The following is a 57,671-nucleotide window of genomic DNA, read 5'->3' on the forward strand; positions in this document are numbered from 1 at the left end:
ATGCATTGGAAGGCACATTGCATGACTTTGATAGTATAGAAGAAGCATTAGCAGATTATGATATCTATCACTATTTTGGAGATATTGATAGATATGAGTTAATCAGATTAATGTCTTAAATAAACAATATAAAAGGTCTATTCGCTAACTTTAATTAATTAGTGAATAGACCTTATTTTAAATATATGACAACTAAATTAACCAACGAGATATGCCTCCAAATGTTTATATTCTTCTGTATAGCGTTTGAAATCATTCTCGTTTTTATTTTTAAGTGCATGATCGATGAGATTTTCTAATTGTTGCTTACGGACATTCCTTAACGATTCATCAATGATTAATTCGATACCTAAGTCATTAATTGTTGATACAAAAGACTCTAAAGTATTGTATTTTACATGTGTATTATGTTTCATTATCAACACAACCCCTCTATCTATATTTAAAATACATTATACAAGGTTTTGATTTTTAAATCAACGAATATTCTGACTTTTCCGAAAAAATAAGTGTAAAACGAAACTTTCAATAATTAAAAAATAGAAAAAGATTCGTAACTAAAATTTAATTGTAGAATATATAGAAAATATTTTATAATATAAGTTGATTTTAAAATGATGATAGTATATTATTTGAGTATCACCAAAATTGCAAGGAGGTTACAACTATGATTCAACCGTATATTATTAAAAAAGGTGATATGTCATTACAACCGTGCCATTTACCCGTTGGCCAATACGAAGGAACAAGAGTGCTAAGGTATAAAGAAGATGAAAGTACAATAAAAGAACGTACCCACAAAATTATTGACCGCTCTTGTAGATTTTATGGTAGTAGTTATGTTTTTAAAAAAGAGGATACCATTCGAATTACAGGTATTAGCAGCAAGCCCCCGATTTTATTCACTCCTTTATTTCCTACTTATTTTTTTCCAACACATTCTGATAGAAAAACACAAAATACATGGATTAATATCCATTATGTTCAAAGTATTAAATCACTCAAAGATAAAAAATGCAAAGTGAACTTTGTTGATAATCAATCTATCGTTGTAAACATTTCAGCTCATAGCATGCAACATCAATATTTAAATGGTATTTATTATTATTATATGATGGATAGAGCGGCAAGAGTTGCAACTTTTGATCCAGAATCTCCTATAGATTATACAAAACCACAATTAAATATATATGAAGCACTTGCAAAGTATTCTTTGTTTGAAAGTAAATAGTAAAGTTTATTAAAAAAATTAATGTAAAAGTAGAATATGCGGAATATTATATTAATTTAGTGTAAATGTTCTGCATATTTTTTTACGATATCTCTTGAAAATTTGCTATTAATTGATATAATAATATTTGTGCTTGATTAGAGATACTATTTATCCACAGTAGCTCAGTGGTAGAGCTATCGGCTGTTAACCGATCGGTCGTAGGTTCGAGTCCTACCTGTGGAGCCATTGGAAACGTACTCAAGTTGGCTGAAGAGGCGCCCCTGCTAAGGGTGTAGGTCGCGAGAGCGGCGCGAGGGTTCGAATCCCTCCGTTTCCGTAAATTAGATAATCCCGTTAAGTTGACGTGAGTAAAACGTTGATTTGACGGGTTTTTTATTATATTTGGATAAGCTTGGTTAAGTGTCTTAAATGACTTTTAAGACGATGAAACGCCAATAGCTATATAGATTTTACAAGATACGCCAACGCATTGGTGTGAGTTTCCATACTTTCTAACGCTTGAATAGCCTTATCGTTTTCGGATTGAACTGTTTCCGTAAAAACAGAAAAATCATTTCAAGTAAATACTTTGGATAACAAAAGAACGTTGTTAAATCAGCGTTTTTTTTTATTTTATGAAAAATATACAAAAGTGAATACTATAAATTTTGGTCAACATGGGACGACTTGAACACTTTTAAAATTATTTTGTACGTTGAGTTGTCCAGCTAAAAATTAAAGGCTTTATGTTGCTTATCATCTTCCTGTGATTTCAATTATTCAAGCAAATGATTATATACTCACCAAGTAATTTCAATATTTGCATAACCTAATCTTTTACTACTATATTGCATTGAAAATTCTTTACTTTAATATATTGATGCATGGGTATGTCTTATCGACAGTGATGTAAAATTATCATCATGTTTCTAACAAGAACTTTTTTAAAGTATTTATAGCTGCTTTTAATTGCAATTAATGTCACGACAGTATTGATAGATTGTAGCATGTAGACGATGAAAGGGAGAGAATGTAATGATGGAAAAAGCCATCCAGTTAAGGATGGGACAACATTACTTATTTGTAAGCAATTTGATACCACGAATGATATTGAAAAGAAATATAATGCCAGCAATGAGAAATAAAAAAATGCCTATACCGAATGAAATATTAGATATTACTTCTTGATTGTCAAAAGGTTTATCGAAAACTTCTCGAGAAAAGATGAAACCTAGATTTGCTAAGAATAAGAAAATATATACCCAAATGTGATTAAATAATGCTTTTCTACCATGAGTAGAAGTTGGTTTTTCAGCAAATATCCAAACGAATATTGGAAATATAATTGGTGCGAAAAACACACTAAAATAACTTAGTGATGATAAAATATTTTGATTTTTATTAGATTGATTCAATACAATCACCTCCAAAGCAATTAAAACACTTAACAAAATAAATTTGAAGCAATATATAAAATCTAACAATATTGTTAGATAAGGAAGAATATTTAAATTACGAACACACTAGATCAATTATTAATACAAGTAGAACAATGGAGTATAGATAAAAAATTACATAATGGTAATTCAGATAGATGAACATTAAAATTCTATGAAGAAGCTGGCAAAGTCGGTGCAGCATTATAACGTAACAAAATGGAAGATTTAAAAGACGGTAAAGGTAATGCCGAATTCCCGTTAAATTGACGTAAATAATACGTTGATTTTACTTTTTTTGTTACGTCCGGTTAATTTTCGATAAATACGTAATAAAAATTATGCGACAACATTAGCAAATAGTAATTGCTTTTCAGTAAAACATAAAAGTAAGTTTAAATGAATAATTTAGATGTGGATGGGTGCAGAAAAGAGAGAGATTTATTATTATATGGATTTGTTTTCCGTTATTGCAATGTGACTGGAGCATCATTGCTCATACATAAGCCCCACTTCTCTATTTATTGAGTAAGTGGGGCTTTAATTTATTTTGTTTTTTTACTTATTAAGTTTCTAATTCCTCTTACAATATAACCGACAATCAGTGTTCTAAAAACACGTTTTATAATATTCATAAAATTTTACCTCCTAAACGAAACTCATACATGCTACTTACATACCTTTACCCATTTTTTATAAGTGTAATGAAAATGTAAGGGATTTTTTAGCAAGTTAGTATAAAACTATTTTTCGAGGGTAATGAGACCATTTTCATCTGCTTTGTTAAAGAAAATTGTTAATATTCCGCTAATGATAGCAATAATATAAGGGATGCCAGTCCAAAAAAATATTAAATGTATAATACCTTGTAGTAATTGGTTTGAGTAAAATTTATGTATGCCACACCAACCCAAAAGAAATGCAAGTACGACGTATATAACTTTGTTTACTTTCATGTGTATAATGTCCTTTCATTTTCTAGATTATTGTATTAATTATCTCTTAAATAGTGAAATTGAACAAATAAAACAATGTGACAAAATTTGAATTATATGGTTGTTATTACATCGAAATTTTAAATTGATTCAGATATAATGGAATTAATAATCGTAATAAATAAAGGAGAAATAAAATGATTAGAAAAGCTAAGCCTAGTGACAAAAAAGATATTGCAGAATTATGTTATATCATTTGGAGTCAATTAGATATCGATATGGTAAAGGAAGTCGAAAAATTTCGTTTGCTAAATATAATGGAACAAAGCATGGTAGATGTAAAATATAGAGGGCACATTAGTAATGTATGGGTGTATGAAATTGATGGTAACGTTGCAGGCTGTTTGATCGCATATCCTGGCAGTAAAGAATTAGAACTTGAACAAGCATGGCTAGACATGGATTTAGAGGAAGATATAAAATCTTATGGCACACCAATGCCGATGAAAGAGGCTGCTGATGATGAATGGTACATTGAAACTGTAGCAACATTTCCTCATTTTCGTGGAAATGGTGTAGCAACGAAATTGATTAAACATGTCATTTCAAACTACCCAGATGAAAAATGGAGTTTAAATTGTGATGTTGATAATACTGCAGCATTACGTGTCTATGAAAAATTAGGTTTTGAAATTAAAAGTGAATTTGATTTATATGGACATATGCATTATCACTTAGTACATGTTTAGCATATACTAGTAAAAATACAAAATCGTTCATCAAATGAATGAAGAACGATTTTGTATATATAATAAATTAAATACAGGGTGTTATTAAATCCCGCCTAATAAAGCACTGATATAGATACCTAATGCATAAAGGAAACCAAAGAATGTATTTGTTTTTCCAGTAGCAGCCATTGCAGGCATCATTGTTTCAGGTGTGTCGTTCTTTTTAAATCTTCTAACTGCTTTGATTGGCATTGGGAAAGATAATAAAGCTAGCAAGAAGAAAATCGAACCACCAGGTTTAAAGAAAGTGATATAGATAACGAGCAAATAAGCGACGATATACATCAATGCTAAAAAGCGTACAGCATTATTTTTCCCTAATAAAATGGGTAATGTTTTTCGACCACTTGCCTTATCTTTAACCCAATCCCTGATATTATTGCCCATGTTGATAAGACCAATTGTGATGACGATTGGAATGCTAATCCATACCGCTAAACTTTGTATGTTACCAGTTTGGATAAAGAAGGCAATTAAAATAATTATCATACCCATAAATATTCCTGAAAATAGTTCTCCAAAAGGTGTCCATGAAATCGGGAATGGTCCACCTGTATATAGGTAACCTACTGCCATGCATACTAACCCAATAGGAAGTAACCAGAATGAACTTTGGGAAGCGATAAATATACCTAAAATCGCTGCGATAATATAAAATGTTATGGCTAAGTTCATGACTAATTTTGGACTCATGCCATTTCGTACAATTGCGCCACCGATACCTACTGAAGTATGGTCATCTAAGCCTTTTTTAAAATCATAGTATTCATTAAACATGTTTGTAGCTGCTTGGATAAGTAAACATGCCACTAGCATAGCAATGAATAAGCTAAGCTTTAGATGATCTTCACTACCTAGAAGGAATATTTTTGCAGTTGCAGTACCTACTAAAACTGGAACTACTGCAGCAGTCAATGTGTGTGGCCGCATTAAGTGCCAGTATTTTCTGACTGTTGAATATTGTTGGTATTGAGATGCCATAATGATTTACCTCGAATTCTTTTAATATAATTAATTTTTATCAAATTAATTTTAATAGAAGAAGTTGTAAAGGTCAACTTACGTAAAAATTGTCTACATGAAATAAGCTGAAAAACGTACACAGATTGTGAAAAGTGGTACAATATTATAATGAGTGTAAACTGATATTGAAATGAAAGAAGTGAAATAGATGACTTTAGATGTCAAGGAAAGTGAAATTGTCGAAGCGGTATACGAAAGTAACCATACTTGGGTTTCTGTAGAAGCAAAATTAGATTATGAATTAGAACCTACATTATTATTTCATTTAACCGAAGATTGTGCGGGAGACCGTTTTTATTTCAAGAAAAATGACAACGAAACTTCATTCTTTGGCTATCATGCTATCACGAGATTTAAAAACGATTTTGAAAATAAACAATCTATTTTTCGTGAGTGGGAAAAGTATAAAAATGATATTGAGTTAATACATCCAAATTCAGAAAGACATCATTTGAAAATCTGTGGTGGTTTCCAATTTTCAACGCATAAATCAGGTGATGAATGGCGTGAGTTTGGTATTAATCATTTTGTCTTACCTGAAGTACTCGTTACGATGGAGCAGGGACAATCTTTTATAACGTATACAGTAGAAGCCGATAAGTTTGAGATAGATACTTTCTTAGCAATCATTGATAGACTTACACAAAAGGACGTTCAACCTAGTGATGAAATAGGGGATATTAAAAGAATTGACGATATTTATAAAGACGAATGGCGTGAGTTAGTTAAAGATACAATTGATATTTTAGATGAAAATAAAAAAATTGTACTTGCAAGGAAAAGGCTTATTATGTTTGATAAAAACATTAACATTCCATATATACTCAATAGGGCAATGCAGGGTGAACATAATAGCTACTTATTTGTGCTTGAATCACAAGATAGTGTGTTTTTCTCCCAAACCCCTGAGCAATTAATGGAAGTCAAAGATGACGTGTTATCGACGAAAGCTGTTGCTGGTACAATTAAAAGAACACATCGAGATGACATAGATAAGGCAAATATTGATGCATTTTTAAACGATGACAAGAATTTAAATGAGCATCATTTTGTTGTTAAAAGTATATTGAATGATATCAAACCTTATGTAGAAGAAATTACATTTAATAAAAAACCTCAAATTTTAACAAATGATCATTTATATCATTTATATACTAAAATTGAAGGACGGTTGTTACAAAATTCATATATTGGATTATTAGATAATCTTCATCCTACACCAGCATTAGGTGGTTATCCTAAGGAAGAAGCAATTTCTTATATTGAAAATAATGAATTTGGTACACGAGGTCTATATGGCGCACCAGTAGGATATATTGATATGTATGATAACTGTGAGTTCATCGTAGCTATTAGATCGATGTTAATTAAAAAGAATCAAGCTACTTTATTTGCTGGTTGCGGTATTGTACAAAATTCTGATGCTGATAGTGAAGTAGAAGAAACTGCGGTTAAATTCAATCCGATGATGAAAGCTTTAGGAGTAGAGAAATATGAGTAATCACACAGACGCTTTAACAAAACAAGTTTTTACATTAGTCTCAGAACTATATGCATATGGCATAAGAGAAGTGGTAATAAGCCCTGGTTCTCGTTCAACGCCACTAGCTATTGCTATAGAGGCACACCCAAAACTGAAATCTTGGATTCATCCAGATGAACGTAGCGCTGCTTTTTTTGCGATGGGGTTAATGAAAGGTAGTGAAAGACCAGTTGCAATTTTATGTACATCTGGTACTGCAGCTGCCAATTATACGCCTGCAATTGCAGAAAGTGATTTAAGTCATTTACCATTAGTCGTATTGACGAGTGATAGACCGCATGAATTAAGAGGAATAGGTGCACCTCAAGCGATAAATCAAACAAATATGTTCGAGAATTATGTTCAATACCAATTTGATTTTCCAATAGCAGATGCCGATGAATCACAAGATTATTTGTTAAACACTATCAAATTTCAAATACAAAAAGCAAGCCAATATTTCTACGGTCCGCATCGTGGACCCATACATTTGAATTTGCCATTTAGAGAGCCATTAACACCGAACCTAGAAAAAGTAGAATGGTTAAATTCAGATAATAAGATCTTGCCTCATTATCAAAAAACAGCAAGTTTGAATGAAATCAAAACGATTATGCAAAAACGTAAAGGCCTCATTGTTGTGGGTGATATGCAACATCAAGATGTAGATCAAATACTTACTTATGCAACCATACATGACATGCCTATTTTGGCAGACCCTTTGAGTCAATTACGTAAAGAACATCATCCTAATGTAGTGACAACTTATGATTTACTGTATAGATCGGGGTTATCTATAAATGCTGATTTTATTATTCGCGTAGGTAAACCAGTGATTTCTAAAAAAGTAAATCAATGGTTAAAAGCTACAGAAGCTTTTCAAATATTAGTGCAAAATAATGATCAACCAGATGCATTTCCAAAGGTACCGCATGTATCTTACGAAATGTCGGCCAATGATTTCTTTAGGCAGCTTTCTGAAATTCCAACTGTAGAGCGAAAAAATTGGTTAGAAAAATGGCAATCACTAGAAAAGCAAGCACATATTAAAATCAAAGATTATTTGAGAACTGCTACGGATGAGTCAGCTTTTGTAGCAAATCTATTAGATAAATTGACGAAAGAGGATGCATTATTTGTTAGCAATAGTATGCCAATCCGTGATGTCGATAACCTATTTATAGATTGTGAAGCAGAGATTTATGCTAATAGAGGTGCAAATGGCATAGATGGTGTTATTTCCACAGCGATAGGAATGGCAGCACATAAACGTGTCACATTATTAATAGGTGATTTAGCATTTTACCATGATATGAATGGTTTACTCATGTCAAAATTAAATGATATTAACTTAAATATCATACTTTTAAATAATGATGGCGGCGGAATTTTCTCCTTTTTACCACAAAAGTCGTCTGCTGATATTTATTTTGAAAGACTATTTGGTACACCGACAGGATTAAACTTTGAACATGCTGCATTACTTTATGATTTTTCTTACAGACGTTTTGAAACAATTGAAACTTTTAAGTATGCAGAACTGTCAAAACTTGGTGCACATATATATGAAATCATTACAAATCGTGATGAAAACTTAAGCCAACACCAAAATCTTTATTTGAAATTGAGTGATATTATAGATGTTACATTATAAATTTCATCAATCTACAAAGAACTCAAATGATTTGATCGTATTATTACATGGATTTATAAGTGATCAATCGACATTCTATGAACATATCAAAACGTTCACAGATGAAATCAATGTATTAACCATTGACTTGCCAGGTCATGGTTTTGATCAATCAAGTGAAACGAGTACTTGGAATTTCGAATTTATCTGCCAATTATTAGACGATACATTAGCTTTGTTTAAGGCATATCGTATTTTTTTACACGGTTATTCTATGGGTGGTAGAATCGCTTTATATTATGCGCTTTATGGAACGTGCTACTTAAATGGATTGATATTAGAAAGCAGTTCACCAGGTATTGCAGATGAAGACGACCGCATCGAAAGAATTCAAATTGATCAAGCACGTGCAAAAGTTTTAGAAATCGCTGGATTAGAAATTTTTGTAAATGATTGGGAAAAATTACCTTTATTTCAAAGTCAGTATAATTTAAATACAGAAACAAAACGAAAGATTCGTCAAATGCGATTACAACAAAATCCTGTGAGATTAGCAAAAGCTTTACGAGAGTATGGTACTGGACAAATGCCTAACTTATGGCCAAAAATATCAGATATTGCAGTTCCAACTTGTATAATTGTAGGAAGTTTCGACGAAAAATTTATAAAAATTGGTTATCACATGTGCGACTTAATACCAGAGACGAGTCTAAATGAAGTTAATGGTAGTGGTCATACTGTACATGTGGAAGAAATGACAGAATTTGATAAAATAGTGTTAGGTTTTATTTTTAAGGAGGAGCAAAATGACTAGACAATGGGAAACAATTAAAGAATATAAAGAGATTAAGTACGAATTTTATAACGGCATAGCCAAAGTAACTATTAATAGACCTGAAGTTCGTAATGCGTTTACGCCAAATACGGTACAAGAAATGATAGATGCATTTACAAGAGCTAGAGATGATCAACGTATTTCGGTTATTGTCCTTACAGGTGAAGGCGATAAAGCATTCTGTTCAGGTGGAGACCAAAAAGTACGTGGCCATGGTGGCTATGTAGGTGAAGATCAAATTCCGCGTCTTAATGTGTTGGATTTACAAAGATTGATACGTATTATTCCAAAACCTGTCATCGCGATGGTTAGAGGATATGCAATTGGTGGCGGAAATGTATTAAATGTTGTTTGTGACTTAACAATCGCTGCAGATAATGCAATATTTGGTCAAACAGGTCCAAAAGTAGGATCATTTGATGCAGGTTATGGTTCAGGATATTTAGCGCGCATTGTAGGACATAAAAAAGCACGTGAAATATGGTATTTATGCCGTCAATACAATGCACAAGAAGCTTTAGACATGGGCTTAGTAAATACTGTTGTACCTTTAGCTGATATAGAGGATGAAACGGTGAAATGGTGTGAAGAAATGATGCAACATTCTCCGACAGCATTAAGATTCTTAAAAGCAGCGATGAACGCTGACACTGATGGATTAGCAGGATTACAACAAATGGCGGGTGATGCTACGCTGTTGTATTACACAACAGACGAAGCTAAAGAAGGCAGAGATGCGTTTAAAGAAAAACGTAATCCTGATTTTGATCAATTCCCTAAATTTCCATAAGTAAAGATATTTAGTAACAACGCCTCAATAAATATAGAGGCTTTTGAATGAAAGTCATGGTATTAAAACTAAAACGGCAACCGTTAATTTCTAGTGAATATTTAGAAATTAACGGTTTTTTTATTGTTTTAAAGTTGTCTAGTGATTATTTGATGCTGAGTGATAAATTGGCCAATGCATGGTTCGAACGAATACACCTTATTACCAAAATGATACATAATGATTGGTTATATGAATCTAAAGCTAAAAAAATTCATTTTCATCAATGATAAAAATGAGAATATAAAATGAAAATCCAGGTTTTAAATTTATTATTAAAAATTAAATGAAAAACATGTAAGTTGGATAAAATTAGTTTTCAGAATATTCTATTGACTAATACTAGTAATGTTAAAACTTTTAAACATTTTGTTATTATATTTGACCAAAAATAAAATTTCTATTAATATAATAAAAAAGGGCAGAGGAGAGTAATGAATGACACAATATAAAAATAAAGAACTTATGAAAGATATGTGTTTTCTGTTTTATGTTTCTAGTAAAGAGATAGTAAATAAATTTAACAAACACCTAAAGCAGTATGATATTAGCTTTCCAAATTATGTAGTGATGTTATATATTGAAAACTCAAATCCTGTATTTATCAAGACATTATGCGATCAATTATATTTAGATTCTGGTACAATAAGCCCAATTATTAAGAGACTCGAAAAAAAAGGACTAATTGAACGTATGAGAACAGAAGAGGATGAACGAAGAGTTAAAGTACAATTGACACAAAAGGGAAGTGTGTTAAAAGAGAAATTTGAGCAAATTTCAGATGAAGTGTTAACTCAGTTCAATATGAGTTCAGAAGATATAGATATATATTATAAATTAATGAAAAAATTTGCTGAAAAAAATATTTATCAATAAAATGCACATATTTGAAATATAAAACGTAATATAAAAGAAGCCCGTAAATGAATTTTTAAAAATTCATTTACGAGCCTCTTTTATGTCATACTTCTTAACAGATATATTTTTAAGAAAATTACCTCTGCTTAAGTGCGTAGTTATCTCTAAGTAAGTTTTCCTCATAATCCTCAGCATAATAAGCACATTAAAAAATTCACTTTATTAATCGCACGGTGATTAACAATTTGATACAGTTTCTCGAGTTATTAAATCATTATACCGACTAATCAAATGTCGGATATTAATCACACTAAAATTTTATGATTATATTCAATTGGGTTTTGGCTGCCTACATAGAATATGGAGGTTAGCGTAGTAATCATTGATAAATAAATTTTAAATACAGAATAACAAGGCGTTATTCATAATGTTCTTTTATATAAAGTTCTAATCTTCTCATTGCCTCTTTTAAGGCATCGAGTTCATAGGCATAAGAAATACGCACATGGCCTTTACCAATGTCTGTAAATGAAGAACCTGGTACCATTGCAACGTGTGCTTTTTCGAGTACATCAACGCAAAAATCAAAATCATTTTCTGTGAAATTTTCAATACTTGGGAAGATATAAAAAGCACCTTCTGGTTTAGCGTCGAGTTTAAAACCTAAAGATTGTAGTTTTGTGATTAAAAAATCTCGTCTTTCAATATATGCTTTGTTCATATAGTGAGGTGCATCTAATCCTTCGTTTAATGCTGCTATACAAGCTATTTGAGCAGGTACATTAGCACATATACAATTATAGGCATGCATAAATGTTAACTTTTCAATTAAATATTCTGGACCTAATAGAAAACCAATGCGAATCCCAGTAGCAGAGTGAGATTTACTTAATCCATTGACGAGCAATAACTGATCACGGATGGATTTAAATTCAGCAAAAGAAGTGTGTTTATGATTAAAGGTATTTTCTGCATAAATTTCATCACTAATGATAAAAATCTCTTCATTTTTTAACATTTCTGTAAGTGCATGAATTTCATCATAAGTTAAAATAACACCAGTGGGATTTGTCGGATAATTTAAAAGAATTGCTTTTGTTTTTGACGATATATTTTGCTTGATTGCTTCAGGTGTTACTTTGAAATCTGTTTTTGTAGTGTCGATATATACAGGAACGCCACCAAGTGTTTTAATTAAAGGGATATAACCTGCATAAATAGGGCTGGGGATTAATATTTCATCACCTGGGTTAATAATGCTTCTCAAAGCTGTGTCTAACGCTTCACTAGCGCCATTTGTAATAATAATTTCATCAGAGCTATAATGGAAACCATAGCGCTGTTTAAAATAATGACTGACTGCATTTCGTGTTTCAAGTAACCCTTTGTTATGAGAATACTTTGTTTGATTTTCTTTTATTGCAGTAATATATGCATTTTTTACGACATCAGGCATAGGAAAATCTGGTTGACCGATTGTTAAATTGATACAATCATCAATATCTTTAATTTTATTTGAAAATTGCCTAATACTTGGTGCTGTTAAAAATTTAGAATTGTCGTTTAATGATAGCTTCATTGTTTTTCACCTCAAAATAAAAATACCGATTTGTAGTTAAATAAGTATGACTAGCTTAAAATATCAAATTACTACCATCATAACATATTTGAACCAACTACAAATCGGTTGGAAATTATTTTAATCTTTAAAATTCGAAGGGGATTGCAAGTTAATAATTGGATTGGTCCACTTAGATATAAATCTAGTTGATAATACATATACAATTATACTAGTAAATAAGAGTAGATATATATAAGTCAGTATAGAGATGTGGTCTTTAAACGGATAAATATTAAAACCACGTATAATACCAATTACAATGCCATGTAGTAAATAGACATACATAGTGCGACGCCCAATGTATGTGAAAAATCTTTCTTTTTCAGGTATTAAATTAAGGAAAGAAAACATTGTAATTAAAATAAATAAGTATAATAGCAAACGTTTAATTGGACTATATAAATCTTGTTTACCTTCCAGTGACATATAAGGTGAATCACCTAATAACCAATCAGCATTTATAGGATGCAAGGTATAAATGATATAAAAAAGGAGTAAAATGCTAACAGCGACCGGTATGAATTTCTTATTTCTTAACACACGTGTATGTTCACTCGTAAATAAATAACCTAAATAAAAAATAGGGAAGAACATGATTGTTCTTGAAAAACTTAAATAATTGTCAATATTATCTGAGTAACCTGCAAACAAAGAAATAATAATAGATATAGGTAATACAAAATAAGGTTTAAAGTCTTTTACTATTACTAATATGACATGGAAAAAGAATAATGTAAGTAAAAACCATAATGCAAAAACAGGATCAAAGGGATCGAATTTAACACTGTCTTCTTTTCCTGTGAAATAATAGTAAAAGGTGAAAAAACCAAAGAAAATAAAATAAGGTACTAACAATTTTTTTGAAACTTTCTCTAGATAACCAGCTGTGCCTGCTTTTTTAGCAAAATAACCTGAGATGAATAAAAAACAGGGCATATGGAAACTATATATAGTTAAATAAAGTGAAGAAAGATATTTACTTTCTTCAGTATATGGTTGTAATAAATGACCAAATACAACAAGAAAAATTAATACCATTCTCGCATTGTCGAAGAAATAATCTCTTTCTTTTAACTGTGTCATAGGGTTGCTCCTTTTATATACAGGTAAAATTTATAATCACTGTTACTAATTTATTATAAAACATATGACAAATGCAACAAAACCGACTGATTTGTAGATTATTATTGTATATTATGAGGAATAACATTATAATATTAGAAAATAAAATAATAAATTTAAATGCTATTGAACATTTTAATTAAAGTAGTGGAGATGAAACAACATGTATAAACAACTAGAACAATTAATTACACTTACAAGTAATGATTTAAATTTAGTCAGTAGAAGGTTTGGCCAACGCACAGATTTAACTTCAGAACAGTTAGAAATGTTAAGGATTTTATATCATTATAATGTGTTATCACAATATGATTTAACAATGAAAATTAATAAAGAACAGTCTATTGTGTCTAGATGGATCAAAAAATTATGTCAAATGGGCTATATAACTAGTAAACAGTCAAACAAAGACTTAAGATGTAAAGATTTAATGATTACAGAAAAAACAAAAGCACTTGTTCAACAAATTAACGAAGTTAGGGTGGCTTTGATAGAAGCAAGGTGTCAAAATTTAACTTCAAATGATATTGAAAATCTAAATTATTTATTAAATAAATTAAATACGCATCATCATTATATCAAGTAAATGACAAATGGTGGCTAAAATTTTCAGCATCATTTTATTATGTAACACAGCGATATGATACAAATTTATGATAGGGTTCAAATGAACCAAGAATGCATAGAAACAGAAACAATAAATAGCTGTCCAATGATTGGAAAAGCTTTCATGTTGGAAAAGAACAATATGTCATAAAAGAGATTTAAAAAGCTTCTATGACGTTTACAAAACTGTTTAGTATAATGATACTTAATATGTTAGCACTATATAAACAAATAAACCTTAGGTGAATTTTCACCTAAGGTTTATTTGTGTTTTAAAACTTACACATTATGATTTCATGCTATTTATATGTGTTTACATCAAAATATTTGCCCAATTTATTCATTGAATCATAGAAACCTTTAATACGTGTAGCATTATGAGATGCCCATGCAACATCAGTTGCATATTGATGAACGCCTGGATTATCAGGATTCCAACGCATTTTATACAAAGTATTTTGTCCTTGGTTAATGTATGAATTAGCAATGTATTTAGCGCCACCAACAATTGCTTTTTTAACAGTATCCCAGCCATTATTTTTAGCGGTAGCAAAACCTTGTTTTACAGGATCTTTATCAACGGCTCCAATACCAAACATATTGTAATATTTTTTAGCGCCATTAGTGACAACTTTATTATTTACTACGTCACCACCATTAGCAAGCTTAGAAGTTCCATTTCCAGTTTCAAGTAGGGCATGAGAAACTAAATAAACTTCATTAATGTTATAAGTTTTAGCAGCTTCACTAAATGCCTCACCTTGTCCTTCTAATATGCCATTGCCAACTAATAGTTTATCTAAATCAGTACCAGAAATATTTTGTGATTTATCTAAGCGTAAGAATTGGTATTTTTGAGTTGGATCTTTAGCAAGTTTACTACTATCCATAGCATTTTTAATCTCACTTTTTGTTGCATCTTCCCATTTTCCAGGTGTACGTTGAATTTGAGGTTTGAATTTCAAACCATGTTGTAACGCTACTGCCTGATCTAAAGTAAGATTAGATTTATAGTATTTTACAAGCTCTTTTCGTAAGTCGCTTTCTTTTATCCAAACAATTTTACCGTTCGATAATTTACCATGATACCAAGTTACCCCATTAATGATTTGTTTTTCAAAAACAGTAAATATGCTTTCATGGAAACCTTTTAATGATCCAGCTGATTTTGTAGCATTAGGATCAAGGTAATAGTTACCATTGGCATTGTAAATAACATAGTCGAATTTTTGTGGTGTGATTTTTGATTGTGTTGGAGTTTTATTCAAATCTTTAGCTGCAATCCAACCAGTTTTATTATTGACGTTTCCGTATAGGTACTCGTCTTTATCAACAAACACAGATTTTGATGCGTTAAATTTACTGTTTTTAATATTATTTTGGGTATCTAATTGCTGATTTTTTGTACCCCATGGAATTGCATATAAGCCATTGTTAGTAGCTTTTACAGTATATTGTCCATTTTTAGCTTTTGTTTTGCTTAAGTTACGCGTATTTATATCTTTAGTATTAACCCAACCAATTGGTGTATTTTGTTTTGTATTTTGGATTAACACATAAGTGTTATTACCTTGAGTACGTTGCTTAGTTACAGTATACGTACGACCAGCAAATTTAGAAGCATTTTTACCTTTTTTATCATAAACAGTTGCTTTAATACCAGAATTGTTTGTGTTTAATTGTCCGATTTTACTAACAGATGTTGTAGGAGTAGCAGTAGCTTTTGTAACTGCTTCTTTAACAGTGATGTCACCTGTTTGCATCCAACCTAGGTTAGTATTTGTTTTGTTATCTGTAATTAAATAAAATGAATTTTTACCTAATGTAGCTTTTTTACTTAATTTGTAAGTTTTACCATTCACATATGGTTTTTGAATACCTTTTTGATCATATACAGATGTATAAACACCATGATTTGTTTTAGCGACTGTACCTTGTTGATTGATAAGCGTATTGACAGTTAAATTATTACTTGTACTAGGGGAGGTAGCTGTTTTACTTGTTGAAGTTAATTTACTTAAGCTTACCCAACCGGATAAATTATTTACTGTACCATAAATATAATTTGTTTTGCCAATTTGCTGCTGTTTTGATGCTTTGAATGTTTGACTAGAGCTGCCTGAAACTGTGCCTGCTTTCTGAGAATTGGTGCCCCAAGGTACAGTATAAATCACTTCACCAGGTTTGATTTTATAAGATTGATTATTTTTAGCAACTGGCTTAGCAGAGTTATAACTTACATCACTTTGATGTACCCATCCAATTAAATTACCTTTATTATAATCAGAAACTAAGTAAAAGTCTTTGTTTCCTAAAGTCGCCGATTTTGTAACTTTTAACGTTTGATTCGTTTTACTTGTTTTTCTACCATTTTGATCATAAACAGTGGTATATAATCCATCATTATTTGTGTTTATACGCCCAACACCGTTGTTCGTTGATACTGTTAATTTACCAGTATTAGTAGACGGTTTTGTAGTAGAACCACTTGACTCATTTTTGCTTCCACTTGTACTTCCAGATGACGTAGAACCCCAAGCGGCAGCTTTACCTGTTTTAATTAAATATTTTTCATAAATTAAATCATAAAGTTCATCATAACTATAATTATGATTAGCTAAATAACCATGTGGATCGATATGATCTGATCCACCTAAATAATTACTTACAGCTTTATGCGTCCAAACAGTCCCAACACCATCATACTCAGCGCTATCAGGAGCAAGTCCATAATATTGTAGGTTTGTAGCTGCATAGTCTGCATAGTTATTGATAGAACGAGCAAATGAATCATAGTCATGAGTATGGACTAATTCTACATGAATAAAGCGTTCGTTTGCAGCTGGACCAGCACCCCATGCTAAATAATCTGTATTAGCTGTTTCAATAATACGATTACCATCTACATAAGCATGTACAAATGCGCTATTATAATTATTTTTCATGTAATTTATTTCACCAGTTATTGTTGAATTATCGTTTGCAGTATCATGCATAACGATACCTTCAGGTTTACCATAACGATACTGATATTTTGGTAAATAACTTGCGATATCTTGTTCATAGTTAGGTGCTTTGAAGTTATTTTTACGAATATAATTATTTATTGACGAATTTACTTTTGGCGTATATTTAGGTAATGAACTTTTAGATGTAGATTTAGTACTGACAGCTGATCTTGTAGCTATAGTTGGTGTACTAACTGATCTAGCCATTCTTAATTTTGGTGTTGCCTCACTTTTATAGACTTGAACTGTTTTTGGTGATGTATTTATATCTGAATCTAAAGTATTCACCTTTTCAGTTTGTGCTTCATTGTCAGATTGAGTTGTTGTAGTTGTCTCACCAGAAGTGACCTCAGAGTCAGCAACATCCGAAGCATCATCATCTTGAGCGACATTAGCGTTATCATCATTCTGATCTGCTACGTTAGTGCTGTCGTCTTTACTTTCATTAGTGTTGGAAGCCGTACTATTATCGTTTGTAGAATCAGAAGTTGATTCATCAGAAGTGACCTCAGAGTCAGCAACATCAGAGTCATTATCATCTTGAGCAACAGTAGTTTTATCATCATTCTGATCTGCTATGTTAGTACTGTCGTCTTTACTTTCATTAGTGTTGGAAGCCGTACTGTTATCGTTTGCAGAATCAGAAGTTGATTCATCAGAAGTGACCTCAGAGTCAGCAACATCAGAGTCATTATCATCTTGAGCAACAGTAGTTTTATCATCATTCTGATCTGCTATGTTAGTGCTGTCGTCTTTACTTTCATTAGTGTTGGAAGCCGTACTGTTATCGTTTGCAGAATCAGAAGTTGATTCATCAGAAGCGACCTCAGAGTCAGCAACATTAGAAGCATCATCATCTTGAGCAACATTAGCGTTATCATCATTCTGATCTGCTATGTTAGTACTGTCTTCTTTACTTTCGTTAGTGTTGGAAGTCGTACTATTATCGTTTGCAGAATCAGAAGTTGATTCATCAGAAGTGACCTCAGAGTCAGCAACATCAGAGTCATTATCATCTTGAGCAACAGTAGTTTTATCATCATTCTGATCTGCTATGTTAGTGCTGTCGTCTTTACTTTCATTAGTGTTGGAAGCCGTACTGTTATCGTTTGCAGAATCAGAAGTTGATTCATCAGAAGCGACCTCAGAGTCAGCAACATTAGAAGCATCATCATCTTGAGCAACATTAGCGTTATCATCATTCTGATCTGCTACGTTAGTGCTGTCGGTTTTCACATCAGTACTTATAGAAACATCATTATTTACTGCTTGGGCATCTGTATTTTTATTGCTGTCAGAATTATTTTGATTTTCTTGATTTTGTGTAGAATATGTATTTTGACTTGATGTGTCTTTGTTTAGTTCGTCTAATTGTGCATCATAATTTTCAGGTTCATCTGACTTGAGTTCTTGCACTTGACTTGGATCATTGTATGTTTGTGTCCCTGAAATATTTGTCGTTGGATTACTAACTTCAGATTTTATTTCTTCGCTTTGCTTTAAGGTATTTTCATCATTCAACACATTTTTATTTGATTTCTGATTTTGTGTATTATCAGCTGCATGTGCATAATGGGTTGTCAAAGCTGTACCAGCTAACGTCAATGCAACTATTGAAGGTACCTTATAATTCAACTTTTTATTAGTCATTTAACTGCCCCTTTTATTATTAATATTTAATACCATTATAATACGAAGATAGTTTAATTGAATTGATTTCATAGATTTGTAATATAAAATTAATCTTATTAAGACACTAAAAAAGTAGAAATAATTTAAGAAAAGGCGGAAATACGCCTAATTTCAAATATATTAAAATATTACACTCTTTGGAATATTACATAATAAAGATGTACATTAACTGCAACTTTATTAAATTATTTAGTTCAAATTGTTTTATTCATTAAAATATGTTCAATATTTTCTTCTAAGAAAATATCACCTGAAGCCTTATAACCTAATGATTCATAAAAGCGTTGTGCATGGCATTGGGCATTAAGCGTTAACATATTATACCCTTGTTCTTTTGCTACTGTTTCAATAAAAAGCATTAAAGCTTTGCCATGACCTGATTTTCTATGTGTTGGTAAAATTGCTACGCGCTCAATTTTTGCTCCATTTTGATAGGGTCTAAACCTTCCAGTTGCAAAAGGGGAGTGTAGTTCATCATAACCTATGACATGAGTAGCGGTAGATTCAAATTGATCTATTTCATTTTCAAGCGGGACTCCTTGTTCATGAACAAAAACTGCTTTTCTAATTTCGTATGCATCATCCAACATTTTAGATGTAGTAACCACTTCGAACATGATAAAACCTCATTTCTTTTGAATATAATAAAACTACCCTATCACATTTATAATGTAATAGGGTAGTTATTTAATGTATTATTGAGCTTCTTGACGTACTAATGCAGTATATTGCCAAAAAATTCTCATTTGTGCAATATTCCAATTGTTCATCCCCATAGTAAAACCTGACGGCCTAAATAAATTGACGTCTGTTACTTCAAGGGCTGCTGCAATTAAATATTGTAGTGGTACACTAAGTTCTTTCATTGTTTCCGTTATACCATTTTGGTCATAAACCCAAGAAAAAGGTAGTTCTGATTCAAAAACATCAACTTTATCAAAAATTTCGGGTAGTGCTACGATATAACATGCACCGTCTACAACAGGGTTGGTTTCACTATCCTTGTAGTAGATTCGTAAAGCTTCATAGTTTTCACGATGTGCGTGATTAACATAGAAAAATTCATTTCTAAAAAGTGCCATATCCTTACTATGGATTAATTGTTGTTCTAAAACGTTAAACATACCGTTTATATTCGCTAATTTTTCATATGTTTTTCGTGACATGTCGCGATCTCCTCTCTACAGCTTAATATAGATTTGTTTGTAATTCTTGTGTGTTTTGTTGTTGATTTGGATCCTGCTGCTGTTGGTTAGGATCTATTTGTTGGTTGTAATCAGATTGTTGATTTGAATCGTTCGGTTGCACTGTCGTTTGGTTATTATCTGTTTGATTCATATTATTTTGTTGATTTTCATTTGTAGAATTTGGATCTTGTGAATTTGAATTATTTTGTTCCGATTGTGAATTTGAATCGTCTTCATCTTCCTCAGAGCTATCTTTTTGATTTTTACGTAATAAACTACTATCAATTTCTGTTTGTGGTACGAGTGTACCATAAAAGTCGATGACACGTTTATTTAAGAAATCGTCTGTATCTTTAATTTTAGGTAAATTTAAATCGCTGCGCAAAAGATTTGCAGTATCTTGTATATTTTTAATATTAGGATTATAGTAATAAACACCATTTAAATAATCATCTTGACCTTCTAGCTGTTTACTTTTAATTTTAACATCATCTTTTAAGTAAGATGTAGCTAGTGCTTTTACTTCTTTGTAACTTAAATTATGCTTCGCGTTTTTACCTACTATTTCAATTACATCATCTAATTTACTGAATGAATCTGCTTTTTGAGCTTTAATAAATAGCTTTTTAATTAAATCCATCTGTCTTTGGCCACGTTTTAAATCTGAATCTTGATGACGTGTTCTAGCGACTGCTAAAGCTTCATCTCCATTTAGTTTTTGGTGACCTTTTTTCACTTTTATTTTTCCTGTATCGTTTGTATTTGGTTCAGAAATATTATATGGAACATCGTATTCAATGCCACCGAGTTCATCAACGGCATCCACGAATGCTTCCATGTTAATTCTTACATAATAATCAACGGGCACATTTAATGCAGCTTCTACTGAATCCATAGAAGCTGTAGGGCCGTTGTATGCATGTGCGTGTGTAATTTTATCATAATAGCCGACTTCTGGAATGTAACTGATTGTATCGCGTGGGATACTTAACATTCGAATTTGTTCTTTATCTGCGTTAAAAGTAGATAATATCATTGCATCAGTTCTTGATTGTTCAGCACTTTGCCCATTCTTTTCACGACCACTATTATCATCGATACCTAAAAATAAAATAGAGATTGGATCTTTAGACGGGTTTACTTTAGATTCACGAATACTTGATTCTCTAGAAGTATCGCTCGTATTCAATGAATGCTCAAATGCACCTTGTGACGATTTAAGTAATAAAACGGCAAATATAACTGGAACAACTACAAGAATTAAAGATAGAAATATTAAAAGGTATTTTAAAAATTTATTCATGTATGAAGCTCCCCATCGTATGTGATTTTGTATATATTACAATATTGATCTAATGTTAAGTTTTTGATTATTTCATTAAATTATTGTAAAGAGAAATTTGTACTATAACTTATAATTTTATAACTAACATTAAAAAATATCAACTAAGAATTTATCCTACTAAAGTTTGAATTATAAATTGGCGTACAGTTGACCATTAAAATATTCTTAATGAAAATAAAAGAAATAATTATTAAGAAAAACGACATGGCTAAAATGATTTATTTATAAACTTACGATATAATTAGCATATGTTAAATGTTATCAATGATTGATAATATTAATATTTTTACTTCAGCAAGTTTTTAAGCAGAGATTTTAAAGTCATAGCGATTTTTGGTATTTATTAAATTAAATCAAAGATAATACCGTATGAATAAATTGTTAATATATTGAAGTTTCAAGGAGGATATAACCATGAAATCAGAATGGTTGGATAAATTAGATGAAAGTTTAGTAAAAAAATTTTATGAAGCACAAACAGAAAAAGAAATAGAAGAAGGGTTTAGCGGAAACCTAACATTTGGGACTGCTGGAATACGTAGTACTTTCGGTTTAGGACCGGGTCGATTGAATGCATTTACAGTCCGCAAAGTTGCATTGGGTTTATCGCAATATTTGAAAGCAAAATTTGATAATCCATCCATCGTAATCCATTTTGACACAAGATTGTTATCGAAAGCATTTTCAGAAGAAATGGCGTCTGTTTTAGCTCAAAATAATATTACTACGATTTTATCAGAAAATTACAAATCCACACCTGAATTATCATTTGCGGTGAGATATTTAAAAACAAGTGCAGGTGTGATGATTACTGCTAGTCATAATCCCAAAAACTATAATGGGATTAAAATATACGATCAAAACGGTGGACAATTATTACCCGATGAATCAGAACATTTAAGTCAATATATTAACGCTATTGAGCATCCACTACAGATTGATAGAGATGATTTTAATTTATTACTCGAAGATAATAAAATCACATATATGTCAAATGAAGTCACTGAAGCTTATAAAAATGAAGTGAAAGATTTAGTAGGGGATATTCCTGAGAAACAAGCTAAAGTCGTACTTACGAGTTTGCATGGTACGAGTTTACCTTTGGCTTCTGATATATTATCAGAATTAAACTATGATAACTTTGTTATTGAAAAAGAACAGTCAACCCCAGATGGTAATTTTCCAACTGTAGCGATAGCTAATCCTGAAGATGAGGCTGTTTTTGAACGCGGTATTAAGCTCGCAAACGATACAGATGCACAATTAATTATAGCGACTGATCCTGATGCTGATAGATTGGGTATAATTGAACGTTATAATGACCAAACGTACAGATATTTTAATGGAAATGAAATTGGTATTTTGCTTACTAAATTAAGATTCCAAGATTTAGTAGAAGAAGGTAAGCAACTATACATGATTAAATCTATAGTCACAAGTGAACTTGCGGAAAGATTAGCCTTAGCATTAGATGTAGAAGTGAATAATGTATTAACAGGATTTAAATACATTTCAAATTTATTGGAAACAGAAAATGCTCATCAAGATAAGCAATTACTAATTGCTTTTGAAGAAAGCCATGGCTATTTAGCAAAGCCATTTTCAAGAGACAAAGATGCAATACAAATGGTTCCTTTATTAATCAAATATAAAAATTTATTAGCGAATAACGGAATGACATTTAAAGATACAATAGAAGATATTTATGCGCATATCGGTGCATATAAAGATAAAACTCTATCACCGACATTTGAAGGCGCAGAAGGCATTGAAAAAATCACTAAAATAATGGATCAATTTAGAAATAAAGATGTTTCAACGATTTGTGGTCTTGAAGTAGCACAAGTTGAGGATTACCAATTAGGTACCATTAAAAATTTAAGAGAGGGTAGTACTGAGGCATTATCATTACCTGAAACCAATTTAATTCGCTTTATTTTTGATGAAGGTTTCATTGCATTGAGACCTTCTGGTACTGAACCTAAAATCAAGTTGTATTTCTCATTAAATATAGAAGATATTGATGCTTTAACAAATCAATTTAAAGAGGAATATATCAATCATATAAAATAACAACAAAGAGGCAACAACATGAAAGTCAACAAATATAAAATAATCATTGTTTTAATCATTTTCATATTTTTGGTTTTAAGTTTTACTGGTTATAGACACTATAAACAAATGAAAGATTATATTAGTCCTTCAAAGATTTCAACCAAGGAAAATGAAAAACAATCATCTAAGAAACAAAAAAAGTTAAAAACAGTCGTTGATCACAAACATCCACAAATTAATAAAATAGATGAATATTTGGAACAAACTCATTTTAATGGTACCATTGCGCTTTTTGAAAAAGGTAAACTTAAATTGAATAAAGGCTATGGTTATCAAGATTTTGAAAAGAGTGAAGAAAATAATGCTAATACGATGTTTTTAATTGGCTCAGCACAAAAATTTTTGACAGGTATCATGTTAAAACAATTAGAAATTGAAGACGAGATTCATATGATGACGCCAGTAAAGCATTATTTAGAATGGTTTGATTCAATTTATCCACTTTCGATTAAGCAACTGATGTTACATCAAAGTGGGTTATATAAATATAAAGCGAATCCAAAATTTAAAGATTTAAATGATGCAACACATGCAATACAACAGAGAGGTATCAACCCTTTAGAATATAATAAATATCAATATAACGATGCTAATTATTTAATATTATCGAAAGTAATAGAGACGGTGACACATAAGTCTTATATGCAGAATTTAAATGAAAGATTAGTGAAACCATATAATTTAGAATATACGGCGCGTTATAGTAATTTAAATTTTCAAAAATATATGGCTGTTGGTTATAAAAATGATAAATTAACTGGAAGACGTATTCGTCAAAAATCTAATATATTAAATCAATATGATGGGGCAGGTAACCTTTACATGTCTCCTTATGATATGGGGAAAGTGGTATTAAATTTACAATACAATAGAATTTTTGACGAAACAACGACCATGCCTTTTATTCATGAAAGTTTGACTACACAATATCCTAGACCATACCGATACGGTTTTTATTCTTTTGCTGATAAAAATAGAATTAATGGCATTTTTTTCGGCAATATATTCACAGTATATTTTAATGATAATTATGTTATTGTACTAGCAACGAATTATGACAACGGCAAAATGAATAATGAATATAAAATGAAACATATTTACTTTAAGTTATTACATCAAGATGGTCATTATAATAGAGTAAAACAGTTGTATTGAAAGGGAATAGTGATAGGTGTGTTAATATCACTGATTAAAACATAACCGTCAATTTCTATCAAACCACGATAGAAATTGACGGTTTTTCTTTTATAATAAGTTGTTTATGTTTTGAGGACAAATTATAGTTCATGTTTCGCAAAATGCATGCTTTTTATACGGTAATGTTAATTAGAGATAAATACATGCATGATATATCTCGCTAAATTAGTTTGTCCATTGATTTCCTTAGAAAAGGTGTGTTAGTTTTTCTGCAAAATAAATACTTTTTTGTTTTGTAAGATGCAGACTGGATTGTCGTAGATATGATTAATTACGAATCTGAGTTCATACATATGATCAAAAATTGTAAATAATAAAAGATGAGTCAAGCGATTTGTGTATTAAAATTTTACTTACAATACTTTAAAGCATCGATAAACATCTGCTTAAAGATATTTGCTTGTACTGACATTACTACGGTTGTATTAGGAAATTGAGATTTGAAGTCAACTACTGAAGCACCCTTGGTTAATTTGCCATCTGTTTCAATTTGCACATCAGCTTCTCGTACAACAAAGTGTTCTGGATGCAGTAGATAAAGCAATGTATAAGCATCGTATACATTAATACCTTTTTCAAAATCGTCTCCTCTATAATGTTTGAATAACTGATGCAACATCTTACCAGTCTCGTTGATTGATTTTAGTTCATTAATTGTTTCATGTGTCAAACTAGAACTTCTAGCAACATCTAATCCTATCATTGTTATAGGTAGGCCAGAATTAAATACGATTTGAGCAGCTTCAGGATCACAATAAATGTTAAATTCAGCTAATGGTGTTACATTACCTCGAGATGCTGAGCCACCCATTAATACAATTTCTTTAATGTATGCTTTCACTTCAGGATAAGTCATTAATAATAATGCAATATTCGTTAATGGGCCAATAGGAATAAGTGTGATAGGCGTTTCGCTTTTGAGTAAAACATCTCGCATGGCCTCAACAGCATGAGTAGAATCGAGATCACTTTCATTGATTTCTGGGAAAGTATATCCTTCCATTCCCGATTCACCATGTACTTCACTTGCATCTACAATAGCTGATAAAAGTGGTTGTGAAGCACCTCTATGTACAGGTACATCGCTATTAAAGAAACGTTTGATTTTTAATGCATTAGCAGTTGTTTTTTCGATTCCAACATTACCATTGACTGTAGAAATCATTTTCAAATCAAATTCTGGATGGTTTAAAGCAAAGCTAATCGCTGCTGCATCATCAATACCTGGGTCTGTATCAATAATAATTGGTTGTTTCATAATTATCTAATCCTCCTGTTACAAAAATAGCATTATCAATTATATTCTACATCTTTTGGAGAAAGAAATGTTACAAAGTAAATTATTTAATGAAAGGTATAGGGGAGATGGATACGTGAATAAAAAAAAGACTTCTCTTTCGAGAAGTCTTTTTGGGATTATAAGTGGCTTGAGTGTCCACCTTGCATTACCCAATACGTACCAATAACTGTAATTAGAGTAATGATAACCGCAAATATAACTTTAAACCCTTGTACATTTCCATCTTTACCTTCAGTTAAGTGCATGAACATTAATAATTGTACTGCAGCTTGGATAAAGGCAAAGCCAAAGATGATTGTAATCTTAGCATTTAGTGCCATTGATGTGTATAGGGTTACGAATACTGCTAAAATAGTCAAAACGATTGAGCCAATAAAACCTACTGTGTGTTTTACAATTGTATTCATCCGCTAAACACCATCCCTATCATATATACGGCAGTGAAGATGAAGATCCAAACAACATCTAAGAAGTGCCAATATAAACTTACTATAAATAATTTAGGAGCATTATCTTTATTTAATCCACGCATTGCAACTTGAATTAATAGACATGTAATCCAAACAATCCCTAGAGATACGTGGGCACCATGTGTTCCTAAAAGAATAAAGAAACTAGACCAGTAAGAACCAATAGTTAAGTTAACACCTTCTGAGACATAGTGAGCAAACTCATAAATTTCAAAGCCTACGAACACTACTCCGAATAGTAAAGTGATAATCATCCATATTGTCATTAATTTTGCTTTTTCTTGTCTCATATAGTAAATAGAAATACCACAAGTGTAAGAACTAATTAATAACGCAAATGTCATTATTAAAATTAGGGGTAATTCGAACATTTCAGTTGTCATTTTACCGCCATAATCGCCACCGTGTTGAAGCGTTAATAGGGTTGCGAATAGCGTACCGAATAATGAGACTTCCGCTGTAAGGAATACCCAAAAGCCAAGTCTATTTAAATTACCTTCATGCGAACGTTGATCAATAGTGTTTGCATCATGACTCATGACTTACAGCCTCCCTTTCTTTAATACGTGCTTCACGTAAACGTTTTTCGGTTTCTGCTACTTCAGAAGCTGGAATATGATAACCGTGGTCTACTTGGAAACTGCGGTAAATCATAGTACCAAAGATACCTATTAAGCAAATAACGGCTGGAAGTATAGTTTCAAAGACAAGGAAGAATCCACCGATTGTGAAGAAAATTCCCATCCAGAAACCAACTGGCGTATTATTTGGCATATGGATATCAGAATAATTGTGATTATCTAAGTAGTGTCTACCGTGTTCTTTCATATTTACAAATGTATCGTAGTCATTCCAATCTGGTGTAATAGCAAAGTTGTATTTAGGTGGCATTGCTGAAGCAGTTGACCACTCTAATGTACGTCCTAAGCCATCCCAGTTGTCACCAGTAGCTTCACGTGGTGCTTTGAAGAAACTATATACGATACTAGCAACTAAGAACATAAAGCCTAGTGCCATCATTAATGCACCGACAGTAGAGATTGCGTTTAGCAACCACCATCCATCTTCTGGCATATAAGTGTATAAACGACGTGGCATACCATCTAATCCAAGGATGAATTGAGGTAAGAAACAAACGTTAAATCCAATCATGAATAACCAGAAACTCCATTTGTTTAATGTCTCGTTTAACTTAAATCCAGTCATCTTAGGCCACCAGAAAATGAGTGCACCTAAACAAGCAAATACAACACCAGCTACTAATGTGTAGTGGAAGTGAGCAACTAAGAAGTACGTATTATGGTACTGATAGTCGGCTGCTGCCATTGCAAGCATAACACCAGTTACACCACCAAGTAAGAAGTTAGGAATGAATGCTAATGCGAATAGCATAGGCGATTCAAATGTAATTCTACCTTGATATAAAGTGAATAACCAGTTAAATAATTTAACACCTGTTGGTATACCAATCAGCATAGTTGTGATTGAGAAGAATGAGTTAATTAATGCACCATTACCCATAGTGAAGAAATGGTGAACCCAAACTAAGAAACTAAGGAATGCGATACCTGCTGTTGCCCACACCATACTTTGGTGACCAAACAGACGTTTACGTGCAAATGTTGGAATAATTTCTGAATAAATACCGAATGCCGGTAGGATAACGATATAAACTTCGGGGTGCCCCCATACCCAGAAGAAGTTAGCCCATAGCATTGGCATACCACCATTTGCGACTGTAAAGAATGCAGTATCGAAGATTCTATCTGTTGTAAACAGTGCTAGCGCAACTGTCAATACTGGGAAAGCCAAAATAACGATTAATGCTGTAATGAAAGTAGTAACCGTGAACATTGGCATTTCCATAAATTTCATCGTAGGTGTTTTACATCTAAGTATTGTTACAAAGAAGTTAATACCAGTCATTAGGGTACCTATACCAGAAATCTGTATTGCGATAAGGTAGTAGTTAACCCCAGGTCCTGGACTGAATTCTCCTGCGAGTGGTGCATAGTTAGTCCAACCAGCTGCAGGTGAGCCTCCGATTATAAATGATAGGTTGAATAACAACATACCAGAGAAGAATAACCAGAAACTTACGTTATTTAATACAGGGAATGCAACGTCTCTTGCACCAATTTGAAGAGGTACAATAACATTCCATAAACCAAAGATGAAAGGCATCGCCATAAAGATAATCATTATTACGCCGTGCGTACTAAAGACTTCATTATAGTGATTTCCTTCTAAGAATGTATTATCTGGAATTGCTAATTGTGTACGCATCATTAGGGCATCAATACCACCACGTACGAACATTAATACAGCACAGATTAAATACATAGCACCAATTTTTTTATGGTCAATAGACGTGAACCATTCTCTGTATAGATATTTCCACAATTTAAAGTAAGTAATTACTGCGATTACTGCGATGATAGCAAACGGTGCACCAATCTGCGCCATTGTAATCATCCAGTTACCTTGAACGAGTAATTGATCCCATGGGAAATTCATTAATGTCCACCTCCATGTTCATGGTCTTTTTTCTCAGCTTTAGATGCTTTTTCATCTTTAGCACCTTCTGAGATTTTTTCCATTTCATCCATATTATGTGATTCTTCATCTTTGAATTCACTATCATATGGTTCATTATTGCCTAGAATCATAGCTTTCATACCATGACGTTCATAGTTTGCGTTTGTGATTTGAGGTTTACGTGCAGGTTTATTCGGTTTATCCAATACATCTTTTTTAATTTCTTCAGGTGTATTGAAGTTTGGATCTTTTTGTACGTAATTGAAACGATCATAAGCATGGAAAATATACTCAGGATCAGCTGCTGGATCAACAAACGCCATGTGCGTACCACTGAAAGTTAAGTTTTTATTTTCAGTAGTTGGTAAAAGTTGTTTATCAAAAGTATCTTGATCTAATTTCTTTTGACTTTGAGCATCTTTTACCCAATCCTTAAATTTACTTTGGCTAACAGAATTAACATCAAATGTCTGGCGAGCGAATCCTTCACCGTTGAAGTTTGAGTTACGTCCTCGGAACGTACCTTCTTCGCTAGCAGTTAATGTCCAATCCATTGTCATACCAGTCATCGCGTATTTTTGACCACCTAATTGTGGTATCCAGAAACTTGTCATCATATCCATTGATTGGAGTTTGAAGACAACAGGGCGATCTTTAGGTATTGTTAGGTGGTTAACAGTTTCGATTTTTTCTTCAGGATAACTGAAGAACCACTTATAACCAGCGCTTGTTGCATAGACAACAAGTGGATCGTCTTGTTTTTCGGGTTTAGCTTCATACATATAAAGTGATTTTACTGTAGGAATCGCTAAAGCGATAACGATGATCACCGGAATGATAAACCAAATTGTTTCAATTAAAGAATTGTGGTGCATCTTACCAGACTCGTCTGTTTTGTGTAATCTATATTTATATAGGAACAGAGCAAACATGATAAGTACGGCGGCAATAATAACAAGCATGAAGATGATTGAATAAATAATCAAGAACTTCGAGTCACTTGCTACCGGCCCTTTTGGGTTTAAAACTTCTACATTTGAACAACCACTAAGTATAATTAGTGAGCCAAAGAGTAGAAGCAAAGACTTAAATTTTGACACTTTTTTGACCTCCTAATACTACAATTGTAGGGCTTACCATCAATTTTAAGATATTACGCAATATTTACAAGTGTTTGTGCAAAAAAAATTATTGTAAAATTAAAAGAAACCCAACAAACTCAACGTCTGACGGGCTTTCAAAGATTTGTTAAAATTATGTGTACATTTTGTGAAAAGTGTCATATTTTAGGCGATAGGATAATTTCACACCAAAATTAATTGTTTGAGTGAATTTCATCATGACATATGTATTGATATACTATTTATTTTACTTCAATATATCTTATTGATTTATTCGTTGCACCTTCTGAATCTTCTACAGTATATTCAATTTTATATTTGCCTTCTTTTTCAGTGTTAATATTTCCATCTACTGAAATTTTGTGCGTTAAGTCACCATCTTCTTTATCATAAGCACGTACGCCATTTAATAAATTATAGTTATTTCCTTTATCGATGATAACATCGTTTGTTCCTTTTAATTCGGGGATAGAATTTTCTGTAGCTTCTGCACTTAGATTAGGTGAAACAAGGGTTGCAGATACCCCGAGTGCTGATAATGACTGCATTAATTTATTCATAACGTAAACCTCCGTATGAGCGTCATTTATTTTTTATCTTAAATACACTATATTTTATTTTGATAGAAATTACATCGTACTATAGTCTTAATATAACGTAATTGTGTAAATTAAGTTATAATTTTTCGAAAAAATTCAGTTAACTGTAATAAATTTTTGAAAAACGTAAAAACTACTAAAGAAAATTGAGTGTTTTTGAATAAAACCATATTGATGGATGTTTTAATAATATAAGAGCTGTTTTAGGAGATGGTTTAAAAATGAATACGAGCGGGGGAAAGAAACCTGATTTTACTAAAAAGATTTTTTCTGCCTATCTGGGCAAATATGATTTGAACTGAAAAGTATAAAATATTTAACTGAACTTCAGCTTATAAACAATTCTCACTTACGCAATTTGTTCGTTTTGTAAAAAGTGATTTGAAGTTTTATATAAGGAAGATAGTAGATCAACATGGCCTATATTTCATAAAAGTAAAATAAACGTCAATTTCTATTGTGATCACTTAGAAATTGACGTTTATTTATTAGTTTGAGATATGAATTCTCAGTTTTGCCTGTTATTAAAATATTTTTAAATTAAGCGTGTGATTGTTATTCAATACCTCTACGCATTTTTTCGGCCATAAGTGTATTGTTTAATACCATTGTAATAGTCATTGGGCCAACGCCACCAGGTACAGGTGTAATAGCACCAGCAATTTCTTTAACTTCATCATAGGCAATATCACCTTTTAATTTTCCGTTTTCATCTGGTGTATTACCAACATCAATTACAACTGCACCTTCTTTAACATCTTCTTTAGTAACAAGTCCAGGACGTCCAACAGCACTAACGATAATATCAGCGTTTTTTAAATGTTGGTGCATGTCTTTAGTTCTTGAGTGCAGTATCGTTACTGATGCATTTTTTTGTAATAATAGTTTTGATACTGGTTGACCTACAATATGACTTCTACCTATAACAACAGCATCTTTTCCTTCTAAATCAATGTCAGCATGATTTAGCAATTCCATAATACCAAGAGGTGTACAAGGTACAAATGTTTGTTGGTCAATATATAATTTACCTATATTTTCAGGATGGAATCCATCAACATCTTTAGCGGGGTTAATTGATTCTAGAACTTTTTGTTCGCTAACTTGATCTGGGAGTGGCACTTGAACTAATATGCCACTGACACTGTCATCCTCATTTAAGCGTTGTAGTTCACTTAATACTTTTTCTTCACTAGCACTTTCATCTAAATGTACGATTTCAGAAATCATGCCTATTTTTTCTGCAGCTTTCTTTTTAGAATTCACATAACTTTTACTAGCACCGTCATTACCTACTAATATTACTGATAATTTTGGCGTGTAACCCTTAGTTTGTAAAGCTTCGACTTGATCTTTTAGACCTTGTCTATAATCCTTTGCGATTTGTTTCCCGTCTAAAATTTTTGCGACCATGAAAAAATCCTCCTCCAATGTATGAACTTTACTTAACTTTAACATAATTAACATCATGTTTTTCAACCAAAAGACGAAAATTTAACGATTTTTTTACTTTAAAGTTCGGTTTTTGATTGAAAAAGCGATTTTTAGTTGTTATGCTATATCTGTAATATACATCTAATAGACGTAACATTTCAAATTTCTGAAAGGGTGTTCATTTTGAAAGTGGTAGTCATAATGGGTAGTTCTTCCGACTGGGAGACTATGAAAGAAAGTTGTCAAATGTTAGAACAACTAGATATACCGTACGAAAAGAAAGTTGTTTCCGCACATCGTACGCCTCAATTAATGTATGAATTTGCAAAAGGAGCTAGAGACAATGGCTATGATGTCATTATTGCAGGTGCTGGTGGAGCAGCACACTTGCCAGGTATGGTTGCTTCAATGACGACATTACCAGTAATTGGTGTGCCAATAGAATCTAAAAGTTTAAAAGGATTAGATTCTCTCCTATCTATTGTCCAAATGCCGGGTGGTATTCCAGTGGCAACGACAGCTATAGGCAAATCTGGAGCCAAAAATGCAGGAATACTTGCTGCAAGAATGCTCAGCATTGGTAATAAAGTTATTCAAAATAATTTGGAAAATTATGAAAAATCATTGGTTGAGAAAGTGAGTGAGATGCAACATGAACTTCAATAAACTGACATTTGGATCAACGATTGGAATTATTGGTGGCGGGCAATTAGGAAAAATGATGGCACAATCTGCACAGAAAATGGGTTATAAAGTTATCGTTTTAGATCCTGATGAAAATTGTCCATGTCAATACTTAGCGCATCAATTTATAAAAGCAAACTATGATGACGAACAATCGCTTATTCAATTAGGTGAATTGTCCGACGTAATCACATACGAATTTGAGAATATTTCTGCGCATCAATTACAAACATTAGTTTCTCAATATAATATTCCTCAAGGCTATCAAGCTATACAACTGTTACAGGATAGATTGATTGAAAAGCAAACCTTGCAAGGTGCTGGAACTCAAGTAGCACCATTTATAAAATTATCTGACCCAGATGAGTTATCTCAAGCTATAGAAAAAATTGGTTTTCCATTTATGATAAAAACAAGATTTGGTGGATACGACGGAAAAGGACAATTACTTATTACAAATGAAACAGATTTGGACAATGCAAAAGCGTTAATTGAAAAGCAAGAATGCGTTGCTGAAAAATTTTTAAATCTACAAAAAGAAGTTTCTTTAACGGTAACGATTGGTAACAATAATCAAATTACGTACTTCCCGTTACAAGAAAATGAACATCAAAACCAAATATTATTTAAGACTGTTGTGCCTGCACGTGTGGATTCACAAATTGAACAATTAGCACGAAATGAAGTTGAAAAAATCATTAAACATATTCACTTTGTAGGTACGTTTACAGTGGAGTTTTTCATCGATTCAAACAATCAATTGTTTGTGAACGAAATTGCACCTAGACCTCATAATTCAGGACATTATTCAATTGAAGCGTGTGATTATTCGCAGTTTGATACACATATATTAGCAGTGACAGGTCAACGCTTACCAGAAAAAATCGAATTATTAAAACCTAGTGTAATGATGAACTTATTAGGAAGAGATTTAGATCTGTTAGAACATAAATTCGGCGATCATCCTGAATGGCATGTACATGTTTATGGAAAATCAAGTCGTAAACCTGACCGTAAAATGGGTCATCTTACAATGCTTACAAACAATGTAGAACAAACAGAACAAACTTTACTAAATTATTTTGAAGGGAGACATGACTAATGTCTTTGTTATATGAAGGAAAAGCGAAAAGAATTTTTTCTACGGCACAATCAGATGTACTCCGAATTGAATATAAGGATGAAGTCACAGCTGGTAATGGTGCAAAAAAAGATTTTATAGAAGGTAAAGGCCGTTTAAATAATCAAATTACTTCTAGAATTTTCAGTCTTATTCAAGATCGTGATATTAATAGTCACTTTATCGAACAACTATCAGAAACTGAACAACTCGTAAAATCTGTAGACATTATTCCATTAGAGGTCGTAGTTAGAAATATTGCTGCAGGCTCTATAACAAAGAGATTAGGCTTTGATAAAGGTCATAAGTTTGAAAGCCCATTAGTTGAATTCTTTTATAAAAACGACGATTTAAATGACCCTTTAATTACAGAAGATCACATACAATTATTAAATATAGCTAGTAAAGATGAAATTGAAAAATTAAAAGATGCAGCAATAACAATTAATTCAGTATTGCTTGAATTAATGGATGATATGGATCTAAGACTCGTAGATTTCAAAATAGAGTTTGGACGTAGCACGAATGGCCAAATTCTATTAGCAGATGAAATTTCACCAGATACATGTCGCATTTGGGATAAATATAGTGATACAAATTTCGATAAAGACGTTTATCGTGAAGATACTGGTTCAATCATAGACACTTATCAAACTTTTCTTAATAAATTGGAGGAACTATAAAATGAAAACAATTGAATTGCATATCACATTACAGCCACAAGTATTAGACACACAAGGACAAGCTTTAAATCGCGCAGTACATGATTTAGGATACACACAAGTTAATGATATACGTGTTGGTAAATTATTGTACATGACAGTTGATGAAGCTACTGATGCTGCAGTTCACAATGTCGTTACAACTTTAAGCGAAAAACTTTTTGCAAACACCGTTATTGAAGAATATAGCTACAAAGTATTGGAAGAAGGTGAGAAAGCATAATGAAATTTGCAGTGCTAAAATTCCCAGGATCCAATTGTGATAGGGACATGTATAATGCAGCATTGAAATCTGGTGTAGAAGCAGAATATGTCGACTATAGAAATACATCTTTAGAAGGTTTTGACGGTGTTTTAATACCTGGTGGTTTCTCTTTTGGTGACTATTTACGTTCAGGTGCGATGGCAAGTGTTGCACCTATCACTGAAGAAGTGAAACGTTTTGCTAAAGAAGGGAAACCTGTATTAGGTGTTTGTAACGGATTTCAAATTCTTACAGAAATAGGTTTGCTGCCTGGTGCATTATTGCATAATGATTCACATTTATTTGTAAGTCGTAATGAACTACTAAAAGTAGTCAATAATCATACACCTTTCACTAATTTATATGAAGAGAATGAAAATGTAGTATATCCTGTAGCGCATGGGGAAGGTCATTACTATTGTACATCGGAAATGTACGACAGATTAGAAGAAAACAATCAAATCATTTTAAAATACAAGGATAACCCCAACGGTTCTTACAATGATATTGCAGGTATTGTAAATAAAAACGGAAATGTTTGTGGAATGATGCCGCACCCTGAACGTGCGATGGAATCTTTATTAGGTACTGATAGTGGCGTTAAGTTATTTGAAGCAATGGTTAATAGTTGGAGGGAACAAAATGTCTAAGTTTATCGAACCAAGTGTGGAAGAAATCAAATTAGAAAAACGATATAAAGATATGGGTTTATCGGAGTCAGAATACGATAAAGTATGTGAAATTTTAGGTCGTGAGCCCAATTTTACTGAAACTGGTATTTTCTCTGTCATGTGGAGTGAACATTGTTCTTATAAACATTCCAAGCCATTTTTAACTCAGTTTCCAACGTCAGGATCACATGTGTTGATGGGGCCTGGTGAAGGTGCAGGCGTCGTAGATATTGGTGACAACCAAGCAGTAGTATTTAAAGTTGAATCACATAATCATCCCTCTGCTGTTGAACCATATCAAGGTGCTGCTACTGGGGTAGGAGGCATTATAAGAGATATTGTTTCAATCGGTGCTAGACCAATAAATTTATTAAATAGTTTACGCTTTGGTGAATTGTCAGAAAAACAAAATCGTCGATTATTACGTGGTGTAGTAGCCGGTATTGGCGGTTATGGCAATTGTATTGGGATTCCAACAACTGCGGGTGAGATAGAATTTGATGATAGATATGATGGCAATCCATTGGTCAATGCAATGTGCGTAGGTATCATTGATCACGATAAAATTCAAAAAGGTACTGCTAAAGGCTCCGGTAATTCAGTTATATATGTGGGATTAAAGACAGGACGTGATGGCATTCATGGTGCTACTTTTGCATCTGAAGAACTAAGTGAAGATAGTGAAAGTAAGAGACCTTCAGTACAAATTGGTGACCCATTTGTTGGAAAAAAATTAATGGAAGCAACTTTAGAAGCAATAACATTTGATGAGCTAGTAGGTATCCAAGATATGGGGGCAGCAGGATTAACATCATCATCTTCTGAAATGGCTGCTAAAGGTGGAAGTGGTTTACATCTACAATTAGAAAAAGTTCCAACAAGAGAAAAAGGTATTTCACCTTATGAAATGATGCTGTCTGAAACTCAGGAACGCATGTTATTAGTAGTTGAAAAAGGATCTGAAGATAAATTCTTAAATTTATTTGATAAGCATGAATTAGATAGTGCTGTTATCGGTGAAGTTACAGATACAGATCGTTTTGTACTTACATATGAAGATGAAATTTTCGCTGATATACCCGTACAGCCATTGTCAGATGAAGCACCTGTTTACGTGCTTGAAGGTGAAACTCCTCAATATAATGAACCTAAAAATGAATACAGTGACATAGATGTCGAAGATGTATTTAATCGTTTACTCATTCATCCAACGATTGCTTCAAAACGTTATTTATACGAGCAGTATGATCAACAAGTTGGTGCGAATACTATTGTCAAACCGGGCTTACAATCATCAGTTGTTCGTGTTGAAGGATCAAATAAAGCAATTGCTTCTACGATAGATGGTGAAGCACGATATGTCTTTAATCATCCATACGAAGGCGGAAAGATGGTAGTAGCAGAAGCATACCGTAATTTGATTTCTGTAGGTGCTACACCTTTAGCGATGACCGATTGTTTGAATTATGGATCACCGGAGAAAAAAGAAATTTATCAACAATTAGCAGATTCTACTAAAGGTATGGCTGAAGCCTGTGAAATATTAAAGACACCAGTCGTTTCTGGCAATGTATCCTTGTATAACGAAACAAAAGAAACTTCAATATTCCCAACACCAGTCGTAGGTATGGTTGGTTTGATTGAAAAAATTGATTATTTCAATGATTTTACGCCAAAAGTGGGTGATACGCTTTATGTTGTAGGCGATACATTTAGCGATTTTGGTGGGAGTCAAATTGAGAAATTACTTTTCAGTAAGGTGAATCATGAAGTTGAAACCATTGATTTATCAAATGAAGTCAAAAGAGGAGAGTCGATTAAAAGGGCAATACGTAATGGTATAGCATCCCACGTACAAACAGTGGGTAAAGGTGGCCTGTTAATGACTTTTGCTCGTATCAGTGCACATTATCAAATGGGCTTAAATGTAACTTTAAATCTAAAAAATGAGCAATTATTCAGTGAAACGCAAGGGCGTTATGTAGTAGCAGTAAAAGGTGACCAACCTTTAGATATCGCAGATGCTATTAAAGTTGGTACATTAACAGAAGATGGAAAATTTGTAGTTTCTAACGGGGACACGTTAATTTCACGTGATGTGAAACAATTGAATGAACAGTGGGAAGGAGCAATTCCTAAATGTATGACTACAACGGATTAAACGAAGAATGTGGCGTTTTTGGTATTTGGAATCATCATGAAGCAGCACAATTGACGTATATGGGTTTACATAGTTTACAACATAGAGGTCAAGAAGGCGCAGGTATGGTGTGTTCTGATGGACAAAAACTCACTGGAGAAAGAGGGCTTGGCTTATTGACTGAAGCCATTTCAGATACACAGTTGGAATCATTTAAGTCCTATCAACATGCGATTGGTCATGTACGATATGCGACATCGGGGAATAAAGGTATAGAGAATATTCAGCCATTTTTGTACCATTTTTATGATATGAGTGTCGCAGTTTGTCATAACGGAAACCTTATAAATGCACAAAGTTTAAGAAGATCTCTTGAGCATCAAGGTTCTATTTTCCATTCTTCTTCAGATACAGAAGTAATCATGCATTTAATTCGTAAAAGTAAAGCGCCAACCTTTGAAGCAGCGTTACAGGAAAGTTTACGAAAAATAAAAGGTGGTTTTACATTTGCGTTATTAACAAAAGATGCATTATATGGTGCTGTTGATCCAAATGCAATCAGACCTTTAGTTGTAGGAAAAATGAAAACAGGTGCTTACATCATCGCAAGTGAAACTTGTGCTATAGATGTTTTAGGTGCAACGTATGTAAGAGATATCCATGCAGGTGAATATGTGGTTATCAATGATGAAGGTATTCGAGTAGAGTCTTATACGAGACATACGAATACGGCGATATCAGCTATGGAGTATATTTATTTTGCTAGACCAGATTCAACTATTGCAGGAAAAAATGTTCATGCGATTCGTAAACAATCTGGTAAACAATTAGCGTTAGAAAGTCCAGTTGAAAATGCAGATATGGTTATTGGCGTACCTAATTCTTCACTCTCAGCAGCCTCTGGTTATGCTGAACAAAGTGGTTTGCCATATGAGATGGGGTTAGTCAAAAATCAATATGTAGCGCGTACATTTATTCAACCAACTCAAGAATTAAGAGAGCAAGGTGTAAGGGTCAAATTATCGGCAGTAAAGGATATCGTACAAGGCAAAAATATCGTCTTAGTGGATGATTCTATTGTTAGAGGCACGACAAGTAAGCGTATAGTACAAATGCTAAAAGATGCAGGAGCTAATGAAGTGCATGTACGTATTGCTTCACCTGAATTTATGTTTCCAAGCTTTTATGGTATAGACGTTTCAACTACTGCTGAACTCATATCAGCGAGCAAATCACCTTCAGAAATCAGTGAACATATTGGTTCAGATTCTCTGGCCTATCTAACTGTAGCTGGTTTAATAGATTCAATTGGCCTTGATGTAGATGCTCCTTATAAAGGGTTATGTGTAGAAAGTTTTACAGGTGATTATCCTGCTGGTCTTTATGATTATGAACAAGATTATTTTGAACATTTAAGCGAACGTCAAAAAGAATATTTAGCAAATCATAAACAATACTTTGATAGAGAGGGTAATTTAAATGTCTAAAGCATACCAACAAGCAGGTGTTGATATTAGTGCAGGTTATGAAGCGGTTGAACGTATGTCAAGTCATGTTCAAAGAACAATGCGTAAAGAAGTCTTAGGTGGATTAGGCGGTTTTGGTGCTACATTCGATTTATCACAGTTAAATATGAAAGCACCATTACTCGTATCTGGAACAGATGGTGTTGGTACTAAATTAAAGTTAGCGATTGATAATGACAAACACGATACGATAGGCATTGATGCAGTAGCGATGTGTGTCAATGATATTTTAACAACTGGTGCAGAACCATTGTATTTCTTAGATTATATTGCAACACATAAAGTTGTTCCAGAAGTTATTGAACAGATTGTTAAAGGGGTTAGTGACGGTTGCGAAGCTACAAATACAGCCCTGATTGGTGGCGAAACAGCTGAAATGGGTGAAATGTATCATGAAGGTGAATATGATTTAGCAGGATTCGCTGTAGGAGCTGTAGAAAAAGAAGCGTATATAGACGGTTCGGCCGTGAAACCAGGTGATGTAATAATAGGTCTTGAATCAAGTGGTATACACTCTAACGGTTACAGCTTGGTACGTAATTTAATAAAAAAATCAGGTATTAATCTACAAGACAAATTTGATCAAAACCACACATTTTTAGATATCTTTTTAGAACCAACACGACTATATGTCAAGCCTGTATTAGCTGTAAAAGAACACGTAAACATACATGCGATGACGCATATTACTGGTGGCGGATTTATTGAAAATATCCCAAGAGCATTGCCTGAGGGTGTAGGTGCAAAAATTGATGTAACTCAATTTCCAACACCAAAGATATTTGAATGGTTGCAAAAACAAGGCAATATTTCGACTAAAGAAATGTACAATGTATTTAATATGGGGATCGGTTTCACCTTAGTTGTTGATGCTAATGATGAAGCTAAAGTATTAAAAACGTTACAACAAGCACAAGTAAATGCATATAGAATTGGTGAAATTGTTAAAAGTGAAGCGCCAATTCATTTGACGGGGGTATGAAAGTGACAAAAATTGCTATCTTTGCTTCAGGGTCAGGAAGTAACTTTGAAAGTATCATGTCACAAATAGAAGCAGGTCATTTGCCGAACATTGAAGTGACTGCTTTATATACGGATCAGGTTAATGCTTATTGTATTGAGCGAGCAAGAAATTATCATTTAGATGTACATATTAATGAGCTTAAAAACTTTGATTCTAAAGCAGATTATGAGCGGAAAATCATTGAATGGTTAACAACCGAAAAAGTTGAATGGATTATTTTAGCTGGTTATATGAAATTAATCGGTGAAAATATATTAAATGCCTATCAAAAACGTATCATTAATATTCATCCTTCATTATTGCCGAAATATCGTGGTAAAGACGCGATTGGTCAAGCATTAAATAGTGGTGACAAGATCACAGGCACAACAGTACATTTTGTAGATAGTGGGATGGATACAGGAGAAATTATTGAACAACGTACATGTGAAATAAAACCGGATGATACGAAAGAACAATTAGAAGAAAGAATAAAAGCAATTGAACATGAATTGTATCCAGAAGTTATTTCAAAAATTATTCAATAAGAGGTGCCAATAAACATGAAAAAGGCAATTTTAAGCGTATCTAATAAAACAGGCATTGTACCTTTTGCACAATCACTCCAACAGTTAGGTTATGAGTTATATTCGACTGGTGGTACGATGCGAACGTTAGTCGATGAAAATATTGCAGTTAAATCTATATCAGAACTTACAAATTTTGACGAAATTATGGATGGGAGAGTCAAGACATTACATTCAGCCGTTCATGGTGGTATTTTAGCTGATCGTAATAAACCAGAACATTTAGAACAATTAAAAGAACAGCAAATTGATTTAATAGACATGGTTGTTGTAAATCTATATCCATTCAAGGAGACTGTTGCCAATCCAGATGTTACAGAAAATGACGCGATTGAAAATATAGATATTGGTGGGCCTACTATGTTACGTGCAGCAGCTAAAAACTTTAAACACGTTACTACTATTGTTCATCCATCAGATTATAATGAAGTGATTGAAAAGCTAAAATCAAATCAATTAGATGAATCTTATAGAAAGTCATTGATGATTAAAGTATTTGAACATACGAATCAATATGATAATGCAATTGTTGATTTCTTTAAAGAAAATAAAGAAAGTTTAAGATATGGTGAAAATCCACAACAACAAGCATCATTTGTAAGAACATCTGATGCCAATCATACGTTAGGTGGCGCGAAACAGTTGCATGGTAAGCAATTGAGTTATAACAACATTAAAGATGCAGATGCGGCGTTATCTTTAGTTAAGCAATTTGAAACACCAGCTGCAGTTGCAGTCAAACATATGAATCCTTGTGGTGTAGGTATTGGAACAAATATTTCTGAAGCTTATCAGCGTACATTTGAAGCGGATAGCCAATCCATTTTTGGAGGTATCGTTGCTTTAAATAGAACCGTTGATGCCACTTTGGCTGAAACGCTGCACAGCATATTCTTAGAAGTGATAATTGCACCGAAATTTTCCGATGAAGCGTTAGCGATTTTAAATAAAAAGAAAAATATTAGATTATTAGAAATTGATATGACAATTGATAATAATGAGCAAGAAATAGTATCTGTTTCAGGTGGATATTTAATACAAGATAAAGACAATGTATTAATCAAACGTGATGATTTAAAAGTCGTTACAGAAAATGCACCTACAGAAACTCAATGGGATGCAATGTTGCTTGGTTGGAAAGTGGTTGCCTCTGTTAAAAGTAATGCGATTATCCTATGCAACGATAAACAAACAGTCGGTATTGGTGCCGGTCAAATGAATCGGGTAGGATCAGCACAAATTGCAATAGAACGTGCGATTGAAATTAATGATAATGTCGTAATGGTATCAGATGGTTTCTTCCCGATGGATGATACGGTAGAACTAGCTGCGCAACATGGTATTAAAGCGATCATTCAACCAGGTGGTTCAATTAAAGATCAAGATTCAATAGATATGGCTAATAAATATGGCATTGCAATGGTAACGACTGGCATTAGACACTTTAAACATTAAAATATTGGAGGCAAAATTATTTATGAAAGTACTAGTCATTGGCACAGGCGGAAGAGAACATATTTTAGCACACAAGTTAAAACAATCTTTACTCGTAAATGAAATTTTTGCAATTCCAGGGAATGACGCAATGTCAGACATTGCAGATGTACATTGTGAAATAGCGGAAACGGACCACACTCAGATTGTTGAATTTGCTGTTGAGCATGATATTTCGTGGGTGATTATTGGCCCCGAACAACCACTTACTGAAGGTTTAGCAGATAAATTAAACGCAAAACAAATTAAAGTGTTTGGGCCAAATCAAGCAGCGGCTCAGATTGAAGGATCAAAATTATTCGCAAAGCAGTTAATGCAGAAATATCATATTCCTACTGCAGAATATAAAGAAATATCAAACAAATCTGATGCACTAAGTTATATTGAAACATGCCAATATCCTATCGTATTAAAGAAAGATGGTTTGGCAGCTGGTAAAGGTGTAATTATAGCTGAGAATTATGGTGAAGCTGAAGCAGCGGTTCATTCATTGTATCCACAAGAGCTTGGTACAGTTGTCTTTGAGCAATTTTTAGAAGGTGAAGAATTCTCATTGATGACATTTGTAAATGGTGATTATGCCGTGCCATTTGATTGTATTGCGCAAGATCATAAACGTGCATATGATGACGATAAAGGGCCTAACACAGGTGGTATGGGGGCGTATTGTCCTGTACCTCATATAGATAAGGAAGTACTTAACCTCACGAATGAAGTCATTGCACAACCTATAGCTCAAGCAATGTATAAAGAAGGTTATGAATTTTTTGGCGTCCTTTATATTGGTGTGATTTTAACAGCAGATGGTCCGAAAGTAATAGAATTTAATGCTAGATTTGGCGACCCTGAAGCACAAGTATTACTAACGAGATTGGAAAGTGATTTGATGCAACATATCTTAGATTTAGAGGCTAAAAAGAAGATAGCATTTAAATGGAAAGATTCGTCTGTCGTTGGTGTAATGCTTGCTTCTAAAGGGTACCCTGGTAATTACGAAAAAGGTAAGACTGTTTCAGGTTTTGATTTAAATGGTAATTATTTTGTCAGTGGTTTGAAAAGAGATAGGGATAAATTTGTCACCAATGGTGGTCGTGTCATCTTAGCATTAGGAGAAGGTCATGATATTGCTAGTGCTAAAGCAAATGCCTATAAAGCTGCAGAAAAAATTCAAAGTGATGGACTATTTTATCGAAAAGATATTAGTAATAAAGCAATAAAACATTTATAAATATTAAAAAAAGTCGTAATTTCTATTTAGATGTGTATAGAAATTACGACTTTTTAAATTTTGAAGCTGTATATCGTTAAAAGCTATGTGTTCACAAATCAATCTATGTAAATTGACATAGAAAAAGATAAGACAAAGTGGTTTAGTTTTTGTCTTATCTTTTCTTAATTGGATAGTAATGAATTTTGGATAAAATAAGGTAATCGTTAATATATATTTTTTATACGAACATCGTTTATACCTGTAATCGGTAAGTGAAGTGCTAAGAAATAAGCAACAACCAAAATGATGATAAAAACGATGATTAATAGAAAGTCTTTATACGAGAAAGGTGTATGATAATAGTAGGTGCGCGTACCATCTTTAAAACCTTTTTTCTCCATTGCAACAGCAAGTTGATGTGCTTTTCTAATGTTTTGGCTTAAAAGTGGAATCATAAGATGTTTGATTCTACTAAATAAATTGTAATTTTGTTGAGAGATAATTTGATATCTCATTTTTAAAGACTTTCTAAGTTGAACTAAAGTGCTAATCATTAATGGCACCATTCTTATAGCAGCCATAAAAGCATAAGCAACTTTAGGCTTAACTTTTAAATGTTGCATTAGGCTGTAAAAGACCATTACAATTTCAGAAGTGAAAGCAATTAAAATACCGAAAAATGAAACAGTTGTTGTACGTAATGCTAAATGCAGCCCTCTAACTAAACTTTCAGTACTAATTTGAATAAATCCTAATTTAAACAATATATGAGTACCTTCACCATAAAAAATCATGAATAAAGCTGAAATTAGGCTGAAAGTTATAGTAAAGAAAATAAAAGCAAATGTTATTTTAAATTTTATACCATTAAACATTAATAAAAACAAGAACATCAATAGACAAATATAAATCATAAAATCGAATTGATGTACAAATATAACAAAGAAAAACAAAAAAACAGCTAATGCTAACTTTGTAATGATATTCACATCATCCATGAAAGAGTAGTGTTTTTTCCACATTTCAAACATGATGCTCACCTGCTATCTCTAGAATATGTTTTTGACTTACACACAATTTACGTGTTGGATAGCGTGCGATAATTTCAGGATCATGTGTAACCATAATAATTGTTTGGCCATCTCTAACGCGATGTTGGAATAATTTAATTAAATTAAATGTATTATGACTATCTAAGCCGAATGTTGGCTCATCTAATAAAATATATTCTGATGTAGAGCTTAAAGCTATAGCTACACTCAGTCTACGTTTCTGCCCGATTGACAGTTCATAAGGGTGTTGTGATTGAACATCTTCTAAATTTAACATTTTAAGCATTTGAATTGTTTTTTCTTCAGCTTCTGATATAGAAGGATAATTAGCTTTGTTTTGTATGAAAATTTCTTTGTAAACTGAATTCGCAATAAATTGAATTTCAGGATTTTGATATACAAGATACATATTTTTAGCAGCTTCTTTGATTTTAGTAAGCTTTTTGCCATCAAAAGACATTGTGCCTTCATATTTAATAAGCTGCATCATCGATTCTAATAAAGAAGTCTTGCCTGAGCCGTTTGGACCGGTGATTGTAATCCATTCGCCACCAGTGATATTAAGTTTTGGTATATCGATAAGTGTCTTTTTACTTCTTTTTATAGTGCCTTGTTCAAAAAGAAATAGATGCTCATTGGCATATTGAATATTAGATTGCTGTAAATCGATAGGTAAAGGTGCTTTATCCCAGGCTTTTGGATGCCAAACGCCATATTCGGATAAAAGGTGTTCATAGTTGTTTAATATGTCAGCTGGTGAGGCATCACCAATAATAACACCATCATAGTTTAATAATATTACGCGATCGATATGCTGCCATATATGTTCTACTTTATGTTCAACTATAATCACAGTTTGATCTTGCCATAACGCTTTAATCTTATTCCATAATTCTTCTGTTGATGTTACATCTAACATCGCGGTTGGTTCATCTAGAAATAAAGTATTAGCTTGTTGTAATAATGTTTCTGCAATTGCTAATTTTTGTTTCATACCGCCACTTAAATTATTGATATATTGGTCTTTTTTGACGTTTAAATCAACAGACTCGAGTGCTGATTCAATCAATGCATCCATTTTATGTCGGGGCGTTTGTAAATTTTCAAGGACAAAGGCGAGTTCCTCATATACCTTTGGCATACAGAATTGGCTATCAGGTTCTTGAAAAATAACACCACAATCTTGATCAATCTCTAATTTATCGTATTTCATTGGCAATTCAATGAGATTTGGTACGATATCACTTAAAACATTCAATAACGTGCTTTTACCTGAACCAGAGGGACCAAGTATAAGGACCTTCTCTTTATCTTTAATTTCAAGTGATAAATTGTCGAATATTTTCTTTTGTCCATTTGGATATTTAAGACGTAGATTTTCAGTGACTATCAACTTTTATGCTCCTTATAAATTGTCATAATCTTTTTGTGTTGCAGGTCTGAATAATTTGGTTACGCCAGTTTGATCTAATATTTTCACAATATAATAGGACAACAATCCAGCCACAACAATACCGCTAATCAATCTAAATACGATATAAAGTGTTAAGTTCCATCCTGCAATTTCTCCTAAATAACCATAAGCAAAATCAAGGGGAAGTGTCGCAACAGATGCTAAAAATCCTGCTAACATAGCTACCATTGCTGAACGTGATTTATATCTAAAAATAGCGAAAATAATCTCACATGCTAATCCTTGAAGTAATGCATAGACCATTGTTGGAATATCAAATCTTCCCATGACAATTGTTTCACCTGCACCAGCAGCAAATTCAGCTAAAATCGCAATACCAGCTTTTGGTATAATCAAATATGCAACAATCGCAGCCATAAACCATGCACCATATGTTAGTTCTTCAATATGAAGACCAGAAACTTGCACTGCCTTATATACTAAAGTCCAAATATTATAGACGATAGCAAACACAACAGCTATAAGTACGGTTACTAAAATTTCTGATAGTTTTAAACCTTTTGACATAAATTCTCCTCCAATAAAAAAACGCACAACCATCTAGAAGTTGCGCGTTAAATATAGGCATACGGATATCAAAAAACATATCACGATACACTTTCCTACGCTAGTTTAATCTAGATCAGGTTCAAAGGGTTTGAGGGTATACCTCATCTCAGTCACTAAACACCCCTAGTGCGAATATTAAATTTAATTTTAACTATAATGTATGACTTTTAATTAGTTATGTCAAGGTATATTAACGTTGAATTTGATATTTATGACTTAAATCACAGCACATAACATAAGGTTAAATAAAGACATTTTGTATAGTGCATTGGGTGATGTGGCAGTGTGGTTTTGTTAATTTAAGTTTGTTTAATTCATCGTTTTTAATGAAAAAAGGAATGATTAAGTTCAGTTACATATCACAATAAATACGTTATGTAGTGTGATTTATAAGAAAGTGTTTTTAATTTTTGTCCAAATATATCGTTGTTAAGATGTTGTGGTGTGCTTCACTCATTTGTTTATAAGTGTGTTAGATTATAGTCTCGAACCATATTTTGAGTAAGAAGTATGAAAATCAAATGACATGATATTAAATAAAGGACTAAAACCATGTAAAAGTGGTTTTAGTCCTTTAGACTAATTATAAGATTGATGTTTCAGTTTTTTTAATATTAACCTTGATAGTATGAACAAAAATTAAATGCTATTGTTCACTTTTAATTTAAATTATAATGTTCATATAGAAATCAAGCACATTTAGTTTAATCTAAAGTATCTTGAATATTTTTTTTCGTTTCTTCAGTACTATCTTCAGCAGATTCTTTTTTATCTTTCAATTTATCTTCAGCTTCTTTTGCTTTTTCAGCTGCTTTTTTATTTAATTCTTCTTTACTCATAGTTAAACACTCCTTCAATATTCAAATGACTTATGTTTTCAATATACCACTTTATTTGAAAACTAAACCACAAAGATCTAACTGTATATTACGTTAAATTTGAAATATTTGTTTAATCGATTATGTTTGGTGGAAACTTGACTGTACAACTATTTTCTATCATACTATAGACTTATTTATTGATTTATTAAAGACAAGAACTAAATGTTAATATATAATAACTTTGAGGTGAATGGTATGTCTTTTTTAAAGAAACACGCTGAGATATTATATAGTTATATAATAGGCATCGTTTCGCTCTTCACAGGTCTCATCATTTTAATAAATTTATCTATGGTCCATGACTTAAAGGATAAAGGTAAAATTGAATTACATATTCATAATGTTTGGGATTTTATAAATGCATTTTTTGCAGAAATCATAAGAGTCATGAGTAATTATATAGGGAATTTCCCTGTTATAAGTGCAGTATTAATTATTTTATTTGGTATTGTAGTCATCTTACTCGGATTCACGCTATTAAGAACAACAAGATATGATTATGATGTTTCAATCTTCTTCTTAGTGATAGGTATACTGTTCTTCATTATAACACTTATTTTAATGACACAAGTTTATAGCTTCTTTGCTATCATTTTTATTATCCCATTTGTAGTTCATATTGGGTATATTGTATATAAAGATGAATTAAATCCAGATCACAGAAAATATCATTATTTATTAATTATTTTCAGTTATGGGATAAGTTATTTAATTACGCAAATCGTATTATATGGAAGAATAGATAGCGACGAAATCATTCCTATTGATATTTTGAGTGTAAATACATTCTTTTTATTAATGTGGTTACTAGGTCAAATGTCAATTTGGAATTTCTTGTTTTTAAGAAGGGCACTTCCTTTAACAAAACAAGAATTAGGTGAAGAAGAACCTGAATTATCTAGAACAAGCAAAGGTACAGTTACAAACCAAACGAAAGAGCATTTGAAAAGTTTACAAGATAAGACAACTGAGTTTACTCGGAAAACACGTAGAAGTGTTGATATTCAAAAATTAAGAGATAAAAAAGACAAATTTATCGAAAAATGGAAGAATATTATTGATATACAAGAGGATGATATTCCAAATTGGATGAAAATTCCAAAATGGGTTAAGTCAGCTTATGTAGAAATATTTTGTGGTGTTGTATTATTATTCTTTACAATTATAGAATTTAATAATAGAAATGCTTTATTTGTTTCAGGTAATTGGGAAATTTCTCAAACACAATATGTGATTGAATGGATTACCTTATTATTACTAATGCTGATTATTATTGCTTATATATTAACGACATTAACGAACTTCTTGAGAGATAAATTCTATTATCTGCAGTTGTTTATGGTTAGTATATTATTTTTCAAATTGTTAACGGAATTTATGAATATTATGGTTCATGGCCTATTATTGTCAATTTTCATTACGCCAATATTGTTTGTGATGCTAATCGCAGTAATTGTATCATTTATTATTAAATTGCGTGAACCTTCAAAAGATTAACAAGTAAATAAACTTTTAAAGGACTGGCTATTGCTAAATGCCAGTCCTTTTTGATTCATGATTGAAATAACACAAAAGATTAAAAACAATAATATAATGTTTGAATTGAGAAATCATTCAATTATAGATAAATGATGTTACGATATTTCTTGAGATGATAGAATAAGAAAGCATAAATTATAAAATTAGAAGAAAGGCTGACATTTAATTATGAAAACTGCCGTATTAAATAAAGGTAAAGAAACGAAATATCTAAATGGATATCCATTAATCGATGATGATGACGTGTATGCGCATGATCATTTAAAAGAGGGCGATTTATTCTCGTTAGTAAATGATGAACAAACCTATATTGCAACTGCGTACGTCGGAAGGCAACATAAAGGACTTGGATGGGTATTGAGCTATGATGAAAATGAAGTGATTAATACTCAATTTTTTGAGAGACTTTTTGAAATCGCAATACAAGAAAGAGCGTATTTTTATAATATTGAAGGTACTAATGCTTTTAGAATATTTAATGGTGAAGGTGATGGTGTAGGTGGTCTAACTATTGATAATTATAACGGACACTTTTTAATACAATGGTATTCTAAAGGTATTTATAAATACCGTTATCAAATTTTAAATGCATTAAAAAATACCTTAGAATACAAATCTGTGTTTGAAAAAATGAGATTTAAAGATGCCCAAATAGCTGGAGGGTTTGTTGATGGGGAAGCACCAGAATTTCCTATTATAATCGAAGAAAATTTCACATTTTATAATGTGGATTTAAATGATGGTCCTATGACAGGTATTTTCTTGGATCAAAAAGAAGTACGAAAGAAATTAAGAGATCATTTTGCTGAGGATAGGTATTTGTTAAATGTGTTTAGTTATACTGGTGCTTTTTCAGTTGTCTCAGCAGAAAAGGCCAAAGTCACTACTAGCGTTGATTTAGCTAACAGATCACGCACATTAACAGAAGAAAATTTTGGCTTAAATGCGATTGATCCAAAGACACAATATATATTTGTAATGGATACCTTTGATTATTTTAATTACGCGCGCCGTCATGATTTACTTTATGACACAATCGTTATTGATCCACCTAGTTTTGCAAGAAATAAGAAAAAAACATTTTCAGTATTGAAAGATTACGATAAATTAATACTAGGTGCTTTGGAAGTGCTTTCGCCAAATGGAACTTTATTATTGTGTACAAATAATAGTACATTTTCATTAAAAGCATTTAAAAAAATGATTGAAGATACATTGAATAATGCAGAAGTTGATTTTGAACTATCAGAGGTAATGGGATTACCAAAAGATTTTAAAACACATCCACACTATAAACCATCAAAATATTTGAAGGCTATTTTTGTAAATATACAGTAATTTCTGTGAAAGAGGGTAATATTTTTAAAGTACAAGATTTTACCAAGGAGTGAATATCATGAGTTTAAAAAATAAAATAACTAATAATGTAACACAGAAAGTCGGAAATAAAGTTTTAAATATTGAAGATATAAAAAATAAAAGCGATATACCAACGACTAACATAGAATTAGATGAACGTCGTCAACGCGCTCAAGCTATAGTGAGAAAAAAATCAATGTTATCTTCAAGTGTTAGTATTGTACCAATACCAGGCCTTGACTTTGGTGTCGATATCAAGCTAATGAGAGATATTATAGAAGATGTTAATAAAATCTATGGTTTAGATCACAAACAAGTAAATTCAATGAGAGAAGATGTAAAAGAACGTATTTTTACAGCTGCTGCAATACAGGGTAGTCAATTTATAGGTAGAAAAGTATCTAATGCCATATTAAAAGTCGTTATTAGAGATGTTGCAAAACGTATGGCTGCTAAACAAACAAAATGGTTCCCACTTGTAGGGCAAGCTATTTCGGCTTCAATCAGTTATTACTTTATGAAAAAAATCGGTGATGATCATATTGAAAAATGTGAAAAGGTTGTTAAATCTTTAATGTAATGGTGGAGCGTTTTCATAAAAAGTAACAATATTCATTGAATATTGTCATATCATGGGTGCAACGAATTGAATTTATATGTATAATTTGGTAATGTTATTATATAAAACTATGCTAGGTTTTATAATAAACTAACGATTCTAACTATACGAAGGAGACATCATATTATGGAACAAAAATCATATGTAATTATTGACGAAACAGGTATTCATGCACGTCCAGCTACAATGCTTGTTCAAACTGCATCAAAATTTGATTCAGATATTCAATTAGAATATAACGGTAAAAAAGTTAACTTGAAATCAATCATGGGTGTTATGAGTTTAGGTGTAGGTAAAGATGCTGAAATTACAATCTATGCTGATGGTAGCGATGAAACAGATGCAATGGAAGCGATTACTGATATCTTATCTAAAGAAGGATTAACTAAATAATATGTCTAATTATATTAATGGCATTGCTGCTTCAGATGGTGTAGCAATTGCTAAAGCATATTTATTAGTTGAACCTGATCTTTCATACGATAGTGAGAAGATTCGAGATGTCGACGCAGAAATTGCTAAGTTTCAAAATGCTATTGAAACATCTAAAGTTGAATTAACAAAAATTAGAAATAATGCTGAAAAAAATCTTGGTGCTGATAAAGCCGCTATTTTTGATGCACATTTATTAGTCTTAGATGATCCAGAGTTAATTCAACCGATTGAAGATAAAATAAAAAATGAACAAGTTAACGCACCAACTGCGCTTTCTGATGTAACTGGACAATTCATTACTATTTTTGAAGCGATGGATAATGAATACATGAAAGAGCGCGCTGCAGATATTCGTGATGTGTCAAAACGCGTTTTAGCACATATATTAGGTGTGGAATTACCAAATCCTAGTATGATTGATGAAAGCGTTGTTATTATAGGTAATGATTTAACACCTTCAGATACTGCTCAATTAAACAAGGAATTTGTACAAGGTTTTGTTACAAATATTGGAGGTAGAACTTCTCACTCAGCAATTATGAGTCGCTCACTAGAAATTGCTGCAGTAGTAGGAACGAAATCAATCACGCAAGAAGTTAAACAAGGTGATATGATTATTGTTGATGGTTTAACTGGCGAATTGATTATTGATCCTACAGAAGACGAAGTCATTGCATATCAAAACAAGCGTGAACGTTTCTTTGAAGATAAAAAGGAACTTCAAAAATTACGCGATGAAGAAACAACAACTGTTGATGGTGCTCATGCTGAACTCGCTGCTAATATCGGTACACCAAATGATTTGAAAGGTGTAATTGAAAATGGTGCTGAAGGTGTAGGATTATATCGTACTGAATTTTTATATATGGGTAGAGACGAAATGCCGACTGAAGATGAACAATTTGAAGCTTATAAAAAAGTACTTGAAACAATGGAAGATAAACGCGTTGTTGTTCGTACTTTAGATATTGGTGGAGATAAGGAACTCCCATATTTAAATTTACCAGAAGAAATGAATCCATTCTTAGGATACCGTGCGATTCGTTTATGTTTAGATCAACCTGACATTTTTAGACCACAATTGCGTGCTTTATTACGTGCGTCAGCTTATGGGAAATTAAATATTATGTTCCCAATGGTAGCGACAATTAAAGAATTCCGTGATGCGAAAGCATTGTTATTAGAGGAAAAAGAAAATTTAACAAATGAAGGTATTGAAGTATCTGATGATATAGAAGTTGGTATCATGGTAGAAATTCCTTCAACTGCAGCATTAGCAGATGTTTTTGCTAAAGAAGTAGATTTCTTCAGCATCGGAACGAACGATTTAATTCAATATACAATGGCCGCGGATCGTATGTCAGAGCGAGTATCTTACTTGTATCAACCATACAATCCAGCAATTTTACGTTTAGTGCAACAAGTGATTGATGCTTCTCATAAAGAAGGCAAATGGACTGGAATGTGTGGAGAAATGGCCGGAGATGAAATTGCTATTCCATTACTATTGGGCCTAGGATTAGACGAATTCTCTATGAGTGCTACATCAATTCTTAAAGCACGTCGTCAAATTAAAGGATTAAGTAAAAATGAGATGGAAGAGTTAGCGCAAAAAGCGATTAACTGTGCTACTTCTGAAGAAGTACAAGATTTAGTAAGTAATTATACGCAATAAAAAAAGCTGGTAATTCATTATATAATGGATTACCAGCTTTTTTAGTTATTATATTGCGATTTATTTTAATACTAAGTAGATATACATATAACAGTGGATAAGGAGCATTTATCCACTTACTCATTTTGTTTAATATAGCTGAAATTAGGTTATGGTTAGTTAAAACAACTAAAGTGATGAATTGCCTTATTAGCCTAGTTGATTTAGATTATTTTATAGAGTTGTGAAATTTAATGTGTTGTTTCAATATTTAAAACGTGGTTAATTTTATCCATATCAACTTGGTACATTGGTTCACCATTCAATAATATAAAGGGTGTTGCAAATGCATCATAATCAATCATTTCATTTCGATATTGCTGATTAGCAATGTTTTTTTCTATATATTTAAAACCTTTATCAGTTAAATAGTTTTTTATAAAGGTGCAAGGAGGACAATCATTTTGTGTGTAAATGATGATATCAGTCATTCAGCATCAATCCTTTCTACAAAGTCATTTTCTTTAATAGTAAGTGACTTTTAATTATAATTCAAGCTATAAAATTACATGTAATTGGTCATTAATTTGTCACTTAATTCTGAGTTTAACTAATTTTAAAACATAGCCATTGGGTTTATAATGAATGGACGTTGTGATTTTTGTCACAAATAAATTAAAAAGGTGATATTATGGATTCAGTTGAATTAGCTCGTTTTCTAACTGCAATGACACTTGCAGTGCATATCATATTTGCAACAATAGGTGTAGGTGTACCATTGATGTTTGCAGTTGCTGAGTTTTTAGGGATTAAAAAGAATGATCCCCATTATATAACGTTAGCCAAAAGATGGTCTAAAGGTTATACGATTACTGTGGCAGTGGGGGTTGTAACAGGTACGATTATAGGTTTACAACTGTCATTACTATGGCCAACATTTATGCAAATGGGTGGTCATGTGATTGCATTACCATTATTTATGGAAACATTTGCATTTTTCTTTGAAGCGATTTTCTTAAGTATATACTTATATACATGGGATAGATTTAAGGGTAAATGGACGCATTTTTTAATTAGTATACCAGTGATTATTGGAGGTTCTTTCTCTGCCTTCTTTATTACAGCGGTTAATTCATTTATGAATACACCGGCTGGTTTTGAAATTAAAAATGGTAAAATGATAAATGTTGAACCTTGGGTAGCAATGTTTAACGACTCATTTTTAATAAGATCTTTTCACGTTGTAACGACTGCTTTTATGACGATGGCTTTTGTACTAGCTGCCATTGCTGCATTCAAATTAGTGAAAAATAAGTTTAAAAAAGATGCAGAATATCATAAAAAAGCTTTAAAATTAACAATGATACTTGGCGTTGTCTTTACGTTAGGTTCTATGTTGGCAGGAGATTTATCTGCAAAATTTTTACATCAAGAACAACCAGAAAAATTAGCTGCGTATGAATGGCATTTTGATACGGAATCCAATGCTGATTTAGTGCTTTTTGGTTCTTTAAATGAAGAAACACAAGAAGTAACTGGTGCAATTAAAATTCCGAGTCTACTTAGCTTCTTGGCTGATAATAATGTTAATACTAAGGTGAAAGGCTTGGATGAATTTCCAAAAGAACTACATCCACCGATGATTGTCCATTATTATTTCGACTTAATGGTGTCGATGGGCGTGTTCTGTTTAATTGTTTCAGCTGCTTTTGTACTAACATTATGCTTTAAAAAATTACGGAAATTCACTTATTCCAAACCAATGCTATATGGCGCTTTATTAACTGGACCTGCAGCGATGTTGGCAATAGAATTTGGTTGGTTCTTAACGGAACAAGGTCGTCAACCTTGGATTGTGCGTGGTTATCTAAAAGTGGCTGAAGCTGCCACTCAAGCAGGTGGTTTAACGTTCGTAACAATATTATTTGGTATATTATATTTAATATTGATTGTTACTTCTTCTTATGTACTAATAAGGATGTTTAAAAATAAACCAGCATATAAAGAATTTGAAGTAACTTCATCGGAAAGAGGTGATGCATGATGATATTCGCATATATAGGTATCACAGTACTATGGATATTCTTATTTTGTTATATTATTGTTGCATCAATTGATTTTGGTGCTGGTTTCTTTACGTTACATGCTAAATTGACAAAACAAGATAAAAAAATAAACCATTTGATTGCACGTTACCTTAATCCGGTTTGGGAAGTAACGAATGTTTTCTTCGTATTCTTCTTCGTAGGAATGGTTGGGTTTTTCCCAGATTCCGCGATGTATTTTGGTACAGTGTTGCTTTTACCAGCATCAATTGCGTTGATATTGTTGTCCATAAGAGGTGGCTTTTATGCTTTTGAAAACTATGGACCAGACACAAAACTACCATGGCTTGCACTTTATGGTTTAGCAGGATTATTCATACCAGCTGCATTAGCCACTACATTAACGATTTCTGAGGGTGGTTATATTACCGGTTCAAGCAACCATTTAGATTTAAATTGGTTTGAATTATTGTTAAGTCCATATTCATGGTCAGTTGTATTTCTTGCAATCATATCTGTACTTTATATTTCATCTGGATTTTTAACTTATTATGCTTCTAAAGCGAATGATAAACCAGCTTATGATTTATTAAGATACTGGTTCTTATTTTGGGGACCACCAATGATCGCTATTTCATTATTTGTATTCTTATCGTTAAGATTGCAAAATGAAACGCATTTCTATACAGCGGTATTTGATTATTGGTGGATGTTTGCACTCAGCTTTTTATGTTTTGCTGGTACAATGTTACTCACATTGATGAAAAAATGGCATGGTTTTGCATTTGTCTTAGTTATTTTACAAATGGCTTTTGCGTTCTTCGGTTATGGTGTAAGTAAGTTACCATACATTTTATATCCATATATTCGTATAGATGAACATGTTGTGAATAGTGGGATGGCTATTGCTTTAATCATCGCATTTATTTTAGGTTTACTTTTACTAATTCCATCGCTAATATTATTATTGAGATTATTTGTTTTTGATAAAAAATATGTTGAAGGTAAAAAATAGACGAATATACTTAAATATAGTAGCGATGTTTATTGTTTAAGCTACGGATATTTGATATATTTCAATTATCTTATTTTTGGAGGACGCATATGGATAAAGAATATGTGGTTATAGGTTTAGGTCGTTTTGGCGGTAGCATTGTTAGAGAATTAAATGCTTTAGATATGGATGTTATGGCGATTGATATGGATGAAGCGCGTGTGAATGAATATAGTGATATTGCCACACATGCGGTAATTGCTGACACAACTGATGAAGCTGTGATGAAAAGTTTAGGCATTAGAAATTTTGATCACGTAATTGTTGCTATTGGTGAAAATATTCAATCGAGTACGTTAACGACTTTAATTTTAAAAGAGTTAGGTGTTAAGAAAGTAACGGCAAAAGCTCAAAATGATTATCATGCAAAAATTTTAAATAAAATTGGTGCAGATACTGTTGTTCATCCTGAAAGAGATATGGGTAGGAGAATTGCACATAATGTAGCTAGTGCTAGTGTTTTAGATTATTTAGAACTAGCAGATGAACATTCAATAGTAGAAATTAAAGTTAGTGAAAAAATGGCAGGACAAACCATTATAGAATTAGATATTAGAGCGCAATATGGTATAAGTATTATTGCCATTAAAAGAGGTAGAGATATTATCGTATCTCCAGACCCAAACATAAATATTGAAATTGGGGATATTTTAATTATGATTGGTCATGATAATGACTTAAACCGATTTGAAAAAAAGGTAGTAAGATAAATATTAATATATGAACTAAAGTAGAAGAGGTGGGACAAAACAGTGATGTCCCACACTCTTCTTTTTTGTGTAAAGTGTATTCTTTAAGGGATTTTGATATTTGTGAATAGATAAGTTATACAAGGTTCAAACTTAACTTTTAATTAATGTACTCAGTCAAAATAGCAAGTGTTTAATGTAAAAATGCCTCATCCATTACAAATGGATGAGGCATTGAGTTTGATTATGATTTTGTTGATTGGTCCGTTTGGTTACCATCATTTTTTTGTTTTGCTTTCTGAGCGATGTTTTTATTATCTTTGTTGTTAATATCTTTTGTATTTTTGTTTTGAGATTTACTATTGTGTTTTTTTGAATTGTCTTTTTTCTGATTTGGTTTATTTTGTGTTTTTTTATTTTGAGAAGATGTATTATCTTCATTTACCTTCATGATCACTGGTAAAATCATTGGCTTACGTGCAGTTTTTTC

55 protein-coding genes, 2 tRNA genes, 1 pseudogene and 1 riboswitch (2 of these 59 running past the window's edge) are annotated in these 57,671 nt (G+C 32.2%); of the genes and pseudogenes, 34 read left to right on the forward strand and 24 right to left on the reverse strand.

Features of this window, described 5'->3' with window-relative positions; translation table 11 throughout:
- A protein-coding gene (gene lplA, locus MUA21_RS03685; protein ID WP_046208081.1) for a lipoate--protein ligase crosses the window boundary here: on the forward strand, window positions 1-119 show its 3' end. It extends 871 nt beyond the left edge of the window; 119 of the gene's 990 nt are visible here — the last part of the coding sequence; its start codon lies beyond the left edge, outside the window; the stop codon is at window positions 117-119.
- 78 nt (window positions 120-197) lie between these two features.
- On the opposite strand, the gene MUA21_RS03690 is transcribed toward lplA, so the two are convergent.
- Complete coding sequence (locus MUA21_RS03690) at window positions 198-416, reverse strand: IDEAL domain-containing protein (RefSeq protein ID WP_046208082.1); 219 nt, start codon at window positions 414-416, stop codon at window positions 198-200.
- A gap of 251 nt (window positions 417-667) precedes the next feature.
- On the opposite strand from MUA21_RS03690, the gene MUA21_RS03695 reads away from it, so the two are divergent.
- From MUA21_RS03695 to MUA21_RS03705, 3 genes are all read left to right on the forward strand, one after another.
- Window positions 668-1,231 (forward strand): competence protein ComK, encoded by a 564-nt coding sequence (locus MUA21_RS03695; RefSeq protein ID WP_046208083.1) that lies wholly within the window; start codon window positions 668-670, stop codon window positions 1,229-1,231.
- Window positions 1,232-1,384: 153 nt separating this feature from the next.
- Window positions 1,385-1,459: transfer RNA gene (locus tag MUA21_RS03700), tRNA-Asn, on the forward strand.
- 2 nt (window positions 1,460-1,461) lie between these two features.
- Window positions 1,462-1,550, forward strand: a tRNA-Ser gene (locus MUA21_RS03705).
- Window positions 1,551-2,286: 736 nt separating this feature from the next.
- Here MUA21_RS03705 and MUA21_RS03710 read toward each other — a convergent pair.
- A complete protein-coding gene (locus MUA21_RS03710) occupies window positions 2,287-2,628 on the reverse strand; it encodes a magnetosome magnetite crystal formation protein family (RefSeq protein WP_107525683.1) in 342 nt (113 codons plus the stop codon).
- A 96-nt stretch (window positions 2,629-2,724) separates the two neighbouring features.
- On the opposite strand from MUA21_RS03710, the pseudogene MUA21_RS13315 reads away from it, so the two are divergent.
- Window positions 2,725-2,856: pseudogene (locus tag MUA21_RS13315) on the forward strand (nucleoside triphosphate pyrophosphohydrolase family protein); the annotation flags it as partial.
- A 338-nt stretch (window positions 2,857-3,194) separates the two neighbouring features.
- On the opposite strand, the gene MUA21_RS13285 reads toward MUA21_RS13315, so the two are convergent.
- Together MUA21_RS13285 and MUA21_RS03715 are read right to left on the reverse strand one after the other, a co-directional pair.
- Window positions 3,195-3,284: an SAR1012 family small protein gene (locus MUA21_RS13285; RefSeq protein ID WP_019469096.1), complete on the reverse strand. Its 90-nt coding sequence runs from the start codon at window positions 3,282-3,284 to the stop codon at window positions 3,195-3,197.
- A 108-nt stretch (window positions 3,285-3,392) separates the two neighbouring features.
- Entirely contained in the window at window positions 3,393-3,605 is a 213-nt protein-coding gene (locus MUA21_RS03715) for a TM2 domain-containing protein (protein WP_046208085.1), read from the reverse strand.
- A 176-nt stretch (window positions 3,606-3,781) separates the two neighbouring features.
- Here MUA21_RS03715 and MUA21_RS03720 point away from each other — a divergent pair, with 176 nt between their 5' ends.
- Window positions 3,782-4,333 carry a GNAT family N-acetyltransferase gene (locus MUA21_RS03720; RefSeq protein WP_107525682.1) on the forward strand — a complete coding sequence of 184 codons (552 nt, stop codon included), beginning with the start codon at window positions 3,782-3,784 and terminating at the stop codon, window positions 4,331-4,333.
- An 84-nt stretch (window positions 4,334-4,417) separates the two neighbouring features.
- Here the strand turns inward: MUA21_RS03720 and MUA21_RS03725 are convergent, their stop codons facing one another.
- Window positions 4,418-5,356 (reverse strand): 1,4-dihydroxy-2-naphthoate polyprenyltransferase, encoded by a 939-nt coding sequence (locus MUA21_RS03725; protein WP_064209416.1) that lies wholly within the window; start codon window positions 5,354-5,356, stop codon window positions 4,418-4,420.
- 190 nt (window positions 5,357-5,546) lie between these two features.
- Between MUA21_RS03725 and MUA21_RS03730 the strand changes: the two genes are divergently transcribed.
- From MUA21_RS03730 to MUA21_RS03755, 6 genes are all read left to right on the forward strand, one after another.
- Window positions 5,547-6,899 carry an isochorismate synthase gene (locus tag MUA21_RS03730; protein WP_046208088.1) on the forward strand — a complete coding sequence of 451 codons (1,353 nt, stop codon included), beginning with the start codon at window positions 5,547-5,549 and terminating at the stop codon, window positions 6,897-6,899.
- Complete coding sequence (gene menD / locus MUA21_RS03735) at window positions 6,892-8,574, forward strand: 2-succinyl-5-enolpyruvyl-6-hydroxy-3-cyclohexene-1-carboxylic-acid synthase (protein WP_070657728.1); 1,683 nt, start codon at window positions 6,892-6,894, stop codon at window positions 8,572-8,574. Before MUA21_RS03730 ends, menD begins: the two co-directional genes overlap by 8 nt.
- Window positions 8,561-9,367 (forward strand): 2-succinyl-6-hydroxy-2,4-cyclohexadiene-1-carboxylate synthase, encoded by an 807-nt coding sequence (gene menH / locus MUA21_RS03740; RefSeq protein WP_262561894.1) that lies wholly within the window; start codon window positions 8,561-8,563, stop codon window positions 9,365-9,367. The genes menD and menH overlap by 14 nt, the downstream gene beginning before the upstream one ends.
- Window positions 9,360-10,178, forward strand: coding sequence for a 1,4-dihydroxy-2-naphthoyl-CoA synthase (gene menB, locus MUA21_RS03745; protein WP_046208091.1), 819 nt, complete (start codon window positions 9,360-9,362; stop codon window positions 10,176-10,178). The genes menH and menB overlap by 8 nt, the downstream gene beginning before the upstream one ends.
- A gap of 47 nt (window positions 10,179-10,225) precedes the next feature.
- The gene (locus MUA21_RS03750) at window positions 10,226-10,447 is read left to right on the forward strand and encodes a hypothetical protein (RefSeq protein WP_107525679.1); all 222 of its coding nucleotides are present in this window, start codon (window positions 10,226-10,228) and stop codon (window positions 10,445-10,447) included.
- A 208-nt stretch (window positions 10,448-10,655) separates the two neighbouring features.
- Window positions 10,656-11,093 (forward strand): MarR family winged helix-turn-helix transcriptional regulator, encoded by a 438-nt coding sequence (locus MUA21_RS03755; protein WP_064209412.1) that lies wholly within the window; start codon window positions 10,656-10,658, stop codon window positions 11,091-11,093.
- A gap of 400 nt (window positions 11,094-11,493) precedes the next feature.
- On the opposite strand, the gene MUA21_RS03760 is transcribed toward MUA21_RS03755, so the two are convergent.
- Complete coding sequence (locus tag MUA21_RS03760) at window positions 11,494-12,654, reverse strand: aminotransferase class I/II-fold pyridoxal phosphate-dependent enzyme (RefSeq protein WP_107525678.1); 1,161 nt, start codon at window positions 12,652-12,654, stop codon at window positions 11,494-11,496.
- Between the two features lie 120 nt (window positions 12,655-12,774).
- On the reverse strand, window positions 12,775-13,779 hold the full coding sequence (locus MUA21_RS03765; protein ID WP_262561895.1) for an acyltransferase family protein: 1,005 nt from the start codon (window positions 13,777-13,779) through the stop codon (window positions 12,775-12,777).
- Between the two features lie 202 nt (window positions 13,780-13,981).
- Here MUA21_RS03765 and MUA21_RS03770 point away from each other — a divergent pair, with 202 nt between their 5' ends.
- Complete coding sequence (locus MUA21_RS03770; protein ID WP_046207911.1) at window positions 13,982-14,404, forward strand: MarR family transcriptional regulator; 423 nt, start codon at window positions 13,982-13,984, stop codon at window positions 14,402-14,404.
- Window positions 14,405-14,723: 319 nt separating this feature from the next.
- Here MUA21_RS03770 and MUA21_RS03775 read toward each other — a convergent pair whose 3' ends face one another.
- From MUA21_RS03775 to MUA21_RS03790, 4 genes are all read right to left on the reverse strand, one after another.
- A complete protein-coding gene (locus MUA21_RS03775) occupies window positions 14,724-19,082 on the reverse strand; it encodes a GW dipeptide domain-containing protein (RefSeq protein ID WP_262561896.1) in 4,359 nt (1,452 codons plus the stop codon).
- A 236-nt stretch (window positions 19,083-19,318) separates the two neighbouring features.
- Window positions 19,319-19,741: a GNAT family N-acetyltransferase gene (locus tag MUA21_RS03780; protein WP_046207909.1), complete on the reverse strand. Its 423-nt coding sequence runs from the start codon at window positions 19,739-19,741 to the stop codon at window positions 19,319-19,321.
- A 78-nt stretch (window positions 19,742-19,819) separates the two neighbouring features.
- Complete coding sequence (locus MUA21_RS03785) at window positions 19,820-20,290, reverse strand: DUF2538 family protein (RefSeq protein ID WP_019468155.1); 471 nt, start codon at window positions 20,288-20,290, stop codon at window positions 19,820-19,822.
- 22 nt (window positions 20,291-20,312) lie between these two features.
- A complete protein-coding gene (locus MUA21_RS03790; protein ID WP_262561898.1) occupies window positions 20,313-21,614 on the reverse strand; it encodes an LCP family protein in 1,302 nt (433 codons plus the stop codon).
- Window positions 21,615-22,070: 456 nt separating this feature from the next.
- Here MUA21_RS03790 and MUA21_RS03795 point away from each other — a divergent pair, with 456 nt between their 5' ends.
- Window positions 22,071-23,729 carry a phospho-sugar mutase gene (locus tag MUA21_RS03795; RefSeq protein ID WP_107525674.1) on the forward strand — a complete coding sequence of 553 codons (1,659 nt, stop codon included), beginning with the start codon at window positions 22,071-22,073 and terminating at the stop codon, window positions 23,727-23,729.
- Window positions 23,730-23,747: 18 nt separating this feature from the next.
- Window positions 23,748-24,926 carry a serine hydrolase domain-containing protein gene (locus tag MUA21_RS03800; protein WP_262561899.1) on the forward strand — a complete coding sequence of 393 codons (1,179 nt, stop codon included), beginning with the start codon at window positions 23,748-23,750 and terminating at the stop codon, window positions 24,924-24,926.
- A gap of 391 nt (window positions 24,927-25,317) precedes the next feature.
- Here MUA21_RS03800 and rihC read toward each other — a convergent pair whose 3' ends face one another.
- The 7 genes from rihC to folD form a co-directional block, all read right to left on the reverse strand.
- Window positions 25,318-26,226: a ribonucleoside hydrolase RihC gene (gene rihC / locus MUA21_RS03805; RefSeq protein ID WP_064209116.1), complete on the reverse strand. Its 909-nt coding sequence runs from the start codon at window positions 26,224-26,226 to the stop codon at window positions 25,318-25,320.
- A gap of 158 nt (window positions 26,227-26,384) precedes the next feature.
- Complete coding sequence (qoxD, locus tag MUA21_RS03810) at window positions 26,385-26,675, reverse strand: cytochrome aa3 quinol oxidase subunit IV (protein WP_046207904.1); 291 nt, start codon at window positions 26,673-26,675, stop codon at window positions 26,385-26,387.
- Window positions 26,672-27,277, reverse strand: coding sequence for a cytochrome aa3 quinol oxidase subunit III (qoxC, locus tag MUA21_RS03815; RefSeq protein WP_046207903.1), 606 nt, complete (start codon window positions 27,275-27,277; stop codon window positions 26,672-26,674). The genes qoxD and qoxC overlap by 4 nt, the downstream gene beginning before the upstream one ends.
- Window positions 27,267-29,255, reverse strand: a complete 1,989-nt coding sequence (gene qoxB, locus MUA21_RS03820) for a cytochrome aa3 quinol oxidase subunit I (protein ID WP_046207902.1) — start codon at window positions 29,253-29,255, stop codon at window positions 27,267-27,269. Before qoxB ends, qoxC begins: the two co-directional genes overlap by 11 nt.
- A complete protein-coding gene (gene qoxA, locus MUA21_RS03825) occupies window positions 29,255-30,376 on the reverse strand; it encodes a cytochrome aa3 quinol oxidase subunit II (protein ID WP_046207901.1) in 1,122 nt (373 codons plus the stop codon). Before qoxA ends, qoxB begins: the two co-directional genes overlap by 1 nt.
- A gap of 263 nt (window positions 30,377-30,639) precedes the next feature.
- A complete protein-coding gene (locus tag MUA21_RS03830) occupies window positions 30,640-30,957 on the reverse strand; it encodes an immunoglobulin-like domain-containing protein (protein WP_046207900.1) in 318 nt (105 codons plus the stop codon).
- Between the two features lie 594 nt (window positions 30,958-31,551).
- Window positions 31,552-32,409 (reverse strand): bifunctional methylenetetrahydrofolate dehydrogenase/methenyltetrahydrofolate cyclohydrolase FolD, encoded by an 858-nt coding sequence (folD, locus tag MUA21_RS03835; RefSeq protein ID WP_046207899.1) that lies wholly within the window; start codon window positions 32,407-32,409, stop codon window positions 31,552-31,554.
- Window positions 32,410-32,613: 204 nt separating this feature from the next.
- Between folD and purE the strand changes: the two genes are divergently transcribed.
- From purE to purD, 11 genes are read left to right on the forward strand one after another with little or no spacing between them, the layout of a single operon-like run.
- On the forward strand, window positions 32,614-33,096 hold the full coding sequence (gene purE, locus MUA21_RS03840) for a 5-(carboxyamino)imidazole ribonucleotide mutase (protein WP_107525669.1): 483 nt from the start codon (window positions 32,614-32,616) through the stop codon (window positions 33,094-33,096).
- Window positions 33,083-34,216, forward strand: coding sequence for a 5-(carboxyamino)imidazole ribonucleotide synthase (gene purK / locus MUA21_RS03845; protein WP_107525668.1), 1,134 nt, complete (start codon window positions 33,083-33,085; stop codon window positions 34,214-34,216). The genes purE and purK overlap by 14 nt, the downstream gene beginning before the upstream one ends.
- The gene (purC, locus tag MUA21_RS03850) at window positions 34,216-34,917 is read left to right on the forward strand and encodes a phosphoribosylaminoimidazolesuccinocarboxamide synthase (RefSeq protein WP_046207896.1); all 702 of its coding nucleotides are present in this window, start codon (window positions 34,216-34,218) and stop codon (window positions 34,915-34,917) included. The genes purK and purC overlap by 1 nt, the downstream gene beginning before the upstream one ends.
- Before the next feature lies 1 nt (window position 34,918).
- A complete protein-coding gene (gene purS / locus MUA21_RS03855; RefSeq protein WP_019468141.1) occupies window positions 34,919-35,179 on the forward strand; it encodes a phosphoribosylformylglycinamidine synthase subunit PurS in 261 nt (86 codons plus the stop codon).
- Window positions 35,179-35,850, forward strand: a complete 672-nt coding sequence (purQ, locus tag MUA21_RS03860) for a phosphoribosylformylglycinamidine synthase I (RefSeq protein WP_046207895.1) — start codon at window positions 35,179-35,181, stop codon at window positions 35,848-35,850. The genes purS and purQ overlap by 1 nt, the downstream gene beginning before the upstream one ends.
- Window positions 35,843-38,032, forward strand: a complete 2,190-nt coding sequence (purL, locus tag MUA21_RS03865) for a phosphoribosylformylglycinamidine synthase subunit PurL (RefSeq protein ID WP_107525667.1) — start codon at window positions 35,843-35,845, stop codon at window positions 38,030-38,032. The genes purQ and purL overlap by 8 nt, the downstream gene beginning before the upstream one ends.
- Entirely contained in the window at window positions 38,011-39,498 is a 1,488-nt protein-coding gene (gene purF / locus MUA21_RS03870) for an amidophosphoribosyltransferase (RefSeq protein ID WP_262561901.1), read from the forward strand. The genes purL and purF overlap by 22 nt, the downstream gene beginning before the upstream one ends.
- Window positions 39,491-40,519 (forward strand): phosphoribosylformylglycinamidine cyclo-ligase, encoded by a 1,029-nt coding sequence (purM, locus tag MUA21_RS03875; protein WP_107525665.1) that lies wholly within the window; start codon window positions 39,491-39,493, stop codon window positions 40,517-40,519. The genes purF and purM overlap by 8 nt, the downstream gene beginning before the upstream one ends.
- 2 nt (window positions 40,520-40,521) lie before the next feature.
- Window positions 40,522-41,088, forward strand: a complete 567-nt coding sequence (gene purN, locus MUA21_RS03880) for a phosphoribosylglycinamide formyltransferase (protein ID WP_262561902.1) — start codon at window positions 40,522-40,524, stop codon at window positions 41,086-41,088.
- A gap of 15 nt (window positions 41,089-41,103) precedes the next feature.
- The gene (gene purH / locus MUA21_RS03885; protein ID WP_262561905.1) at window positions 41,104-42,582 is read left to right on the forward strand and encodes a bifunctional phosphoribosylaminoimidazolecarboxamide formyltransferase/IMP cyclohydrolase; all 1,479 of its coding nucleotides are present in this window, start codon (window positions 41,104-41,106) and stop codon (window positions 42,580-42,582) included.
- Between the two features lie 22 nt (window positions 42,583-42,604).
- Window positions 42,605-43,849 carry a phosphoribosylamine--glycine ligase gene (gene purD, locus MUA21_RS03890; RefSeq protein WP_262561908.1) on the forward strand — a complete coding sequence of 415 codons (1,245 nt, stop codon included), beginning with the start codon at window positions 42,605-42,607 and terminating at the stop codon, window positions 43,847-43,849.
- Between the two features lie 206 nt (window positions 43,850-44,055).
- Here the strand turns inward: purD and MUA21_RS03895 are convergent, their stop codons facing one another.
- The 4 genes from MUA21_RS03895 to graF all read right to left on the reverse strand — a co-directional run bounded on the left by MUA21_RS03895 (window position 44,056) and on the right by graF (window position 47,745).
- On the reverse strand, window positions 44,056-44,862 hold the full coding sequence (locus tag MUA21_RS03895; protein WP_262561910.1) for an energy-coupling factor transporter transmembrane component T family protein: 807 nt from the start codon (window positions 44,860-44,862) through the stop codon (window positions 44,056-44,058).
- Window positions 44,855-46,276, reverse strand: coding sequence for an ABC transporter ATP-binding protein (locus MUA21_RS03900; protein WP_262561912.1), 1,422 nt, complete (start codon window positions 46,274-46,276; stop codon window positions 44,855-44,857). Before MUA21_RS03900 ends, MUA21_RS03895 begins: the two co-directional genes overlap by 8 nt.
- A gap of 12 nt (window positions 46,277-46,288) precedes the next feature.
- Entirely contained in the window at window positions 46,289-46,864 is a 576-nt protein-coding gene (locus MUA21_RS03905) for an ECF transporter S component (protein WP_046207886.1), read from the reverse strand.
- 75 nt (window positions 46,865-46,939) lie between these two features.
- Window positions 46,940-47,041, reverse strand: a riboswitch (TPP riboswitch).
- Between the two features lie 569 nt (window positions 47,042-47,610).
- Window positions 47,611-47,745 carry a glycopeptide resistance-associated protein GraF gene (gene graF / locus MUA21_RS03910; RefSeq protein WP_196296357.1) on the reverse strand — a complete coding sequence of 45 codons (135 nt, stop codon included), beginning with the start codon at window positions 47,743-47,745 and terminating at the stop codon, window positions 47,611-47,613.
- 237 nt (window positions 47,746-47,982) lie between these two features.
- Between graF and auxA the strand changes: the two genes are divergently transcribed.
- The 5 genes from auxA to ptsP all read left to right on the forward strand — a co-directional run bounded on the left by auxA (window position 47,983) and on the right by ptsP (window position 53,414).
- Entirely contained in the window at window positions 47,983-49,284 is a 1,302-nt protein-coding gene (auxA, locus tag MUA21_RS03915) for a lipoteichoic acid stability factor AuxA (protein WP_073342509.1), read from the forward strand.
- Between the two features lie 210 nt (window positions 49,285-49,494).
- Entirely contained in the window at window positions 49,495-50,664 is a 1,170-nt protein-coding gene (locus MUA21_RS03920; protein ID WP_262561914.1) for a class I SAM-dependent rRNA methyltransferase, read from the forward strand.
- A gap of 58 nt (window positions 50,665-50,722) precedes the next feature.
- On the forward strand, window positions 50,723-51,265 hold the full coding sequence (locus MUA21_RS03925) for a DUF697 domain-containing protein (protein ID WP_107525662.1): 543 nt from the start codon (window positions 50,723-50,725) through the stop codon (window positions 51,263-51,265).
- A 165-nt stretch (window positions 51,266-51,430) separates the two neighbouring features.
- Window positions 51,431-51,697 carry a phosphocarrier protein HPr gene (locus MUA21_RS03930; RefSeq protein ID WP_019467646.1) on the forward strand — a complete coding sequence of 89 codons (267 nt, stop codon included), beginning with the start codon at window positions 51,431-51,433 and terminating at the stop codon, window positions 51,695-51,697.
- Between the two features lies 1 nt (window position 51,698).
- The gene (ptsP, locus tag MUA21_RS03935) at window positions 51,699-53,414 is read left to right on the forward strand and encodes a phosphoenolpyruvate--protein phosphotransferase (RefSeq protein ID WP_262561915.1); all 1,716 of its coding nucleotides are present in this window, start codon (window positions 51,699-51,701) and stop codon (window positions 53,412-53,414) included.
- Window positions 53,415-53,644: 230 nt separating this feature from the next.
- On the opposite strand, the gene MUA21_RS03940 is transcribed toward ptsP, so the two are convergent.
- Window positions 53,645-53,884: a glutaredoxin family protein gene (locus MUA21_RS03940; protein ID WP_070038015.1), complete on the reverse strand. Its 240-nt coding sequence runs from the start codon at window positions 53,882-53,884 to the stop codon at window positions 53,645-53,647.
- A gap of 200 nt (window positions 53,885-54,084) precedes the next feature.
- On the opposite strand from MUA21_RS03940, the gene MUA21_RS03945 reads away from it, so the two are divergent.
- The 3 genes from MUA21_RS03945 to MUA21_RS03955 all read left to right on the forward strand — a co-directional run bounded on the left by MUA21_RS03945 (window position 54,085) and on the right by MUA21_RS03955 (window position 57,202).
- The gene (locus MUA21_RS03945; RefSeq protein ID WP_064209106.1) at window positions 54,085-55,437 is read left to right on the forward strand and encodes a cytochrome ubiquinol oxidase subunit I; all 1,353 of its coding nucleotides are present in this window, start codon (window positions 54,085-54,087) and stop codon (window positions 55,435-55,437) included.
- Complete coding sequence (locus MUA21_RS03950; RefSeq protein ID WP_046207932.1) at window positions 55,437-56,453, forward strand: cytochrome d ubiquinol oxidase subunit II; 1,017 nt, start codon at window positions 55,437-55,439, stop codon at window positions 56,451-56,453. Before MUA21_RS03945 ends, MUA21_RS03950 begins: the two co-directional genes overlap by 1 nt.
- Window positions 56,454-56,542: 89 nt before the next feature.
- Complete coding sequence (locus MUA21_RS03955) at window positions 56,543-57,202, forward strand: potassium channel family protein (RefSeq protein WP_019467854.1); 660 nt, start codon at window positions 56,543-56,545, stop codon at window positions 57,200-57,202.
- Between the two features lie 223 nt (window positions 57,203-57,425).
- Here the strand turns inward: MUA21_RS03955 and rnjA are convergent, their stop codons facing one another.
- Window positions 57,426-57,671, reverse strand: the final stretch of a protein-coding gene (gene rnjA / locus MUA21_RS03960; protein WP_262561916.1) for a ribonuclease J1. 1,620 nt of this gene lie beyond the right edge of the window; 246 of the gene's 1,866 nt are visible here — the last part of the coding sequence; the start codon falls outside the window, past its right edge; the stop codon is at window positions 57,426-57,428.

The organism is Staphylococcus ureilyticus (assembly GCF_025558845.1).
Lineage (GTDB): Bacteria > Bacillota > Bacilli > Staphylococcales > Staphylococcaceae > Staphylococcus > Staphylococcus ureilyticus.

Coding starts and splice junctions, on each gene's coding strand:
- menB (WP_046208091.1), top strand. CDS start 9,360: ATGACTAGACAATGGGAAACAATTAAAGAATATAAAGAGATTAAGTAC.
- MUA21_RS03920 (WP_262561914.1), top strand. CDS start 49,495: ATGAAAACTGCCGTATTAAATAAAGGTAAAGAAACGAAATATCTAAAT.
- MUA21_RS03765 (WP_262561895.1), bottom strand. CDS start 13,779: ATGACACAGTTAAAAGAAAGAGATTATTTCTTCGACAATGCGAGAATG.
- folD (WP_046207899.1), bottom strand. CDS start 32,409: ATGGTCGCAAAAATTTTAGACGGGAAACAAATCGCAAAGGATTATAGA.
- MUA21_RS03785 (WP_019468155.1), bottom strand. CDS start 20,290: ATGTCACGAAAAACATATGAAAAATTAGCGAATATAAACGGTATGTTT.
- MUA21_RS03775 (WP_262561896.1), bottom strand. CDS start 19,082: ATGACTAATAAAAAGTTGAATTATAAGGTACCTTCAATAGTTGCATTG.
- purQ (WP_046207895.1), top strand. CDS start 35,179: ATGAAATTTGCAGTGCTAAAATTCCCAGGATCCAATTGTGATAGGGAC.
- rihC (WP_064209116.1), bottom strand. CDS start 26,226: ATGAAACAACCAATTATTATTGATACAGACCCAGGTATTGATGATGCA.
- MUA21_RS03755 (WP_064209412.1), top strand. CDS start 10,656: ATGACACAATATAAAAATAAAGAACTTATGAAAGATATGTGTTTTCTG.
- purF (WP_262561901.1), top strand. CDS start 38,011: ATGTATGACTACAACGGATTAAACGAAGAATGTGGCGTTTTTGGTATT.
- MUA21_RS03750 (WP_107525679.1), top strand. CDS start 10,226: ATGAAAGTCATGGTATTAAAACTAAAACGGCAACCGTTAATTTCTAGT.
- MUA21_RS03930 (WP_019467646.1), top strand. CDS start 51,431: ATGGAACAAAAATCATATGTAATTATTGACGAAACAGGTATTCATGCA.
- MUA21_RS03925 (WP_107525662.1), top strand. CDS start 50,723: ATGAGTTTAAAAAATAAAATAACTAATAATGTAACACAGAAAGTCGGA.
- MUA21_RS13285 (WP_019469096.1), bottom strand. CDS start 3,284: ATGAATATTATAAAACGTGTTTTTAGAACACTGATTGTCGGTTATATT.
- purL (WP_107525667.1), top strand. CDS start 35,843: ATGTCTAAGTTTATCGAACCAAGTGTGGAAGAAATCAAATTAGAAAAA.
- MUA21_RS03945 (WP_064209106.1), top strand. CDS start 54,085: ATGGATTCAGTTGAATTAGCTCGTTTTCTAACTGCAATGACACTTGCA.
- MUA21_RS03780 (WP_046207909.1), bottom strand. CDS start 19,741: ATGTTCGAAGTGGTTACTACATCTAAAATGTTGGATGATGCATACGAA.
- MUA21_RS03955 (WP_019467854.1), top strand. CDS start 56,543: ATGGATAAAGAATATGTGGTTATAGGTTTAGGTCGTTTTGGCGGTAGC.
- MUA21_RS03830 (WP_046207900.1), bottom strand. CDS start 30,957: ATGAATAAATTAATGCAGTCATTATCAGCACTCGGGGTATCTGCAACC.
- qoxD (WP_046207904.1), bottom strand. CDS start 26,675: ATGAATACAATTGTAAAACACACAGTAGGTTTTATTGGCTCAATCGTT.
- purM (WP_107525665.1), top strand. CDS start 39,491: ATGTCTAAAGCATACCAACAAGCAGGTGTTGATATTAGTGCAGGTTAT.
- purH (WP_262561905.1), top strand. CDS start 41,104: ATGAAAAAGGCAATTTTAAGCGTATCTAATAAAACAGGCATTGTACCT.
- MUA21_RS03790 (WP_262561898.1), bottom strand. CDS start 21,614: ATGAATAAATTTTTAAAATACCTTTTAATATTTCTATCTTTAATTCTT.
- MUA21_RS03795 (WP_107525674.1), top strand. CDS start 22,071: ATGAAATCAGAATGGTTGGATAAATTAGATGAAAGTTTAGTAAAAAAA.
- MUA21_RS03730 (WP_046208088.1), top strand. CDS start 5,547: ATGACTTTAGATGTCAAGGAAAGTGAAATTGTCGAAGCGGTATACGAA.
- purD (WP_262561908.1), top strand. CDS start 42,605: ATGAAAGTACTAGTCATTGGCACAGGCGGAAGAGAACATATTTTAGCA.
- MUA21_RS03905 (WP_046207886.1), bottom strand. CDS start 46,864: ATGTCAAAAGGTTTAAAACTATCAGAAATTTTAGTAACCGTACTTATA.
- MUA21_RS03695 (WP_046208083.1), top strand. CDS start 668: ATGATTCAACCGTATATTATTAAAAAAGGTGATATGTCATTACAACCG.
- MUA21_RS03690 (WP_046208082.1), bottom strand. CDS start 416: ATGAAACATAATACACATGTAAAATACAATACTTTAGAGTCTTTTGTA.
- MUA21_RS03950 (WP_046207932.1), top strand. CDS start 55,437: ATGATATTCGCATATATAGGTATCACAGTACTATGGATATTCTTATTT.
- purC (WP_046207896.1), top strand. CDS start 34,216: ATGTCTTTGTTATATGAAGGAAAAGCGAAAAGAATTTTTTCTACGGCA.
- graF (WP_196296357.1), bottom strand. CDS start 47,745: ATGAGTAAAGAAGAATTAAATAAAAAAGCAGCTGAAAAAGCAAAAGAA.
- MUA21_RS03940 (WP_070038015.1), bottom strand. CDS start 53,884: ATGACTGATATCATCATTTACACACAAAATGATTGTCCTCCTTGCACC.
- menH (WP_262561894.1), top strand. CDS start 8,561: ATGTTACATTATAAATTTCATCAATCTACAAAGAACTCAAATGATTTG.
- auxA (WP_073342509.1), top strand. CDS start 47,983: ATGTCTTTTTTAAAGAAACACGCTGAGATATTATATAGTTATATAATA.
- MUA21_RS03760 (WP_107525678.1), bottom strand. CDS start 12,654: ATGAAGCTATCATTAAACGACAATTCTAAATTTTTAACAGCACCAAGT.
- qoxC (WP_046207903.1), bottom strand. CDS start 27,277: ATGAGTCATGATGCAAACACTATTGATCAACGTTCGCATGAAGGTAAT.
- MUA21_RS03725 (WP_064209416.1), bottom strand. CDS start 5,356: ATGGCATCTCAATACCAACAATATTCAACAGTCAGAAAATACTGGCAC.
- ptsP (WP_262561915.1), top strand. CDS start 51,699: ATGTCTAATTATATTAATGGCATTGCTGCTTCAGATGGTGTAGCAATT.
- MUA21_RS03770 (WP_046207911.1), top strand. CDS start 13,982: ATGTATAAACAACTAGAACAATTAATTACACTTACAAGTAATGATTTA.
- MUA21_RS03895 (WP_262561910.1), bottom strand. CDS start 44,862: ATGTTTGAAATGTGGAAAAAACACTACTCTTTCATGGATGATGTGAAT.
- MUA21_RS03800 (WP_262561899.1), top strand. CDS start 23,748: ATGAAAGTCAACAAATATAAAATAATCATTGTTTTAATCATTTTCATA.
- purK (WP_107525668.1), top strand. CDS start 33,083: ATGAACTTCAATAAACTGACATTTGGATCAACGATTGGAATTATTGGT.
- MUA21_RS03720 (WP_107525682.1), top strand. CDS start 3,782: ATGATTAGAAAAGCTAAGCCTAGTGACAAAAAAGATATTGCAGAATTA.
- purS (WP_019468141.1), top strand. CDS start 34,919: ATGAAAACAATTGAATTGCATATCACATTACAGCCACAAGTATTAGAC.
- MUA21_RS03715 (WP_046208085.1), bottom strand. CDS start 3,605: ATGAAAGTAAACAAAGTTATATACGTCGTACTTGCATTTCTTTTGGGT.
- menD (WP_070657728.1), top strand. CDS start 6,892: ATGAGTAATCACACAGACGCTTTAACAAAACAAGTTTTTACATTAGTC.
- qoxB (WP_046207902.1), bottom strand. CDS start 29,255: ATGAATTTCCCATGGGATCAATTACTCGTTCAAGGTAACTGGATGATT.